Raw genomic sequence first — 56905 nt, 5'->3', positions numbered from 1 at the left:
ATCGCGCGCGGGTCGAGCGGACCGTTGCGGAGGGGCGCGTGCGCGTGATCGAGACCGACGCGGCGACCGGGCCGCTCGCATTCGGCATCTGGCGCAAATACGTCGCCTTTCCGCGCGATTTTTCCGAACGCTACGACCCGTTGGAGCGCAACCTGGCGCTCGCGCACGAACTTGGCCACCATCTGCGTGGCGACCTGATCGCGAACTGGATCGCGCTGGTGGCGCTCGCGCTTCACTGGTTCAATCCGGTCGCATGGCGCGCATTCCGGGCGTTCCGCGCCGATCAGGAGCTTGCCTGCGACGCGCTGGTCCTGGCCGGACGCGCCCCCGCGCTGCGCCACGCCTATGGCCGGGCGATCGTCAAGTCCGCGCATGGCGGCGCGGTGTCGGCGGCTTGCCATCTGCACACGATAAATGAACTCAAAGGGAGGTTGAAAATGCTGTCGAAACACAATCACAAGTCGCGCCTGCGGCTCACCGCCGGGATCGCCGGCGCCACCGTTCTCACGCTTGCCGGGCTGGCGCTCACCGCGTCGGGAACCCAGGCGGCGGCCGCTGGCGACGACGTCAGCCGGATCCAGGCACCGGCGGCTCCCGAAGCGCCGGCCGCTCCGCGCGCACCGATGGCTGCCCCGGCCCCCCGCGCGCCGATCGCCGCGGTCGCACCCGGCCAGCCGGTCGCGCCGGTCGCTCCCGTCGCGCCCGCCGCGCCTCCCGCTTCGAAAAAGAGCGAGCGGCGCGTGGTGATCGTCGAAAAGAAGGATGGCAAGGAAATCACCCGCATCGTCGGCACGGCCAAGGGCGGCGATCCCATGTCCTGGAGCGAAGGCGCCGATCCGGCGGCCAGCGTCGATGTCCGGTCCGGCAAATGCGGCGCCCCCAAGGATGGCCAGCTGAAGATCGAGCGCATGGACGGACAAACCCGCCGCATCGTCATCTGCGAAGACCGGATCGAGGCGCGCGCCGCCGTCGCGACCGAGCGGGCGATGTCGGCCGAGCGCCGCGCCATGGCGATCGCGCCGCGCGCCGAAGCGATGGCGGTGGCCAGCGCGAAGCTGGGCAAGCGTCAGGCGCTGATGGGCCTTAAGCTCGCGCGCCGGTCGATCGAGGCGCAGGACACCCTCTCTGCCGCGCAGAAGGCCAAGGCGCTCACCGGGATCGACGAAGCGATCCGCGAACTTCAGGCCGAGCAGGACTGAGGCAAACCGAACGCCGGCCGGCGACACGCCCGTCGTCGCCAGCCGCGTTCGCCGGGCCGGCCGCATCCCCTTTGCGGCCGGCCCGTTTCGCTGCGGGCTTGCCTCGCGCGGCACGAGCGGCCATCTCGTCGCCATGACCGACCCGGCAACCGGCACCGCGACCCCGCTGGAACCGCTCGTCACGCGGGTGCTGGCGGCCAATCCCTCGCCCTTCACCTATTCGGGGACCCAGACCTATCTGGTCGGCACCCGCGACCTTGCGGTGATCGATCCCGGGCCGGACCTGCCAGAGCATATCGACGCGCTGATGCGGGCGATCGGCGAGCGGCCGGTGACCGCGATCCTGTGTACCCATACGCACCGGGATCACAGCCCCGCGAGCCGCGCGCTCAAGGCGGCGACCGGCGCACCGATCATCGGCTGCGCACCGCTCGCGCTTGCCGATGACGGCCCACGCGCCGACGCCGCGTTCGACCGCGACTACGCACCCGACGGCATCCTCGCCGATGGTGACGCCGTTCGCGGCGATGGCTGGACCCTGCATGCCGTGGCGACGCCCGGCCATACATCGAACCATCTCTGTTTCGCGCTGGAAGAGACCGGCGCGCTGTTCACCGGCGATCACGTCATGGGCTGGTCGACCACCGTCGTCGCGCCTCCGGACGGGGACATGAGCGCCTATATGGACAGCCTCCAGCGGCTGCTCGATCGCGACGACCGCGTCTATTATCCCGCGCACGGGCCGGCGGTCACCGCGCCGCGCCGGCTGGTGCGCGGCATGATGGGTCACCGCCGCCAGCGCGAGGGGCAGATCCTGCGACTGCTCGACCAGCGGATCGATCAGATCCCCGACATGGTGGAGCGGATGTATGTCGGGCTCGACCCCCGCCTCACCGGCGCGGCAGGCCGATCGGTCCTGGCGCACCTTATCGACCTCAGCAATCGCGGCCTTGTCCGCGCACAGGGAGAGACATGGACCAGGGCAGCGTAAGGCGCGGCGGCGGCTTTGGCCGCGGCTGCCTCATCTTTCTGGGCGTTCTGCTGGCGATGGCGCTGGCGGCGGGGGTGACCGCATGGGTGGTCGGCCGCGCCGCCGTCGACAGGCTGATCGGGGGGCCGGACCCGGTGACGGTCGCCGCCGCCAGCCTGCAAGGGCTGCGCGAGCAGAACCGGCTGTCGGCCTTTGCCGCGCGCTATGTGGCGGTCGTCACCACGACGCAGACCCGCCTCGGCCTGTCGGCGCGCAAGACGATGATCATGCCCGGCTCGGTCCGCTACGAGGTCGATCTGGGCCGACTCAATCAGCGCGACGTGATCTGGGACGCCGGGACAAAGAAGCTCACCATCGCCCTGCCCCCGCTCGACGTCGTCGGTCCGGACGTCGATCTCAACAACATCCGCGAATATGGCGAGGGCGGCGTGCTCATGGCACTGACCGACAGCGAAGACCGGCTGGACGCCGCCAACCGCGCCGCGGGACAAAAGGAACTGATCCGCCAGGCGCGCGAGCCGACCCCGATGCGGCTGGCCAAGGATGCGACCCGCCGCGCGGTCGAACGCAGCTTCGCGATGCCGCTGCGCGCCGCCGGGATGGATGTGACCGTCGAAGCCTATTTCCCCGACGAACGCAGCTCGCAGGACCGCGAACGCTGGGACGTCTCCCGCTCGATCGAACAGGTTATGAAGGACCGCGAGACGCGCCAGGCGCAGAAGAAATAGGTCGTGTCGCCTGCGTTCTGTGATACCCGCCCACGATCGCAGGTTCGGGGGCGGATCTCGTGGCCACTTCTCACGACCGCATGTTGCGCTCGACGACGATCGCGCGCGTTCGCGGCGGGCGAGCTGGTCGCCGTCAGCCCAGTCGGCGATGCGGTCGCGCACTGGGCGATCGACGGAACGCCCGGGGCCGGACGGCCGTTCGCGGCACACCTCCCTTGATCGCCGGTTCGTGCGGGTCCATGTGACCGGCATGAACGCTCCCAACAGCCTCGCCGGCGTCGATGTGCGCGCCGAGATCGATCGCCTGCGCAAGGAACGCAATGCGGTCATCCTCGCCCATTATTATCAGAAGCCGGAGATTCAGGACCTCGCCGATTTCGTCGGCGACAGCCTGGAGCTCAGCCGCAAGGCGGCGGAGACCGATGCGGACGTCATCGCCTTTTGCGGCGTGCGCTTCATGGCCGAAACCGCGAAGATCCTCTCGCCGGACAAGGTCGTGGTGCTGCCCGACATGAATGCCGGGTGCAGCCTGGAGGACAGTTGTCCGCCCGAACAGTTCGCCGCGTTCCGCGCGCAGCATCCCGATCACATCGCGCTGACCTACATCAACTGCTCGGTCGAGGTGAAGGCGCTCAGCGACATCATCGTCACCAGTTCGTCCGCCGAAAAGATCCTGAGCCAGATCCCAAGGCACCAGAAGATCATCTTCGGCCCCGACAAGCATCTGGGCGGATATATCAACCGCAAGATGGGCCGCGACATGCTGTTGTGGCCGGGCGTGTGCATCGTGCATGAGGCGTTCAGCGAAACCGAGCTGCTCAAGCTGAAGGCACAGCACCCCGACGCCCCCGTCGCCGCGCACCCCGAATGCCCGCCGCACGTGCTCGATCACGCCGATTATGTCGGATCGACCAGCGGCATCCTCAATTTCGCGAAGGAGTTCGACGGCGACACGATGATCGTCGCGACCGAACCGCACATCATCCACCAGATGGAAAAGGCGGTTCCGGAGAAAACCTTCATCGGCGCGCCGGGCGCGGACGGCAACTGCAACTGCAATATCTGCCCCTACATGGCGCTCAACACGCTGGAGAAACTCTACGTGGCGCTCCGTGACCTCGAACCGCGCATCGAGATCGCCGAGGATATCCGGCTGAAGGCGAAAAAGTCGCTCGACCGGATGCTGGCGATGGCAAGCGGGACGGTCGGGCTAGGCGATCTCGGGCCGCTCAGGGTGACGGGGGACTGACATCTAGCCCGCCGGCGGAAAAACGGCGGCAAGTGCCGTGCGATAGTTCGGGCCGACCGGAACTTCGGCCCCGTCGGCAAGGATGAGCGTCAATCCACGTCCCCGTCGATCGACCGCACGGATCGCCGCCAATCGCACGAAGGTCGAGCGATGAACGCGGCGCAAATCGCCGCCGTTCAAAAGTGACTCCACCTCCTTCATCGTAATGCGATGCAGCCAGGTGTGCTCAGCGCTGTGCAGATACACGTGATCGCCCGCAGCCTCGATGCGATCGATCTCGGCCAGGTTCACGCGAACCAGTTTGTGGCGCGTGTGGACCCAGAGCACGCCCTCCTCCGCAGACCGCGGTTCGGCATTGCCGACCGGCATCGCGGCCCTTGCGACACAGCGTCGGCGCGCGCGGTCCAGCGCCGAATCCAGCCTGTGCCGACGCACCGGTTTCAGCAGGTAATCGACCGCATCGACATCGAATGCCGCCGTCGCGTAACGGTCATAGGCGGTGACGAAGATGATATCCGGCCCACCGATGTGCGAAAGACGAGACGCGGCGGCAAGGCCATCGATTCCGGGCATATCGATATCCGTCAGCACCAGGTCGGCGCCATGTTCGCGAACCACGTCAAGCAACGTATCGCCGTCCGCAGCTTCGCCGACGATCTCGATATCCGAATGTGCGGCAAGCAAACCGCGCAAAAGTGCGCGGGCCAGCGCCTCATCGTCGGCGATGACCGCCTTCATCGCGTTTCAGCCTGCGGATCGGAGAGCGTGGCCGGAGCCGGGTTCGGCAGCCCGATGCTGGCGCGAAATCCATCGGGTGCCGCCTCAGTGGTCAACCATGCGCCGCCTTCATAGGCAAGAGCGAGACGTTGGCGTGTATTGGCCAAACCGATCCCGCCCCGTTTTGCGAACGCGCGCGCGAGCGGAAGCGGGCTGCCGTCGATCACGCGATTTGCGACCGTCAGAACCAGCATCACCCCTTCGATATCGGCACGAACTTCGACATGTACCGGCCGGCGCGATGGCGCGACGCCATATTTCACCGCATTCTCGATCAGCGGCTGAAGGATGAAGTTCGGGACCAGCCAGCTCCGCGCAGATTCATCGACCGCGAAACTCACGCTCATCCGCTCCGGAAATCTCGCTTCCTCGATCGAGAGATAGGCACGGACGGTTTCCAGCTCGTCGGCAAGCGGCACATTGCTGGTCGGATCCGAGACCAGCGACGCACGAAGGAAATCGGCGAGCCGGTCGATCATCGCTTCTGCCTCGGCCTCATGACGGGAGACGACCAGGGAAGCGATGCCGTTTAGCGTATTGAACAGGAAATGGGGATTGAGCTGCAATCGCAACGCCGCGGCCTCCGCCCGAAGCGCCGCAGCCTCGAATGCCGCGGCGCGGGCGGCGTTGAACCGCGCCTGATCGGTCGCACGCGATGCCCACAGGATCAGCGCCGCCAGGACATAGGTCCAGCTGTAGAGAATCAGGGCCATGCCGTAGCGCAACCCACGGACATTCAGCGCCCATGACTGCCAGTCCGGAAAAAGGGTCAGCGAGAGCAGCTTCAGATAATGGAGATCCACCGCAGTATGCAGAGCGGCAATCAGGACGATGACCAGCCCAAGGAACGGCCACCGCACGGTCGGATTCCAGGCAACGGTCGCGGTGATCAGCCAACACATGAACAGCGAGAGGGCAAAGCCCATCACGTACAGCGGCAGGTTGGTCAGGAACATGATCCCGGGCGGGGTGCGTCCGAGGAGCCAGGCAGAGATATCGACCTGAACATATCCTACGCCCCATAACACCAGCAGCAAGCGAACCAGCGGCTGCCCGAAAACCTCCTCATCCAGCCTTACCATCGCGATCATTCCCTCCCCGAAACGGAATAGTTCGGATCGCCGATATTTCACACGACAATCCGTCGCATGAAACGACATGTTCGTCGCAACGGGGCGTGCCAGTCGCAGCCATGCGCACCCCCGCCGTTCGACGCCTTGGCGACATGCCCCCGCCCCTTCAGGACCGATCCGGAAGGAGGGGGCGTGCGATGAACCTGGTGACCTGGTTTATTCTGATCCTGCCCGCGATGCTGATCGCAACCATCCTGATGATCGCGGCGAAGCGGGTCGATCGGCTGGTCAGGGAATCCGTACACTGGCCCAGCGTGCAGGGCCGGGTCACCGCTGCCCGCATCCGCCGCACGCGCAACACGCGCGCCCCGCGAATCGATTACACCTATGAGGTTCGCGGCGTCAGATATCGCGGCAACCGCTTCAGCTTCGTCCAGCAAAGCCTGAACATGAGCGATTGCCGGGCGGTCCTCGACCGCTTCCCGCCCGATGCGATGGTGCCGGTCTGGTACGATCCGCTGAAGCCCGCCTACTCCGTACTTGAACGCAAGGGGAGCGCCACCGCGCTGCGCGTCGCCGCGGCGACCGTCCTTGTCCTGTTTCTCTTTGTCCTCGTCATCCTGGAGCTTGAGAAATGAAACGCCTCATCCTGCACTTCGTCGCGGCGTTCGTCGTTGCATTCGCCGCTGTGACCCCGATCGCGGCCCGCGCCCAGACGTCCTGCCCGCCGGCGGGCGCGGTGTTCGAATATCACGACAGTTATCAGGGGAGCGTATATTCCTATGACAAGGGCTGGGTCCGCGTCGTGTCGCTCGGCGGCGCGCGCGACAACCTTGGTCGCTGCTATTTCCGGGCGGTCAACGGCACGATATGGAAACTGGCCGCGGATGCCCCGTTGCGGAGGGCGAGCGCCACCTCCATGCCCTCTCAGCGGCCGACGGCACCCCCAGCGGCGGCGGCCGGCCCCGGAGGCCCGATCCCGGTCGGCGTCTATGAATGCGACGCGCCGATCACGATCGGCGGCATGGTGATGGGATCGCCCCAGACCGGGCTGATGTTCGGCATATTCGGCCCCGGCTCCTATCGCGACTTCAACGGCGGTCGCGGTACCTACACGATGACCGGCAACATCCTGCGCATGACTAGCGGCCCGCTCGCCGGCACCCGCTACGAACGACAGGAGGCGACCTACTTCAAGCCGCTGAATGCGCAGGGGAAAACGGGTTCGATCCGTTGCGTCCTCAACAAGTCCAAATCGCTGAACGGGCGCTGGTGAGCGCCCAATGACGGGAGCACATGCTATGAAACGCAAGATCGTCATCGTCGGGGCTGCCACCATCGCATGCCTGTCGGTCGCCCTCCCCCTGCCCGCAATGGCACAGGTGTCGGTCCAGGTTTCTGGCGGCATGCCGGCGATCGCCAGCTACTACGCGACCGGAAGCTGCCTCGATGTCGGCAATGGGAACGTCATCATGATCGCCGCCTGCAACGCCAGTCGCGGTGCGCAGGGATGGCGCTTCGTGACAGGCAGTTACGGCATGATCTCGCTCGGCAACCAGACTTGCCTCGCCTCCAATGGGCAGGGCCAGCCGCTGGTCGCGGCACGATGTGCCAATACGCCTAACCAGCGCTGGGCGCTGGACTATAATGGCGCACTTCGAAACGAAGCCGGTGTCTGCGCCGATATCGAGGGCGGCAATCGCAGTTCGGGTGCGCGCGTTGTCGGTTGGAGCTGCCATGGCGGCATGAACCAGAAATGGTATCAGGCGACGAGCGGCGGCCGCGCCACCTATCGCATCAGCGTCGCCACTCCGCTGACGTCGCGTGGATTTGAAGGACGGGCGCTGATCTCGTCAAGCGGCCCAAGCCCCTACAACATTGTCGCGGGGGGCGCCGGTAACATCGTCGCCGGCGGCGCGGGAAACATCGTCGCTGGCGGGGCAGGAAACATCGTTGCCGGGGGGGCCGGCAACCTGATCGCACAGGGCATCGTCGCCGGGGGCGCGGGCAATCTGATCGCAAATGACGGCGCCTCCATGCGCGTCATCGCCGCTGGACAATTCCGGTGAAGGCGGCGCGAGGCGCGATGCGCAGCCTTCCCGCAGTCGTGATCGCGGTCGCCATGATCGCCCTTCCCGCCACCGCCCAGGACATACCGGACGCGCCGATCGCACCAGGCGGTCAGGCAATCCCGACACCAGAGATGGCAGCGCCGGCGGCCGCAGTCGCTCCTCCCCCCGGACAGGCGGCCCCCGTCGCCGCCGCCCCGGCGTTCCGCGAATATGACAAGGTGGAAGTGGCCGACGCGGAAAATCCCGGCATGTGGAAAGCCTGCACCGTGCTGACCGTGTTCAAGGGGGCATATGAGGTGAGTTGCAACTATACCCGTACCATCGCGCGCGACGTCAGCACGCGTAAACCGGGCGGGCAGGCCACGCCCCAGACCGCCGCGCAGCCGGTTTCAGGGCCGCCATTCAAGGCGGGTGACATCGTTCTGGGTTCGATCATGGGCCTCCCCGACGACTGGCGGTTATGCGTGATCCTGCGCAACGAGGTCGCGAGCAGCAACAGCTATCCGTCGAATTGCGGCGGCAGCCAGTATCGCCTGCTTCCCAAATGGGTGCGGGTTGATCCCGACGCGCCGCAGTAACTGCCCGACTCCTCGCTCGACCTGAACGGGGGGCGGCCGCTTTTTCCGGCGGAGAGATGTCCGGTTCGCCGTCAATCCCCCGTCTATCCCTTCGCCATCAACCATGAAGGAGGGATAGGGTCATGTTCGTTTCGCCCCGCAACTGCCTGTTTGTCGGCGTCGCTGCCGCGACCGCCGCGATTACGTCCGCTCATGCGCAACTACAAGCCAGTCCCAAACCGCAGGTGACGCCCAGCGTCAGGCCGGCTCCCCCCGCCGCCCGACGGGTTCCGCCGGTGCCACAATTTCTGGCACCCGCGCAGTTGCGGGCGCGCCTGCCAAAAACACTGCCGGCCAGCGTCATTCCCAATCTGAAAAGCGCGTTCAGCCTGACGCCCGCCCAGCAATCGGTCAGCGGACGCGGGTCGATGCGCATCGACGGCAAGGTTATCGTTCCAAATCCGCTTCCGCCCGGTTTCAACGGACAGGCTACCGTCACCTATCGGCTCATCGGTATCGGAACAGCAAGCTGGGTGGGTGGCGTTTTCATCACACTGAAGGCGCAGAAAGACGTCTTCTACGCCATCGATTGTCTGGCCAGTGTCAGCCAGAATGACAGCGTCGATTTCACCATCACGGGTGCCGGCGCGCCACAAAGCGGCAAGATCCGGGTAGAAGGCGGCCACATCGTCCTGAACGCGCGTCGCACCGTCGATACCGGCGACGTATCGATCATGATTCGCCCGGAAACCTATGTCCCCTCGACCAATCCGTTCATCCCGGAAAAGAATGTGATGGATTTCTGGGGCTGCCAGATTTCCAGCGCCTGACCGGACAAAGGGAATTGGCCGGATGCGCGCGTCCGCATCCGGCCAATTCAAAACTCACCGCGTCAGCTTCTTATACGCCAACCGCGTAGGCCGGTCAGCGGCATCACCCAGGCGGCGGCGCTTGTCCTCCTCATACGCCTCGAAATTCCCTTCGAACCATTCGACATGGCTGTCGCCTTCGAACGCCAGGATATGCGTCGCGAGGCGATCGAGGAAGAAGCGGTCGTGGCTGATCACCACCGCGCATCCCGCGAAATTCTCGATCGCTTCCTCCAGCGCGCCCAGCGTTTCCACGTCGAGATCGTTGGTCGGTTCGTCGAGCAGCAGCACGTTGCCACCGCGCTTCAGCATCTTGGCGATATTGACGCGGTTGCGCTCACCGCCAGAGAGCTTGCCGACATTCTTCTGCTGGTCCTGGCCCTTGAAGTTGAACGCGCCGACATAGGCGCGGGTCGACTGGTCGTGGCCGTTGACCTTCATGTAATCGAGCCCGTCGGAGATTTCCTCCCAGACATTCTTGCTGTCGTCGAGGTGATCGCGGCTCTGATCGACATAGCCCAGGCGAACGGTCGAACCGATATCGATCTCGCCGCTGTCGGGCGTTTCCTGTCCGGTGATCATCTTGAACAGCGTCGATTTGCCCGCGCCGTTCGGTCCGATCACGCCGACGATGCCGCCCGGGGGCAGCATGAACGACAGATCCTCGAACAACAGCTTGTCGCCATAGGCCTTGCTGATGTTCTTCGCCTCGATCACCTTGCCGCCCAGCCGCTCCGGCACCTGGATGACGATCTGGGCCTTGCCCGGCGTGCGGTTCTCCTGCGCCTCGACCAGCTGTTCGAACTTGGAAATACGCGCCTTCGACTTGGTCTGGCGCCCCTTCACACCGGCGCGGATCCACTCCAGCTCGTCCTTGATCGCCTTCTGGCGGCCGGTGGCCTCGCGGTCCTCCTGCTCCAGGCGCTTGGCCTTCTTTTCCAGGTAGGTCGAGTAATTGCCCTCGTACGGGAAATATTTCCCGCGATCGAGCTCAAGGATCCAGCCGACGACATTGTCGAGGAAATAGCGGTCGTGGGTGATCATCAGCACCGCGCCGGGATATTCCTTCAGATGGTTTTCGAGCCATTCGACGCTCTCGGCATCCAGATGGTTGGTCGGCTCGTCCAGCAGCAGGATCGACGGTTTCTGGATCAGCAGGCGGGTCAGCGCGATGCGGCGCTTTTCACCGCCCGACAGCTTCTCGACGCTCCAGTCCGACGGCGGGCAGCGCAACGCCTCCATCGCGACCTCAAGCTGGTTGTCGAGCGTCCAGCCATCGACCGCGTCGATCTTGGCCTGCAACTCGCCCATTTCCTCCATCAGCGCGTCGAAATCGGTATCGTCCTGCGGATCGCCCATTTCCGCCGCGATCGCGTTGAACCGCTCGACCATGTCGGCCGTCTCGCGCGCGCCGTCCTTGACGTTTTCCAGCACCGTCTTGCTCGGGTCGAGCTGCGGCTCCTGCGGCAGGTAGCCGACGGTGATATTCTCGCCCGGCCATGCCTCGCCCGAAAAATCGGTGTCGATCCCCGCCATGATCTTCATCAGCGTCGATTTGCCCGCGCCGTTGGGGCCGACGATCCCGATCTTTGCGCCCTGATAGAATTGCAGGTTGATGTTGCTCAGCACCGGCTTCTGCGCGCCGGGGAAGCTCTTGGTCATGTCCTTCATCACGAAGGCGTATTGGGCGGCCACGTGCGGGGTCTCCGATCTGCGAAATTGATGCGCGGGAAAGTTGGCGGGCATGTAGCGATGCACCCGGCGATTGGCAAACCGCGCGCGGGGCAATAGCGTTGCGGCCATGCGCAAGATTCTGATCGCGGCCCTCGCCGCCTCCGCCCTTCCCCTCCCCGCCCTGGCCCAGATGGACCCCGCCGTGCTGCGCGATGCCGCGCTGAAGGACGATCTGGCATGGGACATCACCGAAAGCCTGACCACCGAAGTCGGCCCGCGCCTCGCCGGGACGGAGGCAGAGGCGCGCGCCCGCGCATGGGCGGTCAAGACGCTCACCACGCTGGGATTCAGCAACGTGCGCGCGGAGCCGTTCCAGATGAAGACCTGGGTCCGGGGTGAGGAAAAGCTGGAGGTGCTGGCCCCCTTTCCCCAGCCGCTTCGGCTGACCGCGCTCGGCAATTCCGGCGCCACGGCGGACAAGGGGCTTGAAGGCGAAATCGTCTATTTCCCCGACCTCGCCGCGCTGTCCGCCGCGCCCGACGGCAGTCTGAAGGGCAAGATCGCCTTTGTCAGCCACGCGATGACGCGCACCCAGGACGGATCGCAATATGGCGCGTTCGGCGCGGTGCGGCGCGGGGGACCCGCCATCGCCGCGAAAAAGGGCGCGGCGGCGATCCTGATCCGTTCGGTCGGCACCGACCATCATCGCAATCCGCACGCCGGCGGCACGAACTTTCCCGACGGCGTCACCCCGATCCCCGCCGCCGCCCTGTCGGTGCCGGACGCCGAACAACTCCAGCGCATCCTGAAGCGTGGCACGCCGGTGAAGGTGAAACTCACCCTCACCCCGCGCGTCGTCGGCATGACCGAATCGGGCAATGTGCTCGCCGAAGTGCCAGGCAGCGACCCGTCGGCCGGCATCGTCATCGTCGCCTGCCACCTTGACAGCTGGGACCTTGGCACCGGCGCGATCGACGACGCGTCGGGCTGCGGCATCGTGGCGGCGGCGGCGAAGCGCATCATGGATGCCGGCACGCCCCGCCGGACGATCCGCATCCTGTTCGCCGGCGCGGAGGAGGAAGGCGGCTTTGGCGGCGACGCCTATTTCAAGGCGCATCGGGGCGAGGCGCATGCGCTGGCCGCCGAATCGGACTTTGGCGCCGACCGGATCTGGCGGGTCGATTTCAAACTGCCGGACGGTGCGAAACCCGTCGCCGACCGGATTGCCGCCGCGCTCGCGCCGCTCGGCATCGGGCGCGGACGCGATCCGGCAGGCGGCGGCGAGGATGTCCGCCGGCTCGTTCAGGCCGGCACCTCGGGCGTCGATCTGCAACAGGATGGCAGCCGCTATTTCGACTATCACCACACCCCGGACGACACGCTCGACAAGGTGGATCCTGAGCAGTTGCGACAGAATGTCGCGGCATGGACGGCGATGCTTGCGATCGCGGCGAATGCGCCCGAAAAGCTGCTGCCCGAAATGTGATGCGGCGCACCATTTTCGTCCACACAAACCTTTCTACAGGATGAATTTGGATTGACGCGGGCGTAACGGGCGTTATTCCGACTAACTCGCACGGCAATCGCGCCGGGGCGAAACGAATAATTTGCTTGGGAGCAAACCGTAATGAAGAAGGTCCTCATCGTCGCCGCCGCGACTGGCCTGATGTCGCTCGCCGCTTGCGACACGACCCCGGCCGCCAACAACACTGCCGAGAACGTCGCCGAGGCGATGGAGAACGCTGCCGACAACCTCGAAGCGGCTGCCGACAACGCGACCAACGACACCGCCGAAGCGGCTCTCGAGAACGCTGCCGACAACATGGAAGCCGCCGCGGACAACGTGGCCGAGTAATCTACTCGCGCTTCCTGGACCCGATCGGGTCCGGTGGAACGAAAGGGCGTCCCTGCGGGGGCGCCCTTTTTTCGTGCCTCGGCTCGACACCCGCTTCGGGCGGCCTAAACAGATGGCGATGGAGGATTGGGCCGATCTCGTCGCCTTCGCGCTGAACCTGCCCGGGGTCGTGATCGCGAGCCATTATGGCCATCCGGTGCCAAAGAAGAACGGCCGGGCGATCGTCGCCCCCGGTCGCGAAGCCGGCAGTTTCTGCCTGATGGTATCGACAGATGAAAAGCAGCTGCTGCTCGATACCGATCCCGATACCTTCTGGCAGACCGATCATTATCGGAACTATCCCGCGATCCTGGTACGCTATGGCCGGTCCCGCGCGCGCGTCGAAACCGGGGTCCGGCGCAGCTGGTGGGACCTTTGTTCGCCACCGGAACGACGCGCCCATGGTCCGCGTCCCTGATCATTTTCGTCGGTTCGCCGCCATCGATTGGTCGGGTGCGCGCGGCGAGAGGCATCGCGGCATCGCGGTCGCACTGTGCGAAGCGGGCGACGCGGCGCCGGTACTTGTCGCGCCCCCCGGCCGGTTATGGTCGCGCATGGACGTGCTCGCCTGGCTCGTCGCGCAGGCCGATTCGCCACTGCTCGCCGGCTTCGATTTCAGCTTTTCCGCGCCGTTCCTCGATCACGGCGCGCATCTTCCCGGCGACACCGCCGACGCCGACGCCCGCGCCCTCTGGGCCTATGTCGATACCTTCAGTCGAGGGACCGATCTTGGCGCGGTCGATTTCCTGGAGGCGCGGCGCGGCCGGCATTTCTACCTTGGCGCGTCGGATGGGCGAAAAGCCGATTTCCTGCGCTGGCGCCGGTGCGAAATCGCGCATGACGGCACCACCAAGCCATCGACGGTGTTCGACGCGATCGGCGCGGCGCAGGTGGCAAAGGCGAGCTTCGCCGGAATGCGAATGCTTCACCGTCTGAACGGGCGCGTGCCGGTGTGGCCGTTCGATCCGCCACCCCGCAGCGGCGCCGCCGTGGTCGAAATCTACACCGCGATCGCCGCGCGCGCCGCAGGCGTGCCGCGTGGCCGCTCCAAGATCCGCGACGCCGCCGCGCTCGATCGTGCGCTCGCCCGGCTGGGCAGCAGGCCGCACCGCCCGCTTGAGCGCGATGACGATCACGCGACCGACGCGATCGTCACCGCCGCATGGCTCCGCGCGAATGCCGGACGCGCCGCTCTGTGGCGCCCATGTGCGCTCACGCCCGACGTCGCGCGAAGCGAGGGCTGGACGTTCGGCATTCCTTGACGCAAAGGGACGCTCCCCAATCGGAATGCCGGTTTAGCTCAGCTGGTAGAGCAGCGGTTTTGTAAACCGAAGGTCGCGGGTTCGATCCCTGCAACCGGCACCATCCCCGCCCGGAGCGCAATTCCCTCTCGCCTTTCCGGAGGCGGTCGCTAAAAAGGGCGTAACTGACAACGCTATCAGGGGAGAGGTGCATTGGCTTTGCCCGTCACCGAAATCAATTCGAGCGATCCTGCGCCCGGCGGCGCCGATTCGGGCGGCGTGGACGCGCCCAACCTTCAGCTGTTCGTATTCGCGCTCTTTTTCATCTTCGGCGGCATCACCAGCCTGAACGATGTCATCATTCCGAAGCTGAAAGAGCTGTTCACACTCAACTACACCCAGGCGATGCTGGTCCAGTTCTGCTTTTTCACCGCCTATCTGGTGATCGGTATCCCGGGTGCGAAGCTGGTCAAGAAACTCGGCTATATGCGCGGCGCGGTGGCGGGGCTGCTGACGATGATGGTCGGCTGCCTGCTCTTCATCCCGGCCTCGCAAACCGCGACCTATTGGGTTTTCCTGCTCGCGCTGTTCGTTCTCGCGAGCGGCGTGGTGGTCGTCCAGGTCGTCGCCAATCCGCTGATCTCGCTGCTCGGCAAGCCGGAGACGGCGCACAGCCGCCTCACCTTTGCCCAGGCGTTCAATTCGCTTGGCACCACCGTCTTTCCCTTTTTCGGCGCACTGCTGATCCTCGGCAGCCTGGCCAAGGTGAGCGCGGATCAGTTGTCCGGCGCCGAACTCGACGCCTATCGGACCGCCGAAAGCCAGGCGATCGTGCATGGCTATCTCGGCCTGGCCGTCGCGCTCGCCTTCGTCGCGGGGGTCGTCTGGCTGTTTCGCAATCGCCTGAAGGGGGAAAAGCATGAGGCCAGCGTGGGACTTGCCGGCTTCGACCTGCTCAAGCGGCCGCGCTTCGGCTTCGGGGCGCTCTGCATCTTCCTCTATGTCGGCGCCGAGGTGTCGATCGGCTCGCTGATCGTCAGCTATCTGATGCAGCCCGGCGTGATGGGGCTTCAGGAACAGGCGGCGGGCAAGCTCATCGCCTATTATTGGGGCGGCGCGATGATCGGCCGGTTCATCGGCTCGGCGCTCATGCGCGTCATCAGCCCGGGCAAGCTCCTCGCGCTTGTCGCGGTCGGCGCGATCACGCTGATCCTGATCTCGACCAACAGCAGCGGCAGCGTGTCGGGCTACAGCCTCCTCGCGATCGGCCTGATGAATTCGATCATGTTCCCCACGATCTTCGCGCTCGCCTCCGAACGGCTGGGCAGCCGCGCGGCCGACGGATCGGGGATCATCAACGTCGCGATCTTTGGCGGAGCGGTCGTCCCGCTGGCCACCGGCGCGCTCGCCGATGCGACCGGCAGCCTGGGCCTCGCGCTCGCACTGCCGGCGATCTGCTATGCGGTCATCGCCGCGTTCGGCATCTATGCCCGGCGCCCCGCCGCCGCCTGATCGCGGCCAAGCGCCGACAAAAGCAAAAATGCCGGCGGGGTCGCCCCTGCCGGCATTTTTCGTTGGTGCCCCCGGCCGGACTCGAACCAGCATGCCTTGCGGCGTTCGATTTTGAGTCGAATGCGTCTACCAATTTCGCCACGGGGGCCCGGTGCGAGGCCGCGTCGCTAAACCAAGCGCGGGCGCGCGACAAGCCATCTCTCGCCCCAACGTCCGCCGCCACGATTGTTCGCCGGGGCAAGGTCGGCCAGAAGGGCGGCATGAAGGCATCGTGTCAGTGCGGACAGTTGCGGGTCGAGGTACCGGGTCCGACGATCGCGGTCGTCGCCTGTCACTGCCTCGCCTGTCAGAAACGCTCCGGCTCGCCCTTTGGTGAAGCGGCCTATTACCCGCACGATCAAGTGCAGATCGAGGGCCGGTCGAGCCAATTCACGCGCGCGACCGACGCCGGCGGGACGTTCGATCAGTTCTTCTGCCCCGATTGCGGCTCCACCATGTTCATGCGCGGGACGAAGAATCCCGACTTTACCGGCATTCCGATCGGCCTGTTCGACGATCCGCACGCCATGCGGCCCGTCCGATCGGTGTGGGAAGAGCACCGCCATCCCTGGGTCGAAATCCCAACCGCGACACAGCATTTCGCGCGCGGGCGCGTCGATTAGCGTACGGCGTAGCTCACGACCGCGGCGCCTGCCGGCGATAGCTCAGCGCTTCGGCGACATGGATGCGGCCGACCCCCTCGCTTCCCGCCAGATCCGCGATGGTCCGCGCGACGCGCAGCACCCGGGTATAGCCGCGTGCGCTCATCCGCATCGCCTCTGCCGCCTGTGCCAGCAGCTTGCGTCCCGCCTCGTCGGGCGTCGCCGCCGCGTCGAGCACCGGCCCGTCCGCTTCCGCATTGGTGCGCGCATCGGTGTCGCGATAGCGCGCGCCCTGGATCGCCCGGGCCGCCGCCACCCGCGCCGCCACTTCCGCCGACCCTTCTGCGGGGGGAGGCAGCACCAGGTCGGCGGCGGTGACCGGCTGAACCTCGACGTGCAGATCGATACGGTCGAGCAGCGGCCCCGACACCTTCGCCTGATAATCCGCCGCGCATTTGGGCGCCCGCGCGCACGCCAGCGCCGGATCGCCCAGATGCCCGCAACGGCACGGGTTCATCGCCGCGACCAGCTGTACCCGCGCTGGAAAGGTGACATGCGCGTTCGCCCGGGCGACGCTCACCGTCCCGGTTTCGAGCGGCTGGCGCAGCGAATCGAGCACCGCCCGCTGAAATTCGGGCAATTCGTCGAGAAACAACACGCCGAGATGCGCCATGCTGACCTCGCCGGGCTTCACCTTCAGCCCGCCACCGGTCAGCGCCGCCATCGACGCCGAATGATGTGGCGATCGGAACGGGCGCGTCCGGGTCAGCCGCCCGCCCTGCAACGTGCCGGCCACGCTCGCGACCATCGACACCTCCAGCGCCTCGGCGGCATCGAGCGGTGGCAGGATTCCGGGCAGACAGCTCGCCATCAGCGACTTGCCGGCACCCGGCGGCCCGATCATCAGCAGATTGTGACCGCCTGCCGCCGCGATCTCCAGCGCGCGCTTGGCCGTTTCCTGCCCCTTTACCTGGTTGAGGTCAGGGCCGTGGGCCGCCTCTTCCGCTTCACCCGGCACAGGCGCGCCGAGCAGTTGCTGGCCCTTGAAATGGTTGATGAGACCGATCAGGTCAGGGGCGGCGATCACGGCGGAGGTTCCTGCCCACGCCGCCTCAGCCCCCTGGGCAACCGGGCAGACCAGCCCCTTCCCCACCTCGGCCGCGTGCAGCGCCGCCAGCAGCACACCGGGTGCCGGAGCGATCCGTCCGTCCAGCGCCAGCTCGCCGACGAACACATGCTCGCTCAACGCTTCGGCATCGACCACCCCCATCGCACCGAGCAGCGCGAGCGCGATCGGCAGGTCGAAATGCGAACCTTCCTTGGGCAGGTCGGCGGGTGACAGGTTCAGGATGATCCGCTTGGGCGGCAGCGACAGGCCGATCGCCGCAATCGCCGCGCGCACCCGCTCACGGCTTTCCGCGACCGCCTTGTCGGGCAGGCCGACGACGACGAAGGCCGGCAGGCCGGGGACAAGGTTGCACTGCACCTCGACCGCGCGCGCCTCCAGGCCCAGATAGGCGACCGTCGAAACGCTGGCGACCATGATTCCCCCTTTGTTCGTCCCTGTGTAGCCGCTTTTGACGCCGGGGGAACCGCCGATCGCGCGGCTGCGTCTTGCATGGGCAACACACGCACCCATATCCGCACCATGCGACGCAAGCCCAACCCGCTGGTGCGGCTGATCCTGCTGGTGACGGGCATCCTGCTGCTTCCTGCGGCGGCGCTGGTGGGCCTGTTGCCGGGACCCGGCGGGGTCTTCGTCGCTGCGGCGGGGATCATCCTGATCCTGCGCAATTCGCGCTGGGCGCGCCATCGCTTCGTACGGATCAAGGCGCGCTGGCCGCGCGTCGGCGCGTTCATCGACCGGATTCTGGTGCGCGGCAGCCCCAAACGCCGGCGCGAACGTGCAAAACGGCTTGGTGCGAATTGACTTCGCCCGCCGCTTTGGCTAACGGCCCTGCACACGCGGTCGCCCCTGTGGCGGCCCTTTTCGTTTCAAGATTACAGGGAATGAGCGATGAAGCGGACCTTTCAGCCGAGCAATCTGGTGCGAGCGCGCCGGCACGGCTTCCGCGCGCGCATGGCGACTCCGGGCGGCCGCAAGGTGATTCGCGCCCGCCGCGCCCGCGGCCGCAGCAAGCTGAGCGCGTAAGCCTGTCGCCAGCCGCGCTGGCGCCGCACCGCTCGATCAATGTGCTTTCGCGTATGACGCAGCGCCGCGACTATCTCGCGGCCAATGCGGGCAAGCGCGCGCCGATGCCGGGTTTCGTCCTGCTCGTCCGCGATCGTGCGGACGGCGACCCCGGCATGCGCATCGGTATCACCGTGTCGAAGAAGGTCGGCAACGCCGTCATCCGCAACCGGATGAAGCGGCGGTTCCGCGAACTCGCGCGCGCGCTGTTGCCGGTCGAGGGAATTGTCGGAGCGGATCATGTGCTGATCGGCCGCCAGTCGGGGATCGAGCGCGATTTCGCCGCCCTGAAGGCGGATCTGGCAAAGGCGCTGGCAAAGGTGAAACGGTGACGATCCCGTGTCTTCAGCCACGCCGAGCGCGGCCCGGACGATGATCGCGCGCCTGCTCATCCTGATCGCGCGCGCGTGGCAGATCGGGCCGTCGCGCGTCCTGCCCCCCTCCTGCCGTTACGCGCCAAGCTGTTCGGCCTATGCAATCGAGGCGCTCTCCCGCTATGGGGCGCTCAAAGGCGGATGGCTCGCGCTTCGGCGAATCCTCCGCTGCCATCCGTGGGGCGGCCATGGCTATGATCCTGTGCCGTGATTTCCTGAACCGGGGACTGACGTGAAAGACGAACAGAAGAACTTCCTGCTTTTCGCGGTGCTCGCCGCGCTGCTGCTGTTCGGCTGGCCGGTCGTGACTGGCTGGCTGTTCCCGACCGCCAATCCCCCGGTGACGAAGATCGAGGGGGGCAAGACCAAGATCGTCCCCAATCCCGGCGCCGATCCGGCCGCCGACAAGCCGACAGCGATCCGCGATCGCAAGCTGGTGCTTGCCGAATCGCCGCGCGTCGCGATCGAAACCCCGCTGCTGCGCGGATCGATCAACCTGCGCGGCGCGCGCATCGACGATCTGGTGCTCGAAAAATACAAGGAGACGATCGCGAAGGACAGCGCGCCGATCCGCCTCCTTTCGCCGTCGGGCGCCGAACATGCCTATTTCGCCGGGTTCGGCTGGTCGGGCCAGGGGCTGACCGCCCCCGGGCCGGACACGCTGTGGCAGGCGAGCGGGAACCGGCTCACCCCGACGACGCCCGTTACGCTCACCGCGACGAGCGGTGACCAGCGCTACGTGATCGAGATCGCGATCGACGACGGCTACATGTTCAACATTCGCCAGCGCGTCGCGAATCTGGGCCAGCAGGCGGTGACCGCCGCCCCCTACAGCTATCTGTACCGCTACGGCGCGAGCAAGGACCGCGATACCTGGACGATGCATGCCGGCCCGATCGCCTCCTATGCCGGCAAGGTCGATTATGACGTCAACTACAGCACCATCGCCGACGAGGGCGCGAAGCGCTTCGACGCAAAGGGTGGCTGGATCGGCTATACCGACACCTATTGGCTCGCCGCGCTGATCCCCGATCAGGGCATGAATGTCGGCCTGGGCTTCCGTCCCGCCGCCAATGGTGCGAGCCAGGCGCAGTTCGAGCCGACCGCCGCGCGGCAGCTCGCGCCGGGCCAGATGATGACCACCACCTCGCGCTTCTTCGCCGGTGCGAAGGACGTGAACCTGCTCGACCATTATGCGGAGGCGGACGGGATCGGCCAGCTTGGACGATCGATCGATTGGGGCTGGTTCGAGATTTTCGAAAAGCCGATCTTTCACTATCTCCACTGGCTGTTCCGCCTGGTCGGCAATTTCGGCCTGGCGATCATCCTGCTGACGGTGACCGTGCGCGCCCTGCTGTTCCCGATCGCGCAAAAGCAGTTCGCGTCGATGGCGGCGATGCGGGTCCTTCAGCCGAAGATGAAGGCGCTTCAGGAACGCTACAAGGACGACAAGCCGCGCCAGCAGCAGGAGATCATGAAGCTGTACAAGGAGGAGAAGGTGAACCCGCTTGCCGGCTGCCTTCCCACCCTGCTCCAGATCCCGGTGCTCTATGCGCTCTACAAGGTTCTGATGCTGTCCATCGAAATGCGGCATCAGCCCTTCATCCTTTGGATCAAGGACCTGTCCGCGCCCGATCCGCTCCATATCCTGAACCTGTTCGGGCTGCTCGACTTCAACCCGCCTGGCTTCCTTGCGATCGGCGTCTTCCCGCTCCTGCTCGGCCTGTCGATGTGGGCGCAGTTCAAGCTGAACCCCGCGCCGATGGACGAGACGCAGAAGCAGGTGTTCGCGATCATGCCATGGGTGTTGATGTTCGTGATGGCGCCGTTCGCCGCCGGGCTTCAGCTTTACTGGATTACCTCCAACCTGCTCACCATCGCGCAGCAGAAGTTCCTCTACAGCCGCCATCCGGGGATGAAGGAACCCGCGACGGCGGGGGTGAGCGGCGGCAAGCCGGCGAAGAAGTGACCGATTTCGACCCGCAAGCGATCGAGGCCGCGCGAAAGACCTTCGCCGGCCCGGTCGCCTTCCTCAAATCGGCGCCCGCGCTCCAGTTCCTGCCCGATCCTACGGTGCCGGAGGTCGCGTTCGCGGGTCGATCGAATGTCGGCAAATCCTCGCTGCTCAACGCGCTCGCCGGACGCAACGGCCTTGCCCGCACGTCGAACACGCCGGGTCGGACGCAGGAGCTCAACTTCTTCGACATCGGCGATCCGGCGAAGTTCCGCCTCGTCGATATGCCCGGCTATGGCTTTGCCAAGGCGCCGAAGGATGTCGTGAAGAAGTGGCGCTTCCTGGTGAACGACTTCCTGCGCGGCCGGCATGTGCTCAAGCGCGCGCTGGTGCTGATCGACAGCCGTCACGGGATCAAGGAGGTCGATCGCGACATCCTCGACATGCTCGATGCCGCCGCGGTCAGCTATCGCCTCGTCCTCACCAAGGCGGACAAGATCAAGCCTGCCGAGCTGACCGAAGTGACCGCGCGCACCGCGGCCGAGGCCCGCAAGCGGCCCGCCGCCCACCCCGACATCCTGGCGACGTCGAGCGAAAAGGGTGAAGGGATCGCCGAACTGCGCGCGGCGGTGATCGAGGCGGTGAGCGTCTAACGGCGGACGCCGGCGCCATCGGCCGCGCCGGTGAGCCATGCCGTCTTCACACAGGTACGAAACACCGGCGATTGCGCCTTCAGCTGTGCCTGGGCGGTCCGGTCATATTCGCCCGCCGCGTCCATTCGCTCGATCGCACCCCGGACGGCAAGCCGGCACAGGCCCCGGGCGGTCCGCATATCGCCGCGCCGGAGGAAAAACCCTGCCGCCACCTTCAGCGTCTCGATCCGGTGCGGGTCGGTCGGCGGGATCGGCGCAACCAGGTCGAGTGCTTCGCGCATGTCCGCGGACATCCGCTCGGTACGCGGCCCCGCCTCCATCGGCTCGCGATAGCCCTGGGTCAGGAACAGTTCGGACGCCTCGACATCCTTCGCTTTCAACAGGCCGATGATCGGTGCGTCCGGTCCGTAATATTGCGCGACTTTCTCCGCAGCCTCGCGATAGGCGGCAAGCAGCGAGCGCCACACCCCGCCCTCCCAGCGCAGCGTTCCGGCATCGATCTGGCGCTGCAACCGCTCGGCAGACCGCGCCCAGCTGTTCGCCGACGCGATGCTCGATTCGACCGCATAGATGCCACCCAGCAGCCGCGTCTCGGCATAATAGCTGGTCCCGGCAACCATCGACTTCGCCAGTTCGAGCGACGCCGCCACCCGCGCCGCGCGCACCGCCGGCATCCGGATCAACCGGACGTCCTCGCCGGTGCTCAACGGGTCGAGCAGCTTTTGCGCCGCGTCCAGATAGGGAACCGCCTCGCCCGGAAGCGACTGGCGGATCAGGTTGCGCCCGAGCGAAACCAGAACATCGGCCCGCGCGACCGGCGATGCCTGTGCCTGAGCCTCGGGAAGCAGCGCGCGCAGCATGTCGCCCGCGTCGCGCCACCGCCCGGCCTGCTCTGCGGCAATGGCACAGCTGACGCGGGCGTGCAGCGCGATATCGTCCGCTCCCGTGAACGGCGCTGGTGATTGCGCGCAGCGGGCGATCGCCGCCTGCGTCCCCAGCATGGCCTCCGCGCGCAATCCAGCCGCATCCATGCGCCGCGCCGTCGGGGAGTTCGCCCCCTCGATCCGCCGCGCGAGCACGCTCGCCCCGCGCGCATAGGCCGCTTCGGTCGCCGGGCGCCCCCATCGCGCGAAATCCTCGGCACGGGTGACCAGCCTGTCCAGCTCTCCACGCCCGGATCCCGCCTGCGCGGCAAGATCCTCGGCATAGGCGGCATGCAACGGCAGGCCGAGCGGCGGGCTGGTCGCTGAAACGATCCGCGCCGCCTCCCCGATCGTCGCGGTGGGAGTCGATACATCGACGGGATCGTAAATCGAATCGGTGATCGCCGTCGCCGCCCAGGATGCCATCGTCGCCAGACCGCGTCGCCGCGCCTCGCCAAAGGCCTGGGCCAGGATGCCGACGCATTCATATGCCTTTGAATCCATGCCACTGCGTTTCGTCTGAACAACGCACGCCGCATGGGCGCGGCGATAGATCATTTCCGCATCGCGATCGCTCGCCGCCCGCACCGCGACGCGCTCGTCGCGCCCGAGTGTGGCCAGGCCATCTTCCTGCGCGCGCGCCGGCATCGCCATCGCCAGCATCGCCAGCATCGCCAGCATCATCCCGCCCGGATGATATCGTGATCCAGCCGACACATGTTGAACGCGCGACACGGCTTTCGCTTCTCCACCCGGCCTTGTCGCCCATCATGTCGCGTCGCGGCACCGGAGGCAATGCGCAGCCCGGTTGCCCGGCATCCGCGCCGCCGCTATCTCCGCGCCATGCTCAAGCTCATCATCGGCAACAAGGCCTATTCCTCCTGGTCGCTGCGCGGCTGGCTCGCGTGCAAGCTCTCCGGCCTGCCGTTCGACGAGGTGGTCGTCCCGCTCTATGACCAGGACTGGGACCGTCGGCGCGCGGGCGACGAGTTCGCGCCATCATCGGGCAAGGTGCCGATCCTGTGGGATGGCGAGGCGGTGGTGTGGGACAGCCTGGCGATCGTCGAATATCTGAACGAGAAATCGGGCGGGGAGAAATTCTGGCCCGCCGATCCCGCCGCACGTGCGATGGCGCGGTCGATGGCGGCGGAGATGCATTCGGGGTTCGCCGCGTTGCGCCGCAAGCACAGCATGAACATCCGCCAGGTCTATGAGCCGAAGGCGCCCGACGACGACGTGATGGCCGATATTCAACGGATCATGGAATTATGGGCGCAGGCCCGCGCCCGCTATGGCGGCGACGGCGAATTCCTGTTCGGCGATTTCGGGGCTGTGGACGTGATGTTCGCGCCGGTCGTCACCCGTTTCGTCACCTACTCGCTGCCCGTCGCGCGTTTCGCACCCGCCTATATGAACGCGGTCCTTCAGCATCCGTGGATGCAGGATTGGATCGCGGGGGCGCAGGAAGAGGAATGGGTGATCGAACAGTTCGAGCAGCCTGCGGCCTGACGACGGTTCAGCCCTTCCCCGATCGCGCCTTTCGGACGCTCTCCACCACGAACCCTTTCCGCCACAGGATCCACAACAGGATCATGCCGGGCAGCGCCACCACCGTCGTCAACAGCCAGAAGCCGACCCAGCCCAGCGCGTCGGCGGCGATGCCCGCCGGGCTCGACAGCCACGTCCGCCCCACCGCCGCCAGCGAGGACAGCAGCGCGAACTGCGTGGCGGTATAGGCCAGGTTCGACAGGCCGGACAGATAGGTGACGAACACCGTCAGACCCATCCCGCTGGTCACCTGTTCGGTCGCCACCGCGATCGTCAGCCAAAGCACCGAATGGCCCTGGCTCGCCAACATCGCGAAGGTGAGGTTGCTGACCATCATCAACACGCCGGACACGAACAGCGCCCGGCCCAGCCCCAGCCACGCCATCAACGGCGCGGCCAGCGCGGTCCCCACGATCAGGCCCCAGAAGCCGACGACCTTGTTGATCGCGACGAATTCGGTGTCGCTGAACCCCAGTTCGACGATCATCGGGTTCAGCATCACCTGTCCCATCGCGTCGCCCAGCTTGTAGATCAGCACGAACAACAGGATCAGGAGCGCGCCGCGCCGTTCCAGAAATTCGCGGAACGGGCCGATCAGCGTATCTTCAAGCCAGCGGCCCGCGCTCTCCTTCGGCTCTGCTTCCACGATCGCCTCATGCAGGCCCGGGCCGGCCCACAGCGCCGCGATGATGCCCGGCACGATGCAGAATCCGGTCAGGCCATAGGCCGCGGCCCAGCCCAGATCGAACCCCTCGCTCGACGCCAGCGCGATAGTGCCGACACCGGCGATGAACGCGCCCAGCCGGTATCCGAACTGGTTGTTCGCCGTCCCGTGCGACAATTCCTCTTCGGGCAGGATTTCGATGCGATAGGCGTCGATGACGATGTCCTGCGTCGCGCCCAGAAAGGCGACGACGATCGCCCAGAATGCGAACGGACCCATATGGCCGTCGGCGGGATCGCTGGCCCCCAGCATCCACACCGAAGCGAACAGCAGCGCCATGATGAAGAACAGCCACGCTCGCCGCTGTCCGAACACTGGCGTGAGCAGCGGCAGCTTGATCCGGTCGATCAGCGGCGCCCACAGGAATTTGAGCGTGTAGGGGGTGGTCAGGCCGACGGCGAAGCCGATCGTCTTCTTGTCGATCCCGACCTTTGCCAGCCAGAAGGTCATGGTGCCGAGCAGCAACGCCAGCGGAAAGCCGCTCGATATGCCCAGCAACAGCGCCGCGACGGGTCGCGGACGGACATAGGGCAGCATGATTTCACCGAATGATCGCTTGCGCGCTTCGATCCCGCCCGCTTGCCCCGTCTGCTCGTTCATTCGCGCCCCCTGGTCAGGCGGCAGACCCTAGCGGGAAAAACGCCGTTGCAAAGCCCTCACGCGGCGGGCTGAAAAAGCCGCATGGTGGCCGGCAACCTGCGCGGCGTCTTGCCCTCGATCACCGCCTCGATCGCGACGATCGCGGCGAGCAGGTCACGCTGGGGATAGGGTTTGGACAGACAGCCGTGACAGATCGGTTCAACCTCATCCAGATTGCGGCCGGTCACGATCAGCACCGGGATGCCCTCGGCCCGCGCGGCATGCGCCACGTCCGCGCCATTTCCGTCGGCCAGCCCCAGATCGACCAGCACCAGGTCGATCGTGCCGGGGGCGATGATATGGCCGATCGCCTCACCCACCGAATCGACCGTCGCGACGATCTCAAACCCTTCATCACTCAGGAAATGTTCGGCGTCGAACGCAACCAGCGGCTCGTCCTCGACGAGCAGCAGCCGCAGGAGTCGCCGCTTTTTCCTTCCGAACAACATCTTCCGCCGCGCGCCCATTCCGATCGTTACGCAGGGTCAACGCGCTACGCTGCCCGGGAGGTCCCTGCGCACAAGATTTTTGCGCCCGGGCCAAAGCCGCTGTATCGCGCCGCCAATGCCTTCATCATCCTCCCCCGAACCGCCCAGGCAAGGCGATCGCATCGCGAAGCTGCTCGCCCGTGCCGGAATCGCGTCGCGTCGAGAGATCGAGCGGATGATCGCCGATGGTCGCATTGCGATCGACGGTGAAATCCTGACGACGCCGGCGACCGTGCTCACCTCGCTGCGCGGCGTAACCGTCGATGGCAATCCCGTCGCCGCCCCCGCCCCCGCCCGCCTGTTTCGCTTTCACAAGCCCGCCGGCGTCCTGACTGCGGAGCGTGATCCGCGCGGCCGCCCGACCATCTATGACCGGCTGCCAAAGGGGCTTCCGCGCCTGATCCCGGTCGGCCGGCTCGACTATAATACGGAAGGGTTGTTGCTGTTGACGACCGACGGCGAGCTCAAGCGCCAGCTTGAACTTCCCGCCACCGGGGTCGAGCGCAGCTATCGCGCCCGCGCCTTTGGCCAGGTGAGCCAGGACCAGCTTGAGGAACTGATGCTCGGCGTCGAGATCGATGGCGTGCGCTACGGGCCGATCGACGCCAATCTCGAACGGCGCACGGGCGCCAATGTCTGGATCGAACTGACCCTGACCGAGGGCAAGAATCGCGAAGTGCGCCGCGTGCTCGAACATCTCGGGCTGGAGGTCAGTCGCCTGATCCGCACGCGCTATGGGCCGTTCCACCTGGCCGATATGCCCGTCGCCGCAGTGGACGAGGTGCGCCAGCACGACCTGATCCTCTTTCGCAAGGCGTTGAGCGGCCCGGGCGGCGGCAAGGCGGCATCGAACCTGCAATTGTCGAACCGCGCAAAGGCGCTTGCGCCCCCGCCGGAGCCGGAGGGCGAGCCGGCCGAGGCGCCGCCCCCCGCCAATCGCGCCGATCGCCGCCGCGCCGCCGCCGCCGAACCACCCGCGCCCCCTGCACGCGAACGCGCCGCACCGCGGCCCCCTGCGAAAGGCGCAGCAGAGAAACGGACGGCGGCGAAAGCGCCGGAGAAATTCGGCGTCGGACAGCGGCGAAAGCTGCGCGGTGCGGCGGCGAAAGCGGCTGCGGGCGGGCCGGGTACATCCGCGCACCCGTCCACAGGCGCGCGCAAGCGATCCGCGCCCGCAGGCCCCGCGCCCAAGGGACGCGCCGGCCGACCCGGCCCCGACGCCAAGCCGCAACGGCGGGACGACACCCGTGCGCCCGCCGCCGATCGCGATCATGACGATGGAGGCCCGCTGCTCGACCGGCCCAAGCGCCGCTATCGTCCGGGCGATCGCCGCCCCCGGTCCGGCACCCCGGCCAAGCGGGGGCCGCGCAAATGAGGATCATCGCCGGACAGTGGCGCGGTCGTCCGCTCGTCGCGCCAAAGGGTGACGCCACCCGGCCGACCGCCGATCGCACCCGCGAAGCCCTGTTCTCGATGCTCGCCAGTCGCGTCGGCAGTTTCGAGGGGCTGGCGGTCGCCGATCTGTTCGCCGGCTCCGGCGCGCTGGGGTTCGAGGCACTGTCGCGCGGCGCGGCCTCGTGCCTGTTTGTCGAGCAGGATCGTCCGGCGCTCGACGCGCTGCGCGCCAATGCGGAACGGCTGGGCATGCGCGCGGACATCCGCGCCACCTCGGTCCTCGCGCTTGGCCCGGCGCCGAACCCGCTCGACCTCATCCTGATGGACCCGCCCTATGGCACCGGCGCCGGCGCGGTCGCGCTCGACAAGCTCGCCCGGCTCGGCTGGGCGGGTCCCGCCACCTGGATCAGCATCGAAACCGCAAAGGCCGAAACGATCGACGTCGCCGGCTTCACCGTCGATGCCGAGCGCGTCCATGGCAAGGCGAAGCTCACGCTGCTGCGCGCGGCCGGCTAGCCACCGGATCAGAGCCCGCGGGTTATCCCTCAACCGCGCGCGGACGCAGCGCCAGCAGGGCCACCAGGCTCAACAGTGCCGCGCCGCTCAGATACCAGCCGACCGGGCGCAATCCTCCGTCGATCGCCAGCGCCTGCGCGATCAGCGGGGTCAGGCCGCCGCCGATCACCCCCGCGACGTTGAACGTCATCGACGTCCCGGTATAGCGCACCCGCGCGGGGAACAGGTCGGTCAGCCACGCGCTGAGCGGTCCATAGACGAACCCCATCGCGAACAGCAGCAGCGCCAGATAGGCAAACACGCCGCCCAGTCCCGCACCCATCAACGGCGCGATGGCAAGGCCGCTCGCCGCGACCAGCACGCACCCGCCCGCCAGCACGCGTCGCGGGTCGAAATGCGCATCCGCGCTCCACGCGGCGAGGTATATCCCCGCGGCCATGAACAGGATGGCACCCAGCTGCACCGCCAGGAAATCCTGCATCGAATAGCCCATCGACTTGGTCCCCCAGCCGAGCAGGAAAGCGGTGGCGATATAATAGGTCGCGAAACAGCATATCGCGCCGATCGTCCCGCCGATCAGCGCGCCGGGATGTTTCGCCACCACTTCGCCCAGCGGCACCCTCGCTGGCGCCGCCTGCGCCAGTGCCTCGGCGAACTCGCGCGTTTCGGTCAGCTTGAGCCGCACCCACAGGCCGACGAGCACCAGCGCGGCCGACAACAGGAACGGGATGCGCCAGCCCCAATCGGCGAACTGTTCCGGCGTCATCGCCACGCCCAGCACCAGGAACAGGCCGTTCGCGGCGATGAACCCGGCCGGCGCCCCCATCTGCGGCGCGCTGCCGAACCGGGCGCGCCATCCGGGCGGCGCATTCTCCACCGCCAGCAACGCCGCTCCGCCCCATTCACCGCCCAGCCCGAAGCCCTGGCCGAACCGCAGCACGCACAGCGCGAACGGGGCGATCCACCCCGCCATCGCATAGGTCGGCAGGAACGCGACCAGCGTGGTCGATACGCCCATGGTCAGCAGCGACGCGACCAGCGTCGCCTTGCGCCCGATCCGGTCGCCATAATGGCCGAACACCGCCGCGCCCACCGGTCGGGCAAAGAACGCCACCGCCAGCGTCGCGAATGCCGCCATCTGCTGCACGCCGGGATCGCCCTTGGGAAAGAAAATCTGACCGAACACCAGGCTGGCGGCGGTGGCGTAGATATAGAAATCGTAGAATTCGATTCCCGTCCCGACAAAGCTTGCGAGCAGCACCCGGCGGTGCCGCGCCCGTTCAGCCTCCATCCCCCATCATCCTCCGGTCTGAGTGCCGTCCTTGAAACAGGTGGTTCGGATCACCTGGATCACCTTGCCGGTGTCGTCCTTCACTTCCTTGCGCCCCGCCTCGCACGGCTTCTTCTGGGGCGTCGCATCGAACCCGCCGGTCCGCCATCCGACATAGAGCGCGACCAGCGCCAGCGCCGCGATCAGCACCAGTCTGCGCTTGTCGAACCGGCTTTTGAGTTTCTCCAGCATCGCCCCCTCCTGCCTCAGCCCGCGTCCACGCGCAATGCGGCTCGGGGGATCGCCGGCACTCCTGGTAGAATGACCAGTCCCAAACGTCCGTGCGCGCAGTTATCACCGCGGTCCGTATCGACCACGTATCGACAAGGGGTTCTCCGATGAAACGCCATGCCCTGACCATGTTCGCCACCGTCGCGGGGATGCTCGTACTGGCGCCCGCCTCTGCGTTGGCGCAGAGCGCGCCGCCCTCACGCTTCACCGTCGACATGAGTTCCAAGACCGTCGCCGAAGTCGAGGGCGCTGCCGCCATCGCACAACCGCGCAACCTGATTCTCGTCGCCTGGACCACCAACAGCGCGTTTCAGGCGGTGGTGTGCGACGCCGCCGCCAGCCTGGTCAAAGAGGGGATTCCGGCCATTTGTGTGATCGGCCCGCCTGTCCCGAAAAAGGGTCCAGCGTACAGCATCTATGCCGATGGCCAATCGGTTTACGGTCCCGCGCGGTCGCTGGCGTTCTTCAGCTCGTCCACCCATTTCGCGAACATGGCCCGGCTCACCTACAAATGCACTTTCCCTGCCACCACGGTCACGGTGCGGATGAGGGACTGGAAGATCGACCCGGTGACAAAGGACAAGTGCATCTGGCCCTGACTCGTCCGCCCCTCGGTCGCCCCGCCCGCGCGGATCGGCGCCGGGGCCGGTAACCGGATCGCCACCCGGCGGCGGCGGCCATCGCGCGGCTTGCCCCGGCGCGCCGCGTTCCCTACCTGTTCACCGATGTCCGTTCCGCAGCCCTCGCCCGACGATCCCCCCTATCTGCGCGGCCTCAATCCGCCCCAGCGCGAGGCGGTGTTGACGCTCGACGGTCCCGTCCTGGTGCTGGCCGGCGCCGGCACCGGCAAGACCGCCGCGCTCACCGCCCGGCTCGCGCACATGCTGTGGACCCGCCGCGCCTATCCGTCGGAAATCCTGAGCGTCACCTTCACGAACAAGGCGGCGCGAGAGATGCGCGAGCGGGTTCGCGCCCATGTCGGCGACGCGGTGGAGGGGATGCCGTGGCTCGGCACCTTTCACGCGATCGGCGCAAAGATGCTGCGCCGCCACGCCGAACTGGTCGGCCTGCAATCGAACTTCACCATCCTCGACACCGACGACCAGCTCCGCCTGCTCAAACAGCTCATCCAGGCGAACGACCTGGACGAGAAGCGCTGGCCCGCGCGCCAGCTGGGCGGTTTCATCGACGGATGGAAGAACAAGGGGCTGACCCCCGACATGCTCGACGCCGGCGAGGCCGAACAATTCGCCAACGGCAAGGGGCAGGCGCTGTACCAGCAATATCAGGACCGGCTACGCGCGCTCAACGCGTGCGACTTCGGCGACCTGCTGCTGCACATGCTCACCATCCTGCGCACCCATCGCGATGTGCTGCAGGCGTATCAGCAGCGGTTCCGCTACATCATGGTGGACGAGTATCAGGACACGAACAGTGTCCAATATCTCTGGCTCCGCCTGCTCGCGCAGGAGCGCAAGAACATCTGCTGCGTCGGCGACGACGATCAGTCGATCTACAGCTGGCGCGGGGCGCAGGTCGAGAATATCCTCAAGTTCGAAAAGGACTTTCCCGGCGCCAAGGTTATCCGCCTCGAACAGAATTACCGCTCCACCCCGCACATCCTCGCCGCCGCGTCGGGCGTCATCGCCAACAATGGCGGGCGCCTGGGCAAGACGCTGTGGACCGCGCATGACGCGGGCGAGAAAGTCCGCGTCATCGGCGTGTGGGACGGGCCGGAGGAGGCGCGCCGCGTGGGCGAGGATATCGAGGGCCTTCAGCGGCGTGAGGGCAAGAGCCTCGACGACTTTGCCATCCTCGTCCGCGCGCAGCACCAGACGCGCGAATTCGAGGACCGGTTCATCGCGACGGGCATGCCCTATCGCATCGTCGGCGGTTTCCGCTTCTACGAACGCGCCGAAATCCGCGACGCGCTCGCCTATCTTCGCCTCGTCCACCAGCCCGCCGACGACCTCGCCTTTGAACGCATCGTCAACGTCCCCAAACGCGGCCTCGGCGACAAGGCGATCGCGAAGATCCACATGCTCGCCCGTGCGGAGGGCATTCCCCTCCTCGCCGCCGCGGCGCGCATCCTCGACACCGATGAACTCACCCCGCAGGCCCGCCGCAGTCTCGCCAATTTCGTCGGCGACGTAGCCCGGTGGAACGCGACCCTAAGACCCTCCCCGTTCAGCGGGGTGGGGGACCAGCCACAGGCTGGTGGAGGAGACTCTCCGCAAATCCCGACGCTCATCGGCACCCTCCCCCACACCGAACTCGCCCAGATCATCCTGGACGAAAGCGGCTACACCGCGATGTGGCAGGCGGATCGCACCGCCGAGGCCGCCGGGCGCCTGGAAAACCTCTCCGAACTCGTCCGTGCGATGGAGGAATATGAAACGCTGGGCGCGTTCCTCGAACATGTCTCGCTCGTCATGGACAATGACGCGAGCGCGGACGAGCCCAAGGTCACGATCATGACCATCCACGCCGCCAAGGGGCTGGAGTTCGACACCGTGTTCCTTGCCGGATGGGAGGAAGGGCTGTTCCCCAGCCAGCGCGCGCTCGACGAAGGCGGCCTGGCGTCTTTGGAAGAGGAGCGCCGGCTCGCCTATGTCGCGATCACCCGCGCCCGGCGACGCGCCACCATCCTCCATGCCGCCAACCGCCGCATCTATGGCCAATGGACAAGCTCGATCCCCAGCCGCTTCGTCGGCGAGCTGCCAAAGGACCATATCGACGAGGAATCGACCATGACCGGCGGCGCATCGCTGTGGCGCGCCAACTGGAGCGAACGTGGCGATCCGTTCGCCGATGTCGGCCGGGGAACCGGACGCGGCCCCGGCTGGCAACGCGCCGCCGCCCCCAGTTCATCCTTCACCACCGCGCCCAAACGCGTTGCCGAAAACCGCGCCAGTGCGATCACCCTGGGCAACAAGGGCCGCGACGACCTGTCCGTCGGCATGCGCATCTTTCACCAGAAATTCGGTTATGGCGAAATCGCTGAAATCGAAGGCAACAAGCTCGAAATCGACTTCGAACAGGCCGGCCGGAAGCGGGTGATGGACAGTTTCGTGAGCATCCCGGAGCGCTAGGAGCGCGCGCCGAACGAACCTTTTTGGATCGTTAGATACTCGATTACATTCCGTATCGGCTCATTGACGCGGAATAACCCGCGCCTGCGTCGTTACCGTCCGGTGTGAAATCACGATCGCCCGGATGCACGGCGAGCATGGTTCTCCCGGATGGAAAGTGGGGCGGCATGGAGTCTGCGGCGAGGTGGCGCGCGGTGAGAGTGTTGCCCGTATCGTACTCGGCGATGATGTTACCGCCGTCATAGCCGAAGCCGGTGCCGCCCGCCGCGCTGGCCGAAGGTCACAACGCCAGCGCAGGGCAACGCCCTGGGCTGACCGCATTGCCGGGCCGATAGGCACGGCGGAAGCGGAGCGACCCGGCTGCGCAACCGCGCGGCCACCTGCAACGCCGGCACTACGCCACAGCGCACCTGCCAGCGCCCCGCCGGTTGTTATTGCTGGATAATTCGTCCCGAACGACGGCAGGGCAGCTTCAGTGACGGCGCCTATTACCCAGACAGATCAACCACATGCGCCACGAGCGACGGCGGCGCTTTTATCTCGCCCTAAATTCCCAGGCCCCTCCCGGCACGCCATGTCTCCAACGAAGAGCAGCTAAAGAGGGAGGCGATTCAAGCGCTTAGCACCATCCCAGGCACCAAAATCGCACCAGAGTCTCACCCATGGTGCCACCTGTCTCCCTAAAAAACGATGTGCAGACAACAGGTTAGCCCGCAGGGGGAGCCATTCCTTTTATCTTGCTATTCGCTATTTGAGCCTTTCGACTCTGTCTTACCGCCGAGAGGAGGTGTGCTTCCTACGACGTAGCCCTGATTCACGCTATAATGAGCGGGAACCGCTGTAATTAGATGATACATTTTGTCGTCTGCAACTTTCGGAAGGATGAATACAAGATTACCGTCATCCTTCCGCTCAATACGAAGTGGCTGAAATCCCGCCTTGGAATACAAGTCTGCGACCTCTTTTTCATGCTCTGGCCGCACGGTAAACCTCAGGCCGACTTCCTCATTATTAGACATGCAATAACACCATTAAAGCCGATTATTAAGTTAAAACTATCACAAGCCGGGGCACCTTACCACGCCATATTCGGAGATAGGAAGAAAATCTTCTGGACCAAGTCCAACAGGAAGTCCATTGTTTCCTTTAACAATATCTAGACCGGCATTGTAAACAATGTTCTGATTTCCCGTCAGCTGAGCATTTCCAGTTTTTATCTCATGAATGGCGTATATATTGCTACCGGGAATACTTGCTATGATGTCCGCTCTAGCTCTCGTATTTCCAGTTGGCGTAAATACGAACAGGCTAACTTCAGTAGCCACTTGATAACCGGCAGCCCTCAATATCGCTGCTTATTTCTGAACGTATTGATCGTGATTGAGGCGTCGATCTTGAATTGAAAAACAGGGTGACTTTTTGGGCTGTTGCCTTTGCGGCTTTGCAGTTACTAATAGTCCTTCTTTATATTCCGCAGCAAAAAGAGAATTTGCGTTACCATCACCGCACGGGACGGTCCACTCTTTGAATGTGATGTCTCCATATTGTACGGAACCATCGGACATCGTATATTTCCAGATGAACCATTGTCCAACTTTACCGCAGCGGCCGGTTGGATCCACCTTGTTCGTGGGATCATTCCCCACATAGGCGTAGAGGTTCATCCCGTCGCCATAGCCGATGGGATCGGTCTGCATGAACCGGCCGAGGGTGGGCGAGTACATGCGTGCCTTATAGTAGGACAGGCCGATCTCCGGAAGCCATGCCTGGCCCGTATAGCCGAACCTCCCCACATCGCCCCCCGACGGAATGCCATATTCGTCATAGCCCGCGATCGCGGTCGCCGCCCCGCTCGCGTCGGTCTTCGCCACGATGCTCCCCCGCTCGTCGGGTAGCAGCCAGAAGCGGTTGCCTGACGCGTCGTAGCTCACCAGCGCCTCGTCCGCGTCGGGGCCGAACACGTGGCGCGCGGTGAGCGTGTCGCCCGTGTCATATTCGGCGATGATGTTGCCGCCGTCATAGGCGAACCGCCGCCCCGACGCGCTGCTCTCATACAGCCGCAGCAGCGGATCGTAGGACAGCGCCGTGACGCTCGTCTTCGCGGTCATCAGATTCTCGCTGCTGTACGCGAACCCGTCCGATCCGGATGCGGTCAGGTTGCCCCTGCCGTCATAGCCGAAGCCGGTGCCGCCCGCCGCGCTGTACTGGTTCAGGCCGGTGCGCGTATAGCTGCGGTCCACCGTCGTCGCCGCGGTCCACGCATAGGCGTCGTTCGACAGCCCCCGGCTCGCGATCTGGCCCGCCGACGTGTAGGTGAAGCTGCGGGTGAGGTCATGGCTGCTGCCCGACAGATCATGCGCCAGCGAGATCAGCCGCGATACCGCGTCATAGCCATAGCTCGTCACCACCCCGTTGCCCCGCGTCAGGCTGGTCCGCCGACCCTGATCGTCATAGCCGAACACCGCCAGCACGCCCGCGCCCGACGTCGCCCCATTCTCCCGCATCGCGGTCACGTTGCCCGTCACGTCATGCTCGTAATCGACATACAGGCCACCGCCCGGCCAGGTCATCCGCGTGCGGCGGCCGGCGGCGTCGTAGAGATAGCTCACCGTCCCCTGCGGCCCCGCCTGCGAGAGATTGCGACCCAGCGCGTCATAGCTGAACGACAGCGCGTTGCCGCTCTGCGTCGCACCCGTCAGATAACCCGCCAGGTCATAGCTGTACGACACGTCCGGCTCGCTCCCCGGCAGGTCCTTTGCGGTCATACGGTTCAGCGCGTCGTAGCTGTAGCCGATGCTGTTCCCGTCGCGCAGCCGCCGGCTGGTGACGTTCGACCCCGCGTCGTAGCCCAGCTCCTCGTAATCGGTGCTCGAACTCGTCAGCGATCCCACCGTGGTCGACGGATAACGCGTCTTCTTCAGCCGGTCCAACCCGTCATATTCAAAGCTGGTCGGGTTCCCCATCCCGTCCATCACGCTCGCCAGCTGGCCATTGTCGGTCCAGCTCGCCGTCTCATGCACCTCTGCCCCGCTCACCCCCTTCGATCCGATCGTGCGGATCACCTGGCCCGCCGCGTCGTACACGCTCTGTGCGATCCGGTCGGGACCATCGCTCCCCGTCGTCTGCAAGGTGCAGGCCCCGGTGACGCTGCCCCAGGCCGACGGGTTCAGCCGCTGCGCCACACAGTCCGCACGCCCCGCCGCGTCATAGCTCATGTCGGTGACGCCATAGACGGTGCCGCCCGCGCTCAACACCTGACGCGTCGGGCGACCGTCGCCGTCGCGGCCGATATCCACCGTCTGCGTCGTCACGAAGTTCGCCCAGTCGGTGTCCGACGGCCCATCGACAATCCCCGCCTCGACCTTCGTATTGAACCCCGCCACGTCATAGGTCAGACGCTGCGCCCGACGCTTCCGGCTCCCGACCCCGTCCGGATCCGGACCGACCATCCCGATCGCCCGACGCTTGCCGTCATAGCGATACAGGATCGTGTCCTCGCTGCCCGACAGCGGCCCGTCGCGCGCGGTCAAATTGCCGATCGCGTCATAGGACAGGCTGGTCGTCGCGCTGATGCTCGCATCCCCCGACGCCACCGTCACGCTGCTCGGCAACAGATTGTTCGCCACCCCCGTGCTGCCATAGGCGATCGTGCGAACCTGTTCGTCACTGGTCCCGGTACAGCTCGATCCGCTCAGGCATTGCGACACGCCCGTGAGCAGCGTCACCGTCTCACCCGAACCGACGATGCTCCCGCCGCTGTCCTTCACCTGCGCCTGATAGCTGCCATAGCTGTAGCGCAGCTGCGGACGCGTCCCCGATCCCGACGGCGCGGGCAGCGTCACCGTAAGCACCCCGCCATGACCCGAATCATAGGTGTAATCGGTGGTGTTGCCCCGCGCATCGGTGGTCGAAACCGGCTGGTTACAGGTCGCCGCGTTGGAACAGCTCGACGCGAAGCTCGCGCTCGTCACCACGTCCGACAGGCCCGATCCCGACTTCGCGACCTGCCGCGTCTCGGTCACGTTGCCGCGCCCGTCATAGGTCAGCTGGGTGTAATTCCCATCCGGCTGGGTCACGCGGGTGAGGCGCCCGTTGCCGTCATGATCGTAGGTGCGGGTCTTGCCCAGGCCGTTGGTGACCGATGTCAGCCGCTCGCTGGAAATGTCGAACACATAGGTCGTGGTCTGCGACAACGCGTTGGTCACCGTCACCGTCCGCTCGCCACCCGAATCCGAATAGCCATAGCTGGTGGTGCCGGCATGGTTGGTGACCGAACTCACCCTGCCGCCCGAATAGGCGATCGTCACGTCCGGGGTGGTATTCCCCTGAAAGGTGAGCGCGGTGATGCCGCTCGTCCCCATCGTCGTCATCACCGTCTGCGCATTGGGCGCGCTCAGCGACGGCCAGCTGCCCGTCGTCGCGCACCCCGCCGCCGTCGGCGCGCAATATTCGCTGGCCAGGTTGATCGCCTTGATGTCGGTCTTTGACATCCACGCGCCCAGCTGGCTGCCCTCCTCCAGATCGTCGGACGCGTAATAGAGGCTGAGCAGATAGCCGCTCGAACTCTTGACCGAGGCGAGGCGCCGCGCGGTCCGATAGCCGCCCGTGCACAAATCCCCCTCGAAATAGTCGCAGAAGATCGTGCGCTGATAGCTGAGGTCGAGCCGCTCGCCGTCAGGGCGGAGGATCTGTGTCGCGAACCCTTCGGTCGCATAGCTATCGGTCGCGACTTCCGTACCATATGGCTTCGTGAAGGTGACCACCGTCCCCTGCCGAGAGGTATAGCTATAGGTGCTGCCGCTGAGCGACAGGGTGGCGCCCTTCGCCTCCGTCGGCGTATAGGTAGAGCCGGAGACGGTGAACCGGTCGGTCACATTGTCCACCGTGGCGGTGATCGTCGATCCATCCTTGTACAGCGCGGCATCGATGTTGCTGCGGCTGGAGGTCGCCTGGGTCCGCACACGATATTGCAGCCCCTGGTCCCCGCCGATCGACAGGATCGTCTGTTCGACCACCAGTTCGCCGCGCAGCAGATCGACCCCGTTGTCGTCAAGCGTCTGGCGAACCGGGGCGAACGGCCCGGTCTGGGCCTGCGCCGCGCCGGCGAGCGCGAACGGCACGACGCCGGCGAGAAGAGCGGCTTTCAGTTTCATGGCTTGAACCCCCTTGTTGCGGGCGCGCACCTCCGGCGCGCCGCACGTGCGACACGAACATTGGTTTGAAGAAGAACCCGGCGCTGTCGTCGGGCGCCGGCACCGCCGGCGCCGCCGGCGCCGCCACCCGCGCGATCAGAAGGCGGCGAGCGGCCCGAAAAGGCGCCTCACGGACACGGAATCCAATGGCCGCCCGAATAGCATTGATCCTCTGGCGGCGGGGTGGGAGTGGGTGTCGGTGTGGGGCTGGGAGTTGGCGTCGGCGTCGGCGTTGGCGTTGGAGTCGGGGTTGGCGAAGGGGCCGGCGTCGGTGACGGGGTCGGCGTCGGATAGGGCGACGGCGTACAGGCCGCGGCCCCCGCGACCGTCGTCACATAACGCTCCCGATTGTTCGCCGCGTCGTAGCAGATCGCGGTGTTTGTCCCCGCATTCGGACCGCCCGATACCGATACGGTACGCACGCGCCCCAGGCTGTCATAGCCATAGGTGATCGTTTCCGCCCAGGACGACTGCGTCGATACCAGCGCGATGATCGCGGAACTTCCCAGCATCAATCTCTTGGTACGAATCATCTGCCCCTCCCCGCATCAGGATCATGCGAACAGGCAGAAATTCAGGCGCGCGCGCAATATAACGACTGGTCCGAACTGGAGGTATCGGCAGAGGATTTGCCGGACAGCACCCCGCAGCGCAGCCAGTCACGCTCGCGTCACGCAATCACGCGGCACACAACGCCCGACGCTTGCAGCGCGGGAATCCTTGAGGGGGCGGCCATTGCCGGCCGGCGGCACGTTTCTGCACAAGGGCGTCAATGGCACGACCATGCCGACGACAAGGCCCTTCACCGCGATCGACCTGACGTAGACACGAAAAAGCCCGCATCGCTGCGGGCTTGAACGGAATGGTGGAGCCGAGGTCTGTAGCGTTGAAGTCCCAGGGCAAACCATAGCGTCCATAAGTTTTTGATTTGGATATATTTCTGCAAAAGATGCGTTTCTGAATGCCCTACCCAGTCTCACCACTTCCAATGCGAAGTGAGGGACCAAATGAGGGACGGAAACCCATGTCCGGACTGACTGCACTCGAAGTGAAGAACGCCAAACCCGGCCGCCACGCCGACGGGCACGGCTTGTATCTGCTCGTACGCCCCAGCGGCTCACGATCCTGGGTACTTCGCACCCAAGTCGATGGCAGGCGACAGGACCTCGGCCTCGGGCCGGTCTCGCAGCTTTCGTTGGCCCAAGCTCGGGCGAAGGCATCCGAGCTACGGAACAAGGTCAAGGCAGGCGAGAATGTGAGGGCCAAGGAAGAACCCAGCAGTGCGCGCGTTCCGACATTCGAGCGAGCTGCTCGGGACTGCCACGCAGCGATCAAGGGTGGTTGGGCAAACAAGCGTCACAGCGATTCCTGGCTGTCATCGCTCGAGAACCACATCTTTCCTGCCTTTGGGAAAAGGCCGGTTGATCAGGTCACGAGCGTGATGGTGCGCGACGCGCTGTCTCCGATCTGGCTTTCGATCCCGGAAACGGCGCGGAGAATTCTCCAACGCATCGGCACGGTGCTCGACTATTCGCACATTGAGGGTTGGTGCCCGCACGAAGCGGCGCTCAGGTCGGTGACCAAAGGCCTTCCCCGACAGCCGACGGAAGAAGGGCATTTTGCAGCAATGCCCTACGCGGAGGTTCCCGCGTTGGTGCGCTGCCTTAACGACCTACCCGAAACCGCGGGTCGCGATGCGCTCCTGTTCACACTCTTCAACGCTGTCCGGTCCGGCGAGACCCGCCTCGCCGTTTGGCCGGAATTCGATCTCACGGCGCGAATTTGGTCCATCCCAGCCGCGCGCATGAAAATGAAGAAGCCCCATGTCGTGCCGCTCTCGTCGGCGGCCTTGGCCATTTTGGAACGACGCTGGCGAATACGGACCGACGACGAGGGACTGGTATTCTCGACGGATGGGAAACGGCCGCTCAGCGATATGACCATGACAAAGGTACTGCGTGATCTGCGCCACGCTAAAGTGACGGTTCACGGCTTCCGGAGCAGCTTCACTGATTGGGCAGCAGAGAAGACCCGGACCCCCAAAGAGATCGTCGACAAGGCACTCGCTCACAAGGTCGTCGATCGCGTGGAAGCAGCGTACCGTCGCACAGATTTTCTCGAACGACGAAGGCGTTTGATGGTGGCTTGGTCGAAGTTCTTAGCGGAAATCTGACCCACCTCGAACCACGGCTATCTCAACAGTGGGCCTCATTTCCCCGTCTCCGGCTAGGACTGAGACGGTAACCTAGTCCGACCGCCGCACATATGTTCTTGGTGTACTGGGGCGACAGGAACGCCCGCGTATGCCACCGCTTCCAACCACCTGCTAATCTCCGGCGGCAGGCAGGGTGACACTCTGTCGGATGCCGAAATGATCGGGAAGTTCGTCGCCGCGGAAGCCGTCCGTATAAGCGTCCGGGTCGATCGGCAGCATCGTCGCATCCCAGTCGCGAAATGCTGCGGCAAGGCGGGCGAAATCCTCCGGGCGGCGTTCCTTCAGATTGGCGCGTTCGAGCGGATCGGCGACGACGTCGAACAGGAATTCGTTGTCGAGGATGCGCAGATATTTGAGGTCGCCGCTGCGGCAGGCGCGCTGGGCCATATTGTGATAGCGCCAGAACAGCGTGCGCGGCTCGGGCTCGCGCGCTCTGGTGAGCCAGGGAAGCAGATCGATGCCGTCGGGCGCAGGCGCATCGATGCTCCGCGCACCTGCGGCCGCGAGCAGCGTCGGCAGCCAGTCCATCGAGATCGCCACCTGGTCGCACACCCCGGGGTGCACCGCCGCAGGCCAGCGCAGGATCGCGGGGATGCGCAGCCCGCCTTCGAGTAGCTCGGTCTTCTTGCCGGTGAACGGCCAGGTGTCGGAATAGCGTTCGCCGCCATTGTCGCTGGTGAACACGACGATCGTGTCTTCCGCCGCGCCGATCGCGTCGAGCGTAGCGAGCAGTCGGCCGATCTCGTCGTCCATCGCGGTGACCATGCGCGCATAGGTTTCGAGCGACCCGGCGTCGAACGAAGGCAGCGGGTCGCCTCCTCCCGGCTTGGCGCGCAGCCGCGCCGATTCCGCGGCATCCTCCGGCCCCTCCCAGGGCCAGTGCGGCGCATTGAAGTGCAGGCTGATGAAGAAGGGCTTGCCGCGCGCATGCTCGGCGCGGATCACCTGATCGGCGCGCTGGCCGAGCAGCGTGGTGAGATAGCCGGGCGCGGTGACTTCGCGGTCGTCGTCCCACAGATCCGGTTTGCCGGTGGGTCCCATATGATCGAAATAGTCGAGCGCGCCGCCGCGAAAGCCCCAGAAGTGGTCGTAACCGCTCTTGAGCGGGCCGAATTCGGGCAGCGCCCCCAAGTGCCATTTGCCGATCAGTGTGGTCGAATAGCCGAGTCCGCGCAGCAGCGACGCCATGGTGGGGACGGAAGGATCGAGCCCCAGCTTGCCGCCACGCAGCGGCTCCTCCAGCCCCACGGGCAACCGGTACTGATAGCGCCCGGTGGCCAGCGCCACGCGCGTCGCCGAACAGACCGAGGAATTGGCATAGGCCTGGGTCAGCCGCATGCCTTCGGCCGCCAGCCGGTCGATCGCCGGCGTGCGATATTCGCGGCGGCCATAGCAGCTGACATCAGCATAGCCCATGTCGTCGGCGAGGATGAACAGGATGTTCGGCGGCTTGGCGCCCGGCTTGCGCTGCGCCAGCGCGCCCGGCGCCATCGAAAGCGCCAGCCCCGCGGCACCGGCATTGAGCAAGGCCCTCCGGTTCAATTCACGCATACGCAACATCCTCGAAGAGTTCGGGCCTCAGCCCCAGGAGACGATCGGCGGCACATGCTGGTCGGGCGTCAGCTCGATCGCGTCGACCGGGCAGCTCAGCCGGCAAAGATGGCAGATCTGGCAATCGTCGGGATAGGCGATGAACGCCTTGCCGGTCGCGGCATCGAGCCGGAGCACGTCGGGCGGACACGCCTTCACGCAATTGCCGCACCCGATGCATCCACGGATCTGACTAACTGGCATCAGGCTATTCCTCGCGCTTGGAGCTGGACGTCCTCGCCGGGCCAGACGCGCGGATAGCGCTCGCGATAGGCCATGGCGGCGGGCGGGCGCCACGCGTCGGGCAGCGGGCGTTTTTCGAGCACCATCCCCTGTTCGCCCTTGCGCATGACGACGAAGCAGAACCAATTGGCATCGTCGCGGAACGGATAGTCCTCGCGGAAATGCGTCCCGCGGCTCTCGGTACGGAACAGGCCCGCCCGCAGCTTCATCTCGGCGTTGAGCAGCATGTTCTCCGCCTCGATAGCTACGCGCAGCTGGTGGCCGTCGCCCGCCACCATGTGCGGCACGACGCGGCTGCGCAGATATTCGATCGAGGCGAGCGCGCCGTCGAGCCTGCGGGGGTCCTTGATGTAGAGGATGTGCAGGGGTGTCATCGTGTTGCGCAGCACCTGCGTCACCCAGGCGGGGCTGAACCCTTCCTTTCGTACGCGCGGCGCGAACAGCGCCTCGATCTTGCGGTCCAGCGCAGCGCGGTCGACGCGGCTGGCGGGCGCCTTGCGCACATAGTCGGCCGCGCTGCGCGCCGCGCGCCGCCCCTGGATCGCCGACCCGAACGACGCGAAGCCGCGCCCCGGATAGAGCGGCCCGCACAGCATCGATCCCAGCGCATCGCCCGCGGCATAGAGCCCAGGCACGCCTTCCGCGCCGCAGCTATAGTCGGAGCAATAGACGCCCTCGCCCTTGTGCACCCCCATGCCCGCGGTCGCGCCGCCGACGCGGAAGCCCTGTTCGGGCACCGATCCGTCCTCGGGCGGGCCGCCGAAATCGAGCGTCAGGTCCGATCGCGCGAGGAACCCCTTGCCCACATAGTTGCGGTTGGCGATCTCGTGCGGCGATGGCTTGCGCGGCACGCCCGGCTCGGGCGGCGGCTCGCCGCCGGGGCCGCCGCCCGGAACGCGCATCAGCCGCCCCTGCGAGACGTTGACCGCATTGCCCAGCGTCAACCCGCCCATCAGCGGCTCGGGCGGACCTACCATCACATAGGCGCCCTTCACTGTCTGCGCCCAACGCCAGCCGTCATAGGAGGCGGCGGGGTCTTTCGAGAAGGTCGGGTGGGTGTCGTGGAATTCCTTGCCGGTGATCCAGGCGCCAGCATGATAGGCGAGCGCGTCGCCATCGAACGTCTGGCCCCAATTGGGAAAGCCGGGGCTTTTATACGCCCCCGCGCCCGCGCAGGAGATCACCGCGCGCGCCGCAAAGCGCACGGGCGCGCAGGGCGCATGGCTGTCGTCATAAGTGAAGCCGAGCGCGCCGTTGACGCGGCCCGTATCGTCCTGGAGCAGCGAGGTGACCATCACCCGCTCGACTAGCGCCACCCCCGCATCCTCGAGCAGCCCGCGGAACACCGTCGATCGTTCGAACGGCCGCACCGCATGGCAGCCCCAGCGTTCCAATATGTCGAAAATCTCCATCGATTCGTCGAGGAAGATGTCCATCCATCCGCGGTTGAACAGCCATTCGGTGTTGATCGCGAGATTGTCGATCCACTCCTTGCGGTTGTAGATCGAAGGGTCGAATGGCCGGCTGTCCGAGGCCCATGGAGAGAGCCCCGACCAGCCGACAGTCCCCTTGTCCACCAGCGTGACCGACATGCCCTGGCGCACGGCCTCCAGTGCCGCGAATACGCCGGCGAAACCGCTGCCGATCACCAATATGTCCGACGCGTGCCAGCCGCTGGGCCTTGGTACACGCGTCGACGGGCTCTGGTTGGTGACGATCAGCGGCGCTGCCAGCGCCACCGCGGAAAGCCCCGCGATTCGCCCCAGATCGCGGCGGCTATATCCGCTGGAAGGCGCTTCGCCTTCGGGAGTCTCGCCGCGTTCCTCGTCCATTTTCCGGTTGTCCGCTCTCACCCGTTGCGCTGAACTATTGCTTGACTCGCCAGCTTGCTGCCGTTGTACGAGACCCGATGAAAAATTCAAGTGAGCATTTGAAATGAATGTTTCAAAAGAGCGGCGCGGCACGCGCGACCGGCTGCTCGACGCGGCCTGCGACATATTCGTCGAAAGAGGCTTTGACGACGCGACCGTGGCGGAGATCTGCGCGCGCGCAGAAGCCAATGTCGCCGCGCTCAACTATCATTTCGGCAACAAGGCCGCGGCCTATCGCGCCGCCTATCTGCGCGCGTTCGAAGAGAGCGCCGTGCAATTCCCCTTCGCGGCCGATGCGGCGCTCGCGCCCGAGGACCGGCTCGCCGCGCATGTCCACTCGATCCTGAAGCGCATGAACCATGACGGCGAGGCGTCGCGTTTCGACAAGATGCGTAATTGGGAGGATATCCGCCCGACCGGCATCGTCGACGATGTCGACGAGGAAGTGCTGGCGGCGGCGCGCAGCCATATGCTCGATTGCCTCACTGCAATCATCGGCGCCGAGGTGACGCCGGAGCAGCTGCTGCTGTGCGAGGCGAGCGTGCTCGGGATGGCGCGCATGGTGCTTCCGTTCAACCGGCGCCACATCGCGCTGTTCGCCCATCGCCGCATCGACGATGCGATGATCGACACGCTCACCGCGCATATCGTGGCGGTCGCGCTCGGCGGACTGCGCCACGCGATCGCGCGGGACCAGCGCTAGAAGCCGAATTCCTCGTACAGGATCGTCTGCTTCGGCACGCCGAGCCGGATCAGATGCGCCACGACATGCTCGACCATCACCGGCGGGCCGCAGACGAAGATCAGCCAGCCGGCAATCTCCTCGTGTGGCGGCAGATGCGCCTTCAGGAAATCGGGGTCCATCCGCCCATGATGGTGCGCGCCGATGGAAGCATCGGTCTGTTCGAGCGCGATCACCTGCCGGAAATCGGGCAGCCGCGCCTCCAGCGCGCTCAATTCATCCTGCGCCACCAGCTGCGACGCGGTGCGGTTGCCGTAGAGCAGCCGGATGGGCAGTCGCGCCTGATCGGGCGTCAGGTCCCGCAGCACCCCCAGCATCGGCGCGATGCCCGCACCGCCCGCGATCAGCAGCACGCCCCGCGCCGACCGCCCGGCCAGCGAGAAATCGCCATAGGGACCGTCGACGCGGATCCGGCTGCCTGGCTTCAGCTGCGCAAGCTGGCGCGTGAAATCGCCTAGTTCGCGGATCACGAAGCGCAGCACCGGCAGTTCCGAGGGCGCGGACGCGATCGAGAAGGGATGCTCGTCGCGCAACAGCGCGCTGCGCGAAGCACCGATCCAGGCGAACTGCCCCGCCTCGAACGCGAAGGGCAGCTTGCGGTCGTTCTCGAGCACCAGTTCCCAGTCGCTCGCGCTCGCCTTGCGCACCTCCACCAGCCGGAAGGTCTTCGCGTCCATCGCGCGCGCGCGGCCGGTGAGCCCCCAGAGCGCGGCGAGCACCGCGGCGGTGCCGCCCGCGATCCAGATCCAGTTGAACAGCGGCTGGAGCTGGCCGTGGCGCCCCACATCGATCGCGTGGAGCACGCCCAGCACGGCGACGGCGCCGAAGCCGATCGTATGGCTGTAGCGCCAGGCCTCGAACGACAGCCCCGCCTTGGCCTTGGCGATCGACACCAAAGTCCAGACGATCAGGATCATCCACGCATAGACGCCGGTGGCGACGCTGGCCTGGGTGAAGCTGAGCCACAGGTCCGACCAGACCAGCTCCGGCGCGAACCACATCCGCGGCAGCACGATCAGGAACGGGTGGAGGAAGAAGAAGATCGCGATCCATTCGCCCATGCGGCGGTGGAGCGACATCGCCTGATCGATTCCCATCAGCCGGTAGAGCCAGCGCCCGCGCGAGGAGAGCGCGAACTGCGACAGCATCATCGCCATGAAGACGATGTTGAGCACGCTGACGATCGAGGCGAAGACGTGGTTCCACTGATAGGCGATCGACAGCGACAGAATCGCCGGTATCAGGATCGCAACACAATAGAGGATCAGCGAGGTGCGCGCGCCGGTCCTGCCGCGGCGGCTCGGCCAGGCCTGTGCCGGAAAGTCACGCTCGCTGCTGCCCATCGCCATCATACCTTGTTTCGCGCGCCGGTTCGCCATCGGCAATCCCGGAAGCGCAACAACGGCCGCCGGCGGGGAACTCCGCCGGCGGCCGCATCCGTCAGAACCGCGTGCCGATGGTGATGCCATAGGTGCGCGGCGCACCCAGGTTCACAGTGCGGCAATTGCAGTTGAACGGCGGATTGATCAGCTGACCGGTCAGATACTCGGTCTGGGTCAGGTTCCTGCCCCACAGATCGACATACCAGGACGCCATATTGTAGCGCAGCCGGGCATTGAACAGGCTGTAGGCATCCTGCCGGTCGAGCGCCAGGTTCGCGCGGTCGAAATAGGTCGCCGAGTGATAGGACCAGTCGACGCGCGCGAGCAGCGAGTCCTCGCCGAGATGCACGGTATATTCGGCACCGGCGGCCGCGGTCCATTTGGGCGCGTAGTTCAGCCGGTTGCCCGAGAAATCGGTGGGCGGCATCGGGATCGAATATTGGTCGTAGGTCGCGTCGAGATAGCCGACCGATCCGTCGATCGCGAAATCGTCGGTGGGCTGCAGCTTCAGTTCGCCCTCGATACCCCAGATCGTCGATTGCGCCGCATTGTCGGTCAGCGGGCCGTCGCCGGTGAGGCGAAACACCTGCAAATCCTTGTACTTATAGTGGAATGCGGTGACGTTCAGCGTCATGCGCCGGTCGAAGAAGCGGTTCTTCGACCCCACCTCGATCGCGTCGACGAATTCGGGTTTGTACGGCACCTGGCCCGTCGTCGGGTCCACCACGCCGCCGTTGAAATCGAAGCCGCCGCTCTTGTAGCCGCGCGAATAGCTCGCGAAGAGATTATGGTCGCGCGCGAACTCATAGGCCAGGCTGAGGCGATAGGTGAACTCGGCAAAGGAAACCTCGCCGTGCGTGGGCGCTTCGTAGCCGGTCAGGCCCGGCGTCCCCGCGCGGATGCCGGTGGTGATGTCGATCTGGCCGCCGCCGGTGCGGTTCTGGACCTTGTTGTCCCAGGTGTGGCGCAGGCCCGCGGTGGCGATTAGCCCGGGCGTGAGCTCATAGGAAAGCTGCCCGAACAGCGCGTAGCTTTCGGTCTTGTGGTTGACCACGCGGTCCTGCTTGACGCCGCCGCCGCCCGGCACGGCGCCCGCCGGCAACGCAACGCTCGTCGGGATCAATCCAGCCGGCACGATCGTCTGGAAGCGCTCGGTCAGTGCCTCATGATAGAAATATGCGCCGAACAGCCACTGGAACGGCGATTTGGTCTGCGACAGCAGGTTGAATTCCTGGCTGAACTGCGACGCGTCATTCTTGCGGTAGCGCGTCTCGATCGGCAGCTCCGAATTGTCCGAATCGACCAGAATCTCGTTGGTGTTGGTCTGATAGGAGCTGGTCGAGCGCAGCAGGATCGCGTCCGACAGATCGACATCGGCTTCCAGATCGACGCCCTTGATCAGCAGGTCGACGAATTCGGGCGCGTCCTTGCGCACTTCGTAGAAGCCGGTCGGGCGCGGCAGCACTGCCTCTCCGGTGCGGGTGCGCGCGAGGTTGAACACGTCCGCCCCCACGCGCTGACCGGCGGAGCCGATGCCGACATTGCCCTGGGTTGGATAGCCGTTCGCCGAGACGATATCGGTGCCCAGATACCGCGAGCCCGGGCCGGCGCCGCCGATTTTCTGGAAATAGCCGCGCAGCAGGATGTCCGTCCCCGCGGAAGGCTGCCAGCGCAGCTGCATGCGCCCGCCAAAGGTCTCCTTGTCGTTATTGTCGCGACCCGAAGGGTAGAGATTCTTCAGATAGCCGTCATGGCTCTCGCCGAACACCGCGATGCGCGACGACAGCGTGTCGCTCAGCGGCACATTGACCACGCCGCGCACGCGCAGCTCGTTATAATTGCCATAGGTGAAGTCGCCCGACCCTTCGACACCATCCGTCGTCGGCTTCTTCGTGATGATGTTGATCGAACCGCCCGTGGCGTTGCGGCCATAGAGCGTGCCCTGCGGCCCGCGCAGCACCTCGACGCGCTCGATATCGAAGATGTCGGTCGCGGCAGCCGAGTTGCGGCCGACATAGACGCCGTCGATATGCAGCGCGACGCCCGGATCGCCGCCGCCGACCAGTGTCTCGGTGCCGACGCCGCGCAGCGTGACGCGCACCACATTCTGGCCCGCGGACTGGACGGAGAAGTTCAGGTTGGGCGTCGATTCCTGCACGCCGCCGAGATTGGTGTAGCCCTTCCGCTCCATCTCCTCCTGCGAAAAGGCAGTGATCGAAAGCGGCACCTTCTGCAGGCTCTCGGAGCGTTTGGTCGCGGTGACGACGATCTCGTCGGCGCCGAATACCTCTTCGCCCTTCTGCTGCTGCGGCGGCGCCTCATCCTGCGCCAGCGCCGGAGAAACCATCAGCGCCGAAGCGCAGATACCGATCAAGCACGCCGCACGCGAACGACCCTCACGCATATGCGAGTTCCTCCCCTTGCATGGTCTTATATGACCGTATTGTGGGTTATGTGTATCGCATAATAGTACTTCGTCAAGCTTCAATTCGGCATATCAGGCGGAAGATCCGTCCCACCGGCGCACATATGGGCACCGATTCCGCCACCGCGGCCGGATTCGAACGCGACTGTATCGCATGGCGGCATGGCTGACGGATTGCAGCCGGCGGCCGTCAGGGGGTGGGATCGCTGCTGTGCATTGCGGCGGCAATCTCGCGCTGCGCCGCGAGCACGGCGTTGCGCAGATCCAGCGTATCGGCGAAGCGCACCGATGGGACCGGCACCGATATGGCATAGGATCGCCCGGTCGGATCGGCGAACCAGGCGCCGATCGCACACACACCAAGCGTGTGCTCCTCCAGGTCGAAGGCGAGCCGCCGCTTGCGGATCTCGTCGATCTCGCTTTCGAGCGAATCGATCGAGGTGATGGTATTCTCGGTATCGGTGGGCAGACGGGCCGGCAGCAGCGCGCGCCACTCATCGCCCTCGACGCTGGCGAGCAGCGCCTTGCCGTTGGCGGTGCTGTGCAGCGGAAACAGCTGGCCGGGCTTGGAAACCGCTGAAAGTCTGTTGTTTCCAGTTACTTGATCTACAAACAGTGCCGACGTCCCCTGCAGCACCGACAGGTCGACCGTTTCCCCCAGCTTGGCCGAGAGCTTCTGCATGATCGGCCGCACCAGCTCGATCACGTCGAGCTTCGCATTGGCGCCGAGCAGGACGAGCAGCGGCCCCAGCCGCACGCGCGCGTGCCGCGACGTGGGCGTCAGCAGCTGCTCGTCGGACAGCGCCTTGACGATGCGCTGTACGGTCGAGCGCGCCAGCCCAAGCCGCGACGCGAGCTCCGCCAGGCTGAGCCCGTCGCGCGCCGTGTTCAGTTCGCGCAGGATGCTCGCCGCGCGGGCAATCACCTGAATCCCATTGCGGTCGGCGGCGTCATTCTCGCCCCCATTGCCTCGTGCCACCTGCTCAAACCCCCTTCGTTCGATGCGACAGTATCGCGGTTTCGCGGCCTTGGCCAAAAAAACCTTGACAGAATCCCGTAGTGAAATCCACTATGCGGTACATAAATTCCGTAATGCAGTACTTAAGGAGAGTGGGATGCCTGGATGGGAGGAAGGGGATTGGCGCGACGAATCGCTGAGCCAGTTCACGCAGTCGAACCTCAGCAACGCGATGGGGCTGGAATTTTATGACCTCAGCCATCCCTGGGGGCTCGGCCAGCCCTGCTGGCCCTATTTCGAGGATGTGAAGATCGAACGGCTGCACGGCATGTCCAAATCGGGCGTGCTGACTCAGCGCATCACCACGGTGATGCATTCGGGCACGCATATCGATGCGCCCGCGCATGTCGTCGAAGGCACGCCCTTCATGGACGAGGTTCCCCTGCCCTATTTCTTCGGCACCGGCGTGGTGGTTTCGATCCCCAAGAAGAAGTGGGAGGTGATCACCGCCGAGGACCTGGAGAATGCCCGCCCGCAGATCCGCGAGGGCGACATCGTCATCGTCAACACCGGCTGGCACAAATATTACGGCGATAACATGCATTATTACGGCTACTCGCCGGGCTTCTACAAGGATGCCGGCGAATGGTTCGTGAAGCGCGGCGTAAAGATGTGCGGATCGGACACCCAGGCGCTCGATCATCCGCTGGGCACCGCGATCGGCCCGCATGGCCCCGGCGCGCCCAACGGGCTGATCCCCCACATCAATGAGGAATATCGCCAGCTCACCGGCCGCAAGGTGATCGAGGACTTCCCCGAATGGGAGCCGTGCCACAAGGCGATCCTTTCCGCCGGCATCTGCGGGTTCGAGAATGTCGGCGGCGACATCGACAAGGTGACCGGCAAGCGCGTCACCTTCGCCGCCTTCCCGTGGCGCTGGAAAAAGGGCGACGGCTGCATCGTCCGCCTCGTCGCGATCGTCGACCCCAGCGGAAGCTTCCGCATCGAAACGGGCAAGGCCGAATAGCGGCTTCCCGCCGGGAGTGGATCCATGGAAATCACGCGTTTCAACGACGCGAGGCGCTATGACGCGCCCGGGCATTACGACATGCGTGGGCTGCGGCTTCAGGGCTTCGACGCCAGCTCCGCCGGCTTCGCCTGGACGGGCCTGTCGCACTTCCTTCCCGGCGGCGGAGCCGAGATGGATGCGAGCCCGCTGGAGAAAATCTATGTCGTCGTCGAAGGCGCGGTGACGATCGAACTGGGCGATGGCTCCTGCCATGTGCTCCAGCCGTTCGACAGCTGCTTCGTCGGCGCGGGCGAGGCACGCGCGATTCGCAACGAGGGCAATGCCGTCGCCTCGATGCTGGTGGTGATGCCCTATCCGGAGGCGCGGGCATGACGCTGCCCGCCATCGATCCCTCGCGAATGTTCGATGTCGCCGGCAAGTCGGCGATCGTGGTCGGCGCGACCGGCGCCTTCGGGAAGGTCGTGTGCGCCACGCTCGGCCGGGCCGGCGCGCGGCTGACCGTCACCGGCGGCAACCGCGCGGCGCTGGACGAGCTCGTCGCGGAGCTGGCGGCGGCGGGCATCGCCGCGGAGCCGGTCAACCGCCGCCCCGATACCGAGGCGGATTGCGACGCGATCGTCGCCGCCGCGGTCGCCGCGCACGGCGGCGTCGACATCCTCGTCGTCGCCTCCGGCATGAACGATGTCGCGCCGATCATCGACATGTCGCCCGATCGCTTCCGCAGCGTGATGCTCGCCAATGTCGACGGCGCCTGGCTGATCGCGCGCGCCGCGGGCAGGCAGATGATCGCGCAGGGCGGCGGGGGCAAGGTGGTGTTTACCTCCTCGGCGCGCGGCAAGCTTGGCCATCCGGCGGGCTATACCGCCTATTGCGCGTCCAAGTCCGCCGTCGACGGGATCACCAAGGCGCTTGGCTGCGAATGGGGGAAGCACGGCATCACGGTCAACGCGATCGCGCCCACCGTCTTCCGCTCGCCGCTCACCGCCTGGATGTTCGCCGATGACGACAAGGCAAGAGCGGTGCGCGAGGGCTTTCTCGCGCGCGTGCCCGTCGGCCGGCTGGGCGAGCCCGAGGATCTGGCGGGGCCCCTGCTCTTCCTCTGTTCGCGCGCGTCCGATTTCCACACCGGGCACATCCTCTACGCCGATGGCGGCTATACGGCGGGGTAAAACACATGGCGGAACCGCGCATCGCGGTGATCGGCGGCGGGCTGATGGGCGTGGGGATCGCACAGGTCTTCGCCTCCGCAGGCCATGAGGTCGCGATCCACGAACCTTTCGACCAGGTCCGCGCCACAGTCGCAGAGCGCCTCCGCGCCGATCTGGAGCTGACCGGCGGCGATCCCGCCGCGGCGGCGCGCGTCACGGTAACCGCCGATCTTGCCGAGGCGGTCTCCTTGGCCGGTTTCGTCACCGAGGCGGCACCCGAGCGGATCGAGATCAAGCGCGCGATCTTCGCCGATCTGATCGCCCACGCGCCGCGCGACGCGATCCTGGCCAGCAATTCATCGGTGATGCCGATCGGCAGTATCGCGGCGGGATTCGATACCGCCGATCGCATCGTCGGCACGCATTGGTGGAACCCCGCGCCGCTGATACCTCTGGTCGAAGTGATCCAGGGTTCGCACACGTCCGACGAGACGGTGACCATAACGATGGCGCTGCTCGAAAGCATCGGCAAGGCACCGGCGCATGTCCGCAAGGACGTGCCGGGCTTCGTCGCCAACCGGCTGCAGCATGCGCTGTGGCGCGAGGCGATCGCGATGGTCGCGGACGGCGTCTGCGACGCGCGCACGCTGGATCATTGCGTCAGGAACAGCTTCGGCCTGCGCCTTCCAGTGCTCGGCCCGCTCGAGAATGCGGACCTGGTCGGGCTGGATCTGACGCTCGACATCCACCGCACGATCATCCCCGAGCTCGATCGCTCGGCGGGGCCCCACCCCCACCTCGCCGCACTGGTCGAGGCGGGGCGGCTGGGCTTCAAGTCGGGCGAGGGATTCCGGCCATGGACGGACGCGGAAAAGGCGGAACTACGCGCCGGTCTCGCCGCCCATCTGGTCAAGGCACAGCGGGAGAGGGCGGCCAAATGAGCAGGAATCCGGTAACGGGGAAGGAATTGCGCGCGGTGGGGATCCTGTCGCTGGGCTTCGGCCTGGTCGGGATCGACCGCTTCCTGATCTCCACCATGTATCCCACCATCGCGCGCGACCTGCATCTCGATTATGGCGATATCGGCACGATCACCGGCGCGCTCGCACTCGCCTGGGGTATCGCCGCGCTGCTGATGGGCAATCTTTCGGACCGGATCGGCCAGCGCCGCGTGCTAGTAGGCTCGCTGATCGTCTTCTCGCTGCTGATCGGCGGCAGCGGGCTTGCGGCGGGCCTGGGCGGGCTGGTGTTGGTGCGTGTGGTGATGGGCTTCGCCGACGGCGCCTTCACGCCAGCGAGCATCGCCGCCACCGTCAACGCCTCCCCGCCCGAACGCCATGGCCGCAATGTCGGGCTGCAACAGACGATGCTGGTGCTGTTCGGGCTCGGCCTGTCGCCGCTGCTCGTCGGCTTCCTGCTGCGCGAGGGCGTGGACTGGCGCTACATCTTCCTGATTTTCACCATCCCCGGCCTGCTGATCGCCTGGGCGACCTGGCGCATCATCCCCGATGCGCCGAAGCGCAGCACCGAGACGAACAGCTTCCAGGACTGGAAGACCGTGTTCGGCCATCGCAACATCCGGCTGCTGATGGCCGGCATGTTCTGCTGGCTTACCTGCCTGATCACCACCAGCGCCTTCCTGCCCAATTATTTCGTCGATCACCTGAAGCTCAACGAGCTCAGCATGGGCGTGGTGATGTCCGCGATCGGCTTCGGCGCGATGGCGGGCACGATCCTGCTCTCCGCGCTCTCGGACCTGATCGGGCGCAAGCCGGTGATGATCCTCAGCTCCATCGGCGCGCTCGGCGCGCTGATCGCGCTCAACATGGCGGGCCCCAATATGTGGCTGCTCTTCGCGATCCTGTTCCTCATCCATTTCTGCAACAACGCGCTGATCACGCTCACCGTCGGCCCGATCGCGACCGAAACCGTGCCGATCGCGCTGATGACCACCGCATCGGGGATGGTGATCGCGGCAGGCGAGCTGCTCGGCGGAGGGCTCGCGCCGATCCTGGCGGGGCAGACCGCTCAGGCATTCGGCATCGATCACATATTGTGGTTCCCGATCGCGGCCATGGCCATCGGTGTGCTGATCAGCCTCGCACTGCGCGAAACCCATCCGGAGAAGCTGCGTCCATGAAGAACAAGGTCGTCATCACCTGCGCCATCACCGGCGGCATCCACACGCCTACCCTGTCCGACGCGCTGCCCTATACCCCTGAGGATATCGCCCATCAGGCGATCGCCGCGGCCGAGGCCGGCGCCGCGATCCTCCATCTTCATGCCCGCGATCCGGAGACGGGCGCGCCGACGGGGAACCCCGACATCTACCGGCGCTTCCTGCCGGTCATCAAACAGGGCTGCGACGCGGTAGTGAACATCACCACCGGCGGCAGCCCGGACATGACCCCCGAGGACCGGCTCGCCGCCGCGCTGACGTTCAGCCCGGAAATGTGCTCGCTCAACATGGGGTCGATGAACTTCTCCTTCCACGGCATGGGCGCGAAGGTCGCCGAGTGGAAATTCCCCTGGGAGCAGCAATATATCGCCGACAGCGAGAAGTTCATCTTCCGCAACACCTTCGCCGATATCGCGCGCAACTACGAGCTGCTGGCCGATCACGGCACGCGATTCGAGCATGAATGCTACGATATCGGCCATCTCTACAATCTCGCGCATTTCGGCGATCGCGGCATCGCCAAGCCACCCTTCTTCATCCAGAGCGTGTTCGGCATTCTGGGCGGGATCGGCGCGGACGCGGACAATGTCGTGTTCATGCGCCGCACCGCCGACCGGCTGTTCGGCAGCGACTATGTCTGGTCCGCGCTCGGCGCCGGGCGCCACCAGATGCCGGTGGTGACGCAGGCGGCGATGCTGGGCGGCAATGTCCGCGTCGGGCTGGAGGACAGCCTGTTCATCGGCCGCGGCAAGCTCGCCGCGTCCAACGCCGATCAGGTCGCGAAGATCGTCCGCATCCTCGCCGAACTGGGGCTCGAACCCGCCACCCCGGCCGAGGCGCGGACGCTGCTCGCGCTCAAGGGCGGCGACCGCGTCAAATTCTAGCTCAGAGGGAATGCCGCAGATGGGATACCGGATCGCACCCAGGACCATGTTTGCCGCCGCCGCCATGCTGCTGGCGAGTTGCGCCACCGTCTCCGCGCAGCCCCAGCCTGCGTCGCCGGCTCCGACCGCCGAACAGCCGGAGCTGATCGCGACCATCCTGGGATCGGGTTCGCCCGAATACCGCGCCGAACGCGCGAACGCGTCGGTGCTGATCCGCTATGGCGACACGCGCATCCTGGTCGATATGGGCAACGGCGCCCAGGCGAGGCTGCACCAGGCGCAGGTGCCCGAGGAATCGCTGGACGGGCTCTTCTTCACCCACCAGCATCTCGATCATAACGAGGAATTCGTACCGATCTTCATCCACGCGCTGCTGGGCGGGCGCAAGTTCGTGGTCGCGGGGCCGGCGCCGATGGCGGCGATCACCGCCTCGGCGCTCGCCAATTACGACGAGGATATCCGCTATCGCCTCGGCCGCATCGGCAAGACGCTGGAGGACGCCGAAAAGGACTATACGCTCACCGAGCTGACGGGCGGCGAGGACTTCACGATCGGCGGGATCCGGGTGCGCACGGCGCACGTCAACCACAGCATCTACACCGTGGCGCTGCGCTTCGACGCGGGCGGGCGTTCGATCGTGATCTCGGGCGATCTCGTCTATTCGGAAACGCTGCCGGTGCTTGCGCGCGACGCGGATTATCTGATCATCGATTCGGGCGGCGTCATCAAGAAGGACGGCCGCACCGGACCGCCCGGCGCCCCCGGCGGGCTGCGCAACGCGCGCGCCCATGTCACGCTCGACGAGACCGGCCGCATGGCGAAGGAGGCGAATGTGAAGGCGCTTGTCCTCACCCACTTCGTCCCGGGCGAGAATGACGAAGCGGCGACCACCGCGGTGCTGCGCCGCTATTTCCCGGGCCCGGTCCTGTTCGCACACGACCTGATGGAGGTACCGGCGCGGGACGAGTAAGCCGCACCCGCCCGGAACGCATCGCCGCGCCCTCCGCTCGCGGCGGGCGCCCCCAATTGCCGGAAATTCTGTGGCTGCGGGCCTGATGAAGGCCCGCCGGTAGCGACTCCGGCTGCCGTTACGCGCGGGTTTGTTCGCGCCGGATGCGTTCATTAGTCTAGCTGCACCATCCGCCCGGCGGCATCGACCAGCTTGGCGTCCAGAAAGGGATGGAGATGCGCCACGGTCGAGACGAGCGTCTCCAGATCACTTCCGATCCGCGACTGGCAGCTCACCGGGCTGATCTCGGTCACCTGAACTGGAGGTGCGAAGCGGGTTCACTACATCCCGATTCCCAACCCTCTCCCACGCACCAGATCGAACCCGTGATTGAACGCCAGTTCGGCGCCTAGCGTGCGACCGCTGTCGATGGTTACGCCGAGTTCGCGCTTGCGATTGGCGAGGATCGATTCAACCTGCGGGTCGCGCTCCAGCGCCTTTGCCATGCCACGCATCTCGTCGTGCATCGCGCGTCGACGGTTGTTGTCGCCCGCGACATAGGCTCGCTTTGCGGCCTGGCTGAAGCGGTTCCAGCGTTCCACGAACCGGTCCGCACGCTTGTTCGGATCGAGCCGCACTTCGCGCTCATGAATGATAGCGCACCGTGCGCGCTCGGTGTCGCCGCGGGCCGCTTCCGGCGCAAGCGACGGGTCGCGTGCATAGGCAACCTCCGCATCGCGCGCGGCATGTTCACGCAAGCCATTCAGGTCGCTCGCCGACACTTGCAGTTCGCACGCCTGCTCTTGCGTCGTGGCAAGGCCGCGATCCTGCATCTCGAAGATGGACTGCACCGCGCGCGCATGCCGCGCGATCACGCGGCTTCGAACTTCGACGGCGCTTTCCTTCGGCTGCAACGACGGCTCGGAATCGACGCGCAGTTTCAATCCGGCGAACCGGTTGCGCGCAGGCGTTGTTGTGGACTGACGATCCTGCTTCGGCCTCCGGGTGTAGTCAGACGCCATGTCCTTCCCGCGCTCGCGCGACATTGCACGCACGAGCCTCCCCTGATCGGCGAAGTCATCGCGCCCGTAATGAAGATCGACGCTGTCGCGATGCCGCGACAGCGCGACATAAGCGGCATGCCGATCGAGCCCCGGCGTCGCCAACACGTGCACGCGATCGACCGTGACGCCCTGCGCCTTGTGAACGGTCGCGGCATAGCCGTGATCGACGTTGGCATAGTCCTTCGTATCGAACGCGACCGATCGGCCATCGTCCAGCATCACCGCCATGCGGCTCCGCGTGACACTCTCGATGGTCCCGAGCGTTCCATTCTTCACGCCGAGGCCGCGCTCGTTCTTGAGGAACATCACGCGGTCGCCAGTGGCGAACTCCCTTCCGCCGCGCTCGGTGCTGACTGCGACATCTTCGCCAAGCTCGCCGCCGGCTCGAAGTCGCTCGCGCGCGGCTATGTTGAGCGCACGAACCTCGTCATTGGTGTGGGTGAGGACGATGCGTGTCGCGTCCGGTGACCCGCTTCTCGGCTGTCTCGACCTCGTTCC

54 protein-coding genes, 2 tRNA genes and 1 pseudogene (1 of these 57 cut by a window edge) are annotated in these 56905 nt (G+C 65.8%); 36 read left to right on the top strand and 21 right to left on the bottom strand.

The window, feature by feature from the left end; all coding sequences use genetic code 11:
• The 4 genes from KF783_RS05045 to nadA form a co-directional block, all read left to right on the top strand.
• Positions 1–1199 carry the 3' portion of a M56 family metallopeptidase gene (locus KF783_RS05045; RefSeq protein WP_294077072.1) on the top strand. 457 nt of this gene lie to the left of the window's left edge, so only the last 1199 of its 1656 coding nucleotides appear in the window; the start codon falls outside the window, past its left edge; the stop codon is at positions 1197–1199.
• Between the two features lie 133 nt (positions 1200–1332).
• On the top strand, positions 1333–2190 hold the full coding sequence (locus KF783_RS05040; protein ID WP_294077070.1) for an MBL fold metallo-hydrolase: 858 nt from the start codon (positions 1333–1335) through the stop codon (positions 2188–2190).
• The gene (locus tag KF783_RS05035) at positions 2172–2918 is read left to right on the top strand and encodes a DUF4230 domain-containing protein (protein WP_294077068.1); all 747 of its coding nucleotides are present in this window, start codon (positions 2172–2174) and stop codon (positions 2916–2918) included. The genes KF783_RS05040 and KF783_RS05035 overlap by 19 nt, the downstream gene beginning before the upstream one ends.
• 250 nt (positions 2919–3168) lie before the next feature.
• The gene (nadA, locus tag KF783_RS05030; protein ID WP_294077066.1) at positions 3169–4167 is read left to right on the top strand and encodes a quinolinate synthase NadA; all 999 of its coding nucleotides are present in this window, start codon (positions 3169–3171) and stop codon (positions 4165–4167) included.
• Positions 4168–4170: 3 nt separating this feature from the next.
• Here the strand turns inward: nadA and KF783_RS05025 are convergent, their stop codons facing one another.
• Complete coding sequence (locus tag KF783_RS05025) at positions 4171–4905, bottom strand: LytTR family DNA-binding domain-containing protein (protein WP_294077064.1); 735 nt, start codon at positions 4903–4905, stop codon at positions 4171–4173.
• Complete coding sequence (locus KF783_RS05020; RefSeq protein ID WP_294077062.1) at positions 4902–6026, bottom strand: histidine kinase; 1125 nt, start codon at positions 6024–6026, stop codon at positions 4902–4904. Before KF783_RS05020 ends, KF783_RS05025 begins: the two co-directional genes overlap by 4 nt.
• A gap of 188 nt (positions 6027–6214) precedes the next feature.
• Here KF783_RS05020 and KF783_RS05015 point away from each other — a divergent pair, with 188 nt between their 5' ends.
• The 5 genes from KF783_RS05015 (at position 6215) to KF783_RS04995 (ending at position 9476) form a co-directional block, all read left to right on the top strand.
• A complete protein-coding gene (locus tag KF783_RS05015) occupies positions 6215–6655 on the top strand; it encodes a DUF3592 domain-containing protein (RefSeq protein ID WP_294077061.1) in 441 nt (146 codons plus the stop codon).
• Positions 6652–7293: a hypothetical protein gene (locus KF783_RS05010; RefSeq protein WP_294077060.1), complete on the top strand. Its 642-nt coding sequence runs from the start codon at positions 6652–6654 to the stop codon at positions 7291–7293. The genes KF783_RS05015 and KF783_RS05010 overlap by 4 nt, the downstream gene beginning before the upstream one ends.
• Before the next feature lie 25 nt (positions 7294–7318).
• Positions 7319–8086, top strand: a complete 768-nt coding sequence (locus tag KF783_RS05005) for an RICIN domain-containing protein (RefSeq protein WP_294077059.1) — start codon at positions 7319–7321, stop codon at positions 8084–8086.
• A gap of 17 nt (positions 8087–8103) precedes the next feature.
• Positions 8104–8667, top strand: a complete 564-nt coding sequence (locus KF783_RS05000; RefSeq protein ID WP_294077057.1) for a hypothetical protein — start codon at positions 8104–8106, stop codon at positions 8665–8667.
• 302 nt (positions 8668–8969) lie between these two features.
• Positions 8970–9476, top strand: a complete 507-nt coding sequence (locus KF783_RS04995) for a hypothetical protein (protein WP_294077055.1) — start codon at positions 8970–8972, stop codon at positions 9474–9476.
• 54 nt (positions 9477–9530) lie between these two features.
• On the opposite strand, the gene ettA is transcribed toward KF783_RS04995, so the two are convergent.
• Positions 9531–11210 (bottom strand): energy-dependent translational throttle protein EttA, encoded by a 1680-nt coding sequence (ettA, locus tag KF783_RS04990; RefSeq protein WP_294077053.1) that lies wholly within the window; start codon positions 11208–11210, stop codon positions 9531–9533.
• 106 nt (positions 11211–11316) lie between these two features.
• On the opposite strand from ettA, the gene KF783_RS04985 reads away from it, so the two are divergent.
• From KF783_RS04985 to KF783_RS04960, 6 genes are all read left to right on the top strand, one after another.
• Positions 11317–12675, top strand: a complete 1359-nt coding sequence (locus tag KF783_RS04985; RefSeq protein ID WP_294077051.1) for a M20/M25/M40 family metallo-hydrolase — start codon at positions 11317–11319, stop codon at positions 12673–12675.
• Between the two features lie 141 nt (positions 12676–12816).
• Positions 12817–13044, top strand: coding sequence for a hypothetical protein (locus KF783_RS04980; RefSeq protein WP_294077049.1), 228 nt, complete (start codon positions 12817–12819; stop codon positions 13042–13044).
• 118 nt (positions 13045–13162) lie between these two features.
• Positions 13163–13501, top strand: coding sequence for a hypothetical protein (locus tag KF783_RS04975; RefSeq protein WP_294077048.1), 339 nt, complete (start codon positions 13163–13165; stop codon positions 13499–13501).
• Positions 13485–14345 (top strand): hypothetical protein, encoded by an 861-nt coding sequence (locus tag KF783_RS04970; RefSeq protein ID WP_294077047.1) that lies wholly within the window; start codon positions 13485–13487, stop codon positions 14343–14345. Before KF783_RS04975 ends, KF783_RS04970 begins: the two co-directional genes overlap by 17 nt.
• 27 nt (positions 14346–14372) lie before the next feature.
• Positions 14373–14448, top strand: a tRNA-Thr gene (locus KF783_RS04965).
• 95 nt (positions 14449–14543) lie between these two features.
• Positions 14544–15836: a sugar MFS transporter gene (locus KF783_RS04960; RefSeq protein ID WP_294077540.1), complete on the top strand. Its 1293-nt coding sequence runs from the start codon at positions 14544–14546 to the stop codon at positions 15834–15836.
• A gap of 63 nt (positions 15837–15899) precedes the next feature.
• Here the strand turns inward: KF783_RS04960 and KF783_RS04955 are convergent.
• Positions 15900–15984: transfer RNA gene (locus KF783_RS04955), tRNA-Leu, on the bottom strand.
• Positions 15985–16096: 112 nt separating this feature from the next.
• Here KF783_RS04955 and KF783_RS04950 point away from each other — a divergent pair.
• Positions 16097–16498: a GFA family protein gene (locus KF783_RS04950; RefSeq protein WP_294077046.1), complete on the top strand. Its 402-nt coding sequence runs from the start codon at positions 16097–16099 to the stop codon at positions 16496–16498.
• A 13-nt stretch (positions 16499–16511) separates the two neighbouring features.
• Here KF783_RS04950 and KF783_RS04945 read toward each other — a convergent pair whose 3' ends face one another.
• Positions 16512–18020 (bottom strand): YifB family Mg chelatase-like AAA ATPase, encoded by a 1509-nt coding sequence (locus KF783_RS04945; RefSeq protein ID WP_294077045.1) that lies wholly within the window; start codon positions 18018–18020, stop codon positions 16512–16514.
• A gap of 105 nt (positions 18021–18125) precedes the next feature.
• Between KF783_RS04945 and KF783_RS04940 the strand changes: the two genes are divergently transcribed.
• The 6 genes from KF783_RS04940 (at position 18126) to yihA (ending at position 21649) form a co-directional block, all read left to right on the top strand.
• Complete coding sequence (locus KF783_RS04940; RefSeq protein ID WP_294077044.1) at positions 18126–18407, top strand: hypothetical protein; 282 nt, start codon at positions 18126–18128, stop codon at positions 18405–18407.
• Positions 18408–18494: 87 nt separating this feature from the next.
• On the top strand, positions 18495–18629 hold the full coding sequence (gene rpmH / locus KF783_RS04935) for a 50S ribosomal protein L34 (protein WP_294077043.1): 135 nt from the start codon (positions 18495–18497) through the stop codon (positions 18627–18629).
• A 53-nt stretch (positions 18630–18682) separates the two neighbouring features.
• On the top strand, positions 18683–19000 hold the full coding sequence (gene rnpA, locus KF783_RS04930; protein ID WP_294077041.1) for a ribonuclease P protein component: 318 nt from the start codon (positions 18683–18685) through the stop codon (positions 18998–19000).
• A 40-nt stretch (positions 19001–19040) separates the two neighbouring features.
• A complete protein-coding gene (gene yidD / locus KF783_RS04925) occupies positions 19041–19253 on the top strand; it encodes a membrane protein insertion efficiency factor YidD (protein ID WP_294077537.1) in 213 nt (70 codons plus the stop codon).
• Positions 19254–19274: 21 nt separating this feature from the next.
• Positions 19275–21011 carry a membrane protein insertase YidC gene (yidC, locus tag KF783_RS04920; protein ID WP_294077039.1) on the top strand — a complete coding sequence of 579 codons (1737 nt, stop codon included), beginning with the start codon at positions 19275–19277 and terminating at the stop codon, positions 21009–21011.
• Positions 21008–21649, top strand: a complete 642-nt coding sequence (gene yihA / locus KF783_RS04915; protein ID WP_294077037.1) for a ribosome biogenesis GTP-binding protein YihA/YsxC — start codon at positions 21008–21010, stop codon at positions 21647–21649. Before yidC ends, yihA begins: the two co-directional genes overlap by 4 nt.
• Here yihA and KF783_RS04910 read toward each other — a convergent pair.
• Complete coding sequence (locus tag KF783_RS04910; protein WP_294077036.1) at positions 21646–23289, bottom strand: hypothetical protein; 1644 nt, start codon at positions 23287–23289, stop codon at positions 21646–21648. The genes yihA and KF783_RS04910 overlap by 4 nt on opposite strands.
• A 126-nt stretch (positions 23290–23415) precedes the next feature.
• Between KF783_RS04910 and KF783_RS04905 the strand changes: the two genes are divergently transcribed.
• Positions 23416–24081: a glutathione S-transferase family protein gene (locus tag KF783_RS04905; RefSeq protein WP_294077034.1), complete on the top strand. Its 666-nt coding sequence runs from the start codon at positions 23416–23418 to the stop codon at positions 24079–24081.
• Positions 24082–24088: 7 nt separating this feature from the next.
• Here the strand turns inward: KF783_RS04905 and KF783_RS04900 are convergent, their stop codons facing one another.
• Together KF783_RS04900 and KF783_RS04895 are read right to left on the bottom strand one after the other, a co-directional pair.
• Positions 24089–25444 carry an MFS transporter gene (locus KF783_RS04900; protein WP_294077032.1) on the bottom strand — a complete coding sequence of 452 codons (1356 nt, stop codon included), beginning with the start codon at positions 25442–25444 and terminating at the stop codon, positions 24089–24091.
• A 56-nt stretch (positions 25445–25500) separates the two neighbouring features.
• Positions 25501–25932: a response regulator gene (locus KF783_RS04895; RefSeq protein ID WP_294077031.1), complete on the bottom strand. Its 432-nt coding sequence runs from the start codon at positions 25930–25932 to the stop codon at positions 25501–25503.
• A gap of 115 nt (positions 25933–26047) precedes the next feature.
• Here KF783_RS04895 and KF783_RS04890 point away from each other — a divergent pair, with 115 nt between their 5' ends.
• Complete coding sequence (locus tag KF783_RS04890; RefSeq protein WP_294077030.1) at positions 26048–27346, top strand: pseudouridine synthase; 1299 nt, start codon at positions 26048–26050, stop codon at positions 27344–27346.
• A complete protein-coding gene (gene rsmD / locus KF783_RS04885; RefSeq protein WP_294077028.1) occupies positions 27343–27882 on the top strand; it encodes a 16S rRNA (guanine(966)-N(2))-methyltransferase RsmD in 540 nt (179 codons plus the stop codon). The genes KF783_RS04890 and rsmD overlap by 4 nt, the downstream gene beginning before the upstream one ends.
• A gap of 22 nt (positions 27883–27904) precedes the next feature.
• On the opposite strand, the gene KF783_RS04880 is transcribed toward rsmD, so the two are convergent.
• Positions 27905–29173: an MFS transporter gene (locus KF783_RS04880; RefSeq protein ID WP_294077026.1), complete on the bottom strand. Its 1269-nt coding sequence runs from the start codon at positions 29171–29173 to the stop codon at positions 27905–27907.
• Between the two features lie 6 nt (positions 29174–29179).
• Entirely contained in the window at positions 29180–29404 is a 225-nt protein-coding gene (locus KF783_RS04875; RefSeq protein ID WP_294077025.1) for a hypothetical protein, read from the bottom strand.
• A gap of 146 nt (positions 29405–29550) precedes the next feature.
• Here KF783_RS04875 and KF783_RS04870 point away from each other — a divergent pair, with 146 nt between their 5' ends.
• Both KF783_RS04870 and KF783_RS04865 read left to right on the top strand, forming a co-directional pair.
• Positions 29551–30042, top strand: a complete 492-nt coding sequence (locus tag KF783_RS04870) for a hypothetical protein (RefSeq protein ID WP_294077023.1) — start codon at positions 29551–29553, stop codon at positions 30040–30042.
• A gap of 126 nt (positions 30043–30168) precedes the next feature.
• Complete coding sequence (locus tag KF783_RS04865; protein WP_294077021.1) at positions 30169–32535, top strand: UvrD-helicase domain-containing protein; 2367 nt, start codon at positions 30169–30171, stop codon at positions 32533–32535.
• A 1058-nt stretch (positions 32536–33593) separates the two neighbouring features.
• Here the strand turns inward: KF783_RS04865 and KF783_RS04860 are convergent.
• From KF783_RS04860 to KF783_RS04850, 3 genes are all read right to left on the bottom strand, one after another.
• Complete coding sequence (locus tag KF783_RS04860; RefSeq protein WP_294077019.1) at positions 33594–33881, bottom strand: hypothetical protein; 288 nt, start codon at positions 33879–33881, stop codon at positions 33594–33596.
• A gap of 9 nt (positions 33882–33890) precedes the next feature.
• A complete protein-coding gene (locus KF783_RS04855; RefSeq protein ID WP_294077017.1) occupies positions 33891–37688 on the bottom strand; it encodes an RHS repeat-associated core domain-containing protein in 3798 nt (1265 codons plus the stop codon).
• Positions 37689–37855: 167 nt separating this feature from the next.
• Positions 37856–38260 (bottom strand): hypothetical protein, encoded by a 405-nt coding sequence (locus tag KF783_RS04850; protein WP_294077015.1) that lies wholly within the window; start codon positions 38258–38260, stop codon positions 37856–37858.
• Positions 38261–38751: 491 nt separating this feature from the next.
• Here KF783_RS04850 and KF783_RS04845 point away from each other — a divergent pair, with 491 nt between their 5' ends.
• Positions 38752–39900 (top strand): site-specific integrase, encoded by a 1149-nt coding sequence (locus KF783_RS04845; protein WP_294077013.1) that lies wholly within the window; start codon positions 38752–38754, stop codon positions 39898–39900.
• 153 nt (positions 39901–40053) lie between these two features.
• Here KF783_RS04845 and KF783_RS04840 read toward each other — a convergent pair whose 3' ends face one another.
• From KF783_RS04840 to KF783_RS04830, 3 genes are read right to left on the bottom strand one after another with little or no spacing between them, the layout of a single operon-like run.
• Positions 40054–41493, bottom strand: a complete 1440-nt coding sequence (locus KF783_RS04840; protein ID WP_294077011.1) for a sulfatase-like hydrolase/transferase — start codon at positions 41491–41493, stop codon at positions 40054–40056.
• Between the two features lie 27 nt (positions 41494–41520).
• Positions 41521–41736, bottom strand: a complete 216-nt coding sequence (locus KF783_RS04835; protein ID WP_294077009.1) for a 4Fe-4S dicluster domain-containing protein — start codon at positions 41734–41736, stop codon at positions 41521–41523.
• Positions 41736–43607, bottom strand: coding sequence for an FAD-binding protein (locus KF783_RS04830; RefSeq protein WP_294077008.1), 1872 nt, complete (start codon positions 43605–43607; stop codon positions 41736–41738). The genes KF783_RS04835 and KF783_RS04830 overlap by 1 nt, the downstream gene beginning before the upstream one ends.
• 103 nt (positions 43608–43710) lie before the next feature.
• Here KF783_RS04830 and KF783_RS04825 point away from each other — a divergent pair, with 103 nt between their 5' ends.
• Positions 43711–44349, top strand: coding sequence for a TetR/AcrR family transcriptional regulator (locus KF783_RS04825; protein WP_294077007.1), 639 nt, complete (start codon positions 43711–43713; stop codon positions 44347–44349).
• On the opposite strand, the gene KF783_RS04820 is transcribed toward KF783_RS04825, so the two are convergent.
• From KF783_RS04820 to KF783_RS04810, 3 genes are all read right to left on the bottom strand, one after another.
• Positions 44346–45737: a ferredoxin reductase family protein gene (locus KF783_RS04820; RefSeq protein ID WP_294077005.1), complete on the bottom strand. Its 1392-nt coding sequence runs from the start codon at positions 45735–45737 to the stop codon at positions 44346–44348. The genes KF783_RS04825 and KF783_RS04820 overlap by 4 nt on opposite strands.
• A 91-nt stretch (positions 45738–45828) precedes the next feature.
• Complete coding sequence (locus KF783_RS04815; protein WP_294077004.1) at positions 45829–48174, bottom strand: TonB-dependent receptor; 2346 nt, start codon at positions 48172–48174, stop codon at positions 45829–45831.
• 211 nt (positions 48175–48385) lie between these two features.
• Positions 48386–49231: an IclR family transcriptional regulator gene (locus KF783_RS04810; RefSeq protein ID WP_294077002.1), complete on the bottom strand. Its 846-nt coding sequence runs from the start codon at positions 49229–49231 to the stop codon at positions 48386–48388.
• A gap of 79 nt (positions 49232–49310) precedes the next feature.
• Here KF783_RS04810 and KF783_RS04805 point away from each other — a divergent pair, with 79 nt between their 5' ends.
• Genes KF783_RS04805 through KF783_RS04775 form a run of 7 tightly spaced genes read left to right on the top strand, consistent with a single transcriptional unit; the run spans position 49311 to position 55364 of the window.
• A complete protein-coding gene (locus KF783_RS04805; protein WP_294077001.1) occupies positions 49311–50180 on the top strand; it encodes a cyclase family protein in 870 nt (289 codons plus the stop codon).
• Between the two features lie 24 nt (positions 50181–50204).
• The gene (locus KF783_RS04800) at positions 50205–50555 is read left to right on the top strand and encodes a cupin domain-containing protein (RefSeq protein WP_294076999.1); all 351 of its coding nucleotides are present in this window, start codon (positions 50205–50207) and stop codon (positions 50553–50555) included.
• Positions 50552–51352: an SDR family oxidoreductase gene (locus KF783_RS04795; RefSeq protein ID WP_294076996.1), complete on the top strand. Its 801-nt coding sequence runs from the start codon at positions 50552–50554 to the stop codon at positions 51350–51352. Before KF783_RS04800 ends, KF783_RS04795 begins: the two co-directional genes overlap by 4 nt.
• A gap of 5 nt (positions 51353–51357) precedes the next feature.
• Positions 51358–52272 (top strand): 3-hydroxyacyl-CoA dehydrogenase family protein, encoded by a 915-nt coding sequence (locus KF783_RS04790; RefSeq protein ID WP_294076994.1) that lies wholly within the window; start codon positions 51358–51360, stop codon positions 52270–52272.
• Positions 52269–53471 carry an MFS transporter gene (locus tag KF783_RS04785; protein ID WP_294076993.1) on the top strand — a complete coding sequence of 401 codons (1203 nt, stop codon included), beginning with the start codon at positions 52269–52271 and terminating at the stop codon, positions 53469–53471. Before KF783_RS04790 ends, KF783_RS04785 begins: the two co-directional genes overlap by 4 nt.
• Positions 53468–54394 carry a 3-keto-5-aminohexanoate cleavage protein gene (locus KF783_RS04780; protein WP_294076992.1) on the top strand — a complete coding sequence of 309 codons (927 nt, stop codon included), beginning with the start codon at positions 53468–53470 and terminating at the stop codon, positions 54392–54394. Before KF783_RS04785 ends, KF783_RS04780 begins: the two co-directional genes overlap by 4 nt.
• 46 nt (positions 54395–54440) lie before the next feature.
• Positions 54441–55364, top strand: coding sequence for an MBL fold metallo-hydrolase (locus tag KF783_RS04775; protein ID WP_294076990.1), 924 nt, complete (start codon positions 54441–54443; stop codon positions 55362–55364).
• A gap of 152 nt (positions 55365–55516) precedes the next feature.
• On the opposite strand, the gene KF783_RS04770 is transcribed toward KF783_RS04775, so the two are convergent.
• Positions 55517–55657 carry a hypothetical protein gene (locus tag KF783_RS04770; protein ID WP_294076989.1) on the bottom strand — a complete coding sequence of 47 codons (141 nt, stop codon included), beginning with the start codon at positions 55655–55657 and terminating at the stop codon, positions 55517–55519.
• A gap of 27 nt (positions 55658–55684) precedes the next feature.
• Positions 55685–56905 (bottom strand): annotated as a pseudogene (locus tag KF783_RS04765) (Ti-type conjugative transfer relaxase TraA); the annotation flags it as partial.

This window comes from Sphingomonas sp., from assembly GCF_019635455.1.
Taxonomy (GTDB): domain Bacteria; phylum Pseudomonadota; class Alphaproteobacteria; order Sphingomonadales; family Sphingomonadaceae; genus Sphingomonas.
Note: the sequence above shows the minus strand (reverse complement) of the source record. Positions and strands in the feature narration are given on the sequence as shown.

Excerpts from the sequence above, each read along its gene's own strand:
- KF783_RS04840 (WP_294077011.1), bottom strand. The coding sequence starts at position 41,493 with ATGCGTGAATTGAACCGGAGGGCCTTGCTCAATGCCGGTGCCGCGGGG.
- rnpA (WP_294077041.1), top strand. The coding sequence starts at position 18,683 with ATGACGCAGCGCCGCGACTATCTCGCGGCCAATGCGGGCAAGCGCGCG.
- KF783_RS04945 (WP_294077045.1), bottom strand. The coding sequence starts at position 18,020 with ATGGTCGCCAGCGTTTCGACGGTCGCCTATCTGGGCCTGGAGGCGCGC.
- KF783_RS05035 (WP_294077068.1), top strand. The coding sequence starts at position 2,172 with ATGGACCAGGGCAGCGTAAGGCGCGGCGGCGGCTTTGGCCGCGGCTGC.
- KF783_RS04785 (WP_294076993.1), top strand. The coding sequence starts at position 52,269 with ATGAGCAGGAATCCGGTAACGGGGAAGGAATTGCGCGCGGTGGGGATC.
- KF783_RS05025 (WP_294077064.1), bottom strand. The coding sequence starts at position 4,905 with ATGAAGGCGGTCATCGCCGACGATGAGGCGCTGGCCCGCGCACTTTTG.
- KF783_RS04780 (WP_294076992.1), top strand. The coding sequence starts at position 53,468 with ATGAAGAACAAGGTCGTCATCACCTGCGCCATCACCGGCGGCATCCAC.
- KF783_RS04850 (WP_294077015.1), bottom strand. The coding sequence starts at position 38,260 with ATGATTCGTACCAAGAGATTGATGCTGGGAAGTTCCGCGATCATCGCG.
- KF783_RS04825 (WP_294077007.1), top strand. The coding sequence starts at position 43,711 with ATGAATGTTTCAAAAGAGCGGCGCGGCACGCGCGACCGGCTGCTCGAC.
- KF783_RS04800 (WP_294076999.1), top strand. The coding sequence starts at position 50,205 with ATGGAAATCACGCGTTTCAACGACGCGAGGCGCTATGACGCGCCCGGG.
- KF783_RS05010 (WP_294077060.1), top strand. The coding sequence starts at position 6,652 with ATGAAACGCCTCATCCTGCACTTCGTCGCGGCGTTCGTCGTTGCATTC.
- KF783_RS05040 (WP_294077070.1), top strand. The coding sequence starts at position 1,333 with ATGACCGACCCGGCAACCGGCACCGCGACCCCGCTGGAACCGCTCGTC.
- KF783_RS05005 (WP_294077059.1), top strand. The coding sequence starts at position 7,319 with ATGAAACGCAAGATCGTCATCGTCGGGGCTGCCACCATCGCATGCCTG.
- KF783_RS04795 (WP_294076996.1), top strand. The coding sequence starts at position 50,552 with ATGACGCTGCCCGCCATCGATCCCTCGCGAATGTTCGATGTCGCCGGC.
- KF783_RS04830 (WP_294077008.1), bottom strand. The coding sequence starts at position 43,607 with ATGGACGAGGAACGCGGCGAGACTCCCGAAGGCGAAGCGCCTTCCAGC.
- KF783_RS04880 (WP_294077026.1), bottom strand. The coding sequence starts at position 29,173 with ATGGAGGCTGAACGGGCGCGGCACCGCCGGGTGCTGCTCGCAAGCTTT.
- KF783_RS04805 (WP_294077001.1), top strand. The coding sequence starts at position 49,311 with ATGCCTGGATGGGAGGAAGGGGATTGGCGCGACGAATCGCTGAGCCAG.
- KF783_RS04865 (WP_294077021.1), top strand. The coding sequence starts at position 30,169 with ATGTCCGTTCCGCAGCCCTCGCCCGACGATCCCCCCTATCTGCGCGGC.
- KF783_RS04980 (WP_294077049.1), top strand. The coding sequence starts at position 12,817 with ATGAAGAAGGTCCTCATCGTCGCCGCCGCGACTGGCCTGATGTCGCTC.
- rpmH (WP_294077043.1), top strand. The coding sequence starts at position 18,495 with ATGAAGCGGACCTTTCAGCCGAGCAATCTGGTGCGAGCGCGCCGGCAC.
- KF783_RS04855 (WP_294077017.1), bottom strand. The coding sequence starts at position 37,688 with ATGAAACTGAAAGCCGCTCTTCTCGCCGGCGTCGTGCCGTTCGCGCTC.
- KF783_RS04820 (WP_294077005.1), bottom strand. The coding sequence starts at position 45,737 with ATGGCGATGGGCAGCAGCGAGCGTGACTTTCCGGCACAGGCCTGGCCG.
- KF783_RS04875 (WP_294077025.1), bottom strand. The coding sequence starts at position 29,404 with ATGCTGGAGAAACTCAAAAGCCGGTTCGACAAGCGCAGACTGGTGCTG.
- KF783_RS04845 (WP_294077013.1), top strand. The coding sequence starts at position 38,752 with ATGTCCGGACTGACTGCACTCGAAGTGAAGAACGCCAAACCCGGCCGC.
- KF783_RS04950 (WP_294077046.1), top strand. The coding sequence starts at position 16,097 with ATGAAGGCATCGTGTCAGTGCGGACAGTTGCGGGTCGAGGTACCGGGT.
- KF783_RS04985 (WP_294077051.1), top strand. The coding sequence starts at position 11,317 with ATGCGCAAGATTCTGATCGCGGCCCTCGCCGCCTCCGCCCTTCCCCTC.
- KF783_RS04975 (WP_294077048.1), top strand. The coding sequence starts at position 13,163 with ATGGAGGATTGGGCCGATCTCGTCGCCTTCGCGCTGAACCTGCCCGGG.
- KF783_RS04890 (WP_294077030.1), top strand. The coding sequence starts at position 26,048 with ATGCCTTCATCATCCTCCCCCGAACCGCCCAGGCAAGGCGATCGCATC.
- KF783_RS04815 (WP_294077004.1), bottom strand. The coding sequence starts at position 48,174 with ATGCGTGAGGGTCGTTCGCGTGCGGCGTGCTTGATCGGTATCTGCGCT.
- KF783_RS04790 (WP_294076994.1), top strand. The coding sequence starts at position 51,358 with ATGGCGGAACCGCGCATCGCGGTGATCGGCGGCGGGCTGATGGGCGTG.
- KF783_RS04870 (WP_294077023.1), top strand. The coding sequence starts at position 29,551 with ATGAAACGCCATGCCCTGACCATGTTCGCCACCGTCGCGGGGATGCTC.
- rsmD (WP_294077028.1), top strand. The coding sequence starts at position 27,343 with ATGAGGATCATCGCCGGACAGTGGCGCGGTCGTCCGCTCGTCGCGCCA.
- KF783_RS04940 (WP_294077044.1), top strand. The coding sequence starts at position 18,126 with ATGCGACGCAAGCCCAACCCGCTGGTGCGGCTGATCCTGCTGGTGACG.
- KF783_RS04895 (WP_294077031.1), bottom strand. The coding sequence starts at position 25,932 with ATGTTGTTCGGAAGGAAAAAGCGGCGACTCCTGCGGCTGCTGCTCGTC.
- KF783_RS04775 (WP_294076990.1), top strand. The coding sequence starts at position 54,441 with ATGTTTGCCGCCGCCGCCATGCTGCTGGCGAGTTGCGCCACCGTCTCC.
- nadA (WP_294077066.1), top strand. The coding sequence starts at position 3,169 with ATGAACGCTCCCAACAGCCTCGCCGGCGTCGATGTGCGCGCCGAGATC.
- KF783_RS04900 (WP_294077032.1), bottom strand. The coding sequence starts at position 25,444 with ATGAACGAGCAGACGGGGCAAGCGGGCGGGATCGAAGCGCGCAAGCGA.
- KF783_RS05000 (WP_294077057.1), top strand. The coding sequence starts at position 8,104 with ATGCGCAGCCTTCCCGCAGTCGTGATCGCGGTCGCCATGATCGCCCTT.
- KF783_RS04905 (WP_294077034.1), top strand. The coding sequence starts at position 23,416 with ATGCTCAAGCTCATCATCGGCAACAAGGCCTATTCCTCCTGGTCGCTG.
- KF783_RS04970 (WP_294077047.1), top strand. The coding sequence starts at position 13,485 with ATGGTCCGCGTCCCTGATCATTTTCGTCGGTTCGCCGCCATCGATTGG.
- KF783_RS05020 (WP_294077062.1), bottom strand. The coding sequence starts at position 6,026 with ATGGTAAGGCTGGATGAGGAGGTTTTCGGGCAGCCGCTGGTTCGCTTG.
- KF783_RS05015 (WP_294077061.1), top strand. The coding sequence starts at position 6,215 with ATGAACCTGGTGACCTGGTTTATTCTGATCCTGCCCGCGATGCTGATC.
- yidD (WP_294077537.1), top strand. The coding sequence starts at position 19,041 with ATGATCGCGCGCCTGCTCATCCTGATCGCGCGCGCGTGGCAGATCGGG.
- KF783_RS04835 (WP_294077009.1), bottom strand. The coding sequence starts at position 41,736 with ATGCCAGTTAGTCAGATCCGTGGATGCATCGGGTGCGGCAATTGCGTG.